The 44,014-nt window shown below is 65.8% G+C and carries 38 protein-coding genes and 1 tRNA gene (1 of these 39 cut by a window edge); 24 read left to right on the top strand and 15 right to left on the bottom strand.

Features of this window, described 5'->3' with window-relative positions; genetic code table 11:
• Nucleotides 1-24: 24 nt before the first annotated feature.
• Nucleotides 25-273: a transposase family protein gene (locus BOO71_RS29180; RefSeq protein ID WP_075831868.1), complete on the bottom strand. Its 249-nt coding sequence runs from the start codon at nucleotides 271-273 to the stop codon at nucleotides 25-27.
• A 262-nt stretch (nucleotides 274-535) separates the two neighbouring features.
• Between BOO71_RS29180 and BOO71_RS10045 the strand changes: the two genes are divergently transcribed.
• Nucleotides 536-3,709, top strand: a complete 3,174-nt coding sequence (locus BOO71_RS10045) for a tetratricopeptide repeat protein (RefSeq protein ID WP_075831866.1) — start codon at nucleotides 536-538, stop codon at nucleotides 3,707-3,709.
• A 319-nt stretch (nucleotides 3,710-4,028) separates the two neighbouring features.
• The gene (locus tag BOO71_RS10040) at nucleotides 4,029-5,291 is read left to right on the top strand and encodes a styrene monooxygenase/indole monooxygenase family protein (protein WP_075831864.1); all 1,263 of its coding nucleotides are present in this window, start codon (nucleotides 4,029-4,031) and stop codon (nucleotides 5,289-5,291) included.
• 230 nt (nucleotides 5,292-5,521) lie between these two features.
• Here BOO71_RS10040 and BOO71_RS10035 read toward each other — a convergent pair whose 3' ends face one another.
• A complete protein-coding gene (locus BOO71_RS10035; RefSeq protein ID WP_075831863.1) occupies nucleotides 5,522-6,472 on the bottom strand; it encodes an electron transfer flavoprotein subunit alpha/FixB family protein in 951 nt (316 codons plus the stop codon).
• Nucleotides 6,469-7,227, bottom strand: coding sequence for an electron transfer flavoprotein subunit beta/FixA family protein (locus BOO71_RS10030; protein WP_075831861.1), 759 nt, complete (start codon nucleotides 7,225-7,227; stop codon nucleotides 6,469-6,471). The genes BOO71_RS10035 and BOO71_RS10030 overlap by 4 nt, the downstream gene beginning before the upstream one ends.
• 300 nt (nucleotides 7,228-7,527) lie before the next feature.
• Here BOO71_RS10030 and BOO71_RS10025 point away from each other — a divergent pair, with 300 nt between their 5' ends.
• On the top strand, nucleotides 7,528-8,226 hold the full coding sequence (locus BOO71_RS10025; protein ID WP_075831859.1) for a hypothetical protein: 699 nt from the start codon (nucleotides 7,528-7,530) through the stop codon (nucleotides 8,224-8,226).
• 38 nt (nucleotides 8,227-8,264) lie between these two features.
• Here the strand turns inward: BOO71_RS10025 and BOO71_RS10020 are convergent, their stop codons facing one another.
• Nucleotides 8,265-8,681, bottom strand: a complete 417-nt coding sequence (locus BOO71_RS10020; protein WP_075831857.1) for a carboxymuconolactone decarboxylase family protein — start codon at nucleotides 8,679-8,681, stop codon at nucleotides 8,265-8,267.
• Between the two features lie 274 nt (nucleotides 8,682-8,955).
• On the opposite strand from BOO71_RS10020, the gene BOO71_RS10015 reads away from it, so the two are divergent.
• The 5 genes from BOO71_RS10015 to BOO71_RS09995 all read left to right on the top strand — a co-directional run bounded on the left by BOO71_RS10015 (nucleotide 8,956) and on the right by BOO71_RS09995 (nucleotide 13,959).
• On the top strand, nucleotides 8,956-11,193 hold the full coding sequence (locus BOO71_RS10015) for an ATP-dependent Clp protease ATP-binding subunit (RefSeq protein WP_075831855.1): 2,238 nt from the start codon (nucleotides 8,956-8,958) through the stop codon (nucleotides 11,191-11,193).
• Nucleotides 11,194-11,373: 180 nt separating this feature from the next.
• On the top strand, nucleotides 11,374-11,577 hold the full coding sequence (locus tag BOO71_RS10010; protein WP_075831853.1) for a hypothetical protein: 204 nt from the start codon (nucleotides 11,374-11,376) through the stop codon (nucleotides 11,575-11,577).
• A 66-nt stretch (nucleotides 11,578-11,643) separates the two neighbouring features.
• Nucleotides 11,644-11,976, top strand: coding sequence for a DUF2087 domain-containing protein (locus BOO71_RS10005; RefSeq protein WP_075831851.1), 333 nt, complete (start codon nucleotides 11,644-11,646; stop codon nucleotides 11,974-11,976).
• Nucleotides 11,977-11,984: 8 nt separating this feature from the next.
• Nucleotides 11,985-13,337 carry a DNA repair protein RadA gene (radA, locus tag BOO71_RS10000; protein WP_075831849.1) on the top strand — a complete coding sequence of 451 codons (1,353 nt, stop codon included), beginning with the start codon at nucleotides 11,985-11,987 and terminating at the stop codon, nucleotides 13,335-13,337.
• A 208-nt stretch (nucleotides 13,338-13,545) separates the two neighbouring features.
• Nucleotides 13,546-13,959 carry a VOC family protein gene (locus tag BOO71_RS09995; protein ID WP_075831847.1) on the top strand — a complete coding sequence of 138 codons (414 nt, stop codon included), beginning with the start codon at nucleotides 13,546-13,548 and terminating at the stop codon, nucleotides 13,957-13,959.
• A 231-nt stretch (nucleotides 13,960-14,190) separates the two neighbouring features.
• Here the strand turns inward: BOO71_RS09995 and BOO71_RS09990 are convergent, their stop codons facing one another.
• From BOO71_RS09990 to BOO71_RS09975, 4 genes are all read right to left on the bottom strand, one after another.
• Nucleotides 14,191-14,688 carry a CAP domain-containing protein gene (locus BOO71_RS09990; protein ID WP_075831845.1) on the bottom strand — a complete coding sequence of 166 codons (498 nt, stop codon included), beginning with the start codon at nucleotides 14,686-14,688 and terminating at the stop codon, nucleotides 14,191-14,193.
• Nucleotides 14,689-14,758: 70 nt separating this feature from the next.
• On the bottom strand, nucleotides 14,759-16,807 hold the full coding sequence (locus BOO71_RS09985; protein WP_075831843.1) for a M3 family metallopeptidase: 2,049 nt from the start codon (nucleotides 16,805-16,807) through the stop codon (nucleotides 14,759-14,761).
• A 207-nt stretch (nucleotides 16,808-17,014) separates the two neighbouring features.
• Nucleotides 17,015-18,196, bottom strand: coding sequence for a cation:proton antiporter (locus BOO71_RS09980; RefSeq protein ID WP_075831841.1), 1,182 nt, complete (start codon nucleotides 18,194-18,196; stop codon nucleotides 17,015-17,017).
• A gap of 76 nt (nucleotides 18,197-18,272) precedes the next feature.
• The gene (locus tag BOO71_RS09975) at nucleotides 18,273-18,761 is read right to left on the bottom strand and encodes a cation:proton antiporter regulatory subunit (RefSeq protein WP_075831839.1); all 489 of its coding nucleotides are present in this window, start codon (nucleotides 18,759-18,761) and stop codon (nucleotides 18,273-18,275) included.
• 111 nt (nucleotides 18,762-18,872) lie between these two features.
• Here BOO71_RS09975 and BOO71_RS09970 point away from each other — a divergent pair, with 111 nt between their 5' ends.
• From BOO71_RS09970 to BOO71_RS09960, 3 genes are all read left to right on the top strand, one after another.
• Nucleotides 18,873-20,069, top strand: a complete 1,197-nt coding sequence (locus tag BOO71_RS09970) for a YbfB/YjiJ family MFS transporter (RefSeq protein WP_083653320.1) — start codon at nucleotides 18,873-18,875, stop codon at nucleotides 20,067-20,069.
• A gap of 33 nt (nucleotides 20,070-20,102) precedes the next feature.
• A complete protein-coding gene (locus BOO71_RS09965) occupies nucleotides 20,103-20,873 on the top strand; it encodes an HNH endonuclease (RefSeq protein WP_075831837.1) in 771 nt (256 codons plus the stop codon).
• Nucleotides 20,874-20,990: 117 nt separating this feature from the next.
• The gene (locus BOO71_RS09960) at nucleotides 20,991-22,217 is read left to right on the top strand and encodes a homoaconitate hydratase family protein (protein WP_217694879.1); all 1,227 of its coding nucleotides are present in this window, start codon (nucleotides 20,991-20,993) and stop codon (nucleotides 22,215-22,217) included.
• A gap of 29 nt (nucleotides 22,218-22,246) precedes the next feature.
• Here the strand turns inward: BOO71_RS09960 and BOO71_RS09955 are convergent, their stop codons facing one another.
• Entirely contained in the window at nucleotides 22,247-22,651 is a 405-nt protein-coding gene (locus BOO71_RS09955) for a YchJ family protein (RefSeq protein ID WP_075831835.1), read from the bottom strand.
• 134 nt (nucleotides 22,652-22,785) lie between these two features.
• Between BOO71_RS09955 and BOO71_RS09950 the strand changes: the two genes are divergently transcribed.
• The 7 genes from BOO71_RS09950 (at nucleotide 22,786) to BOO71_RS09920 (ending at nucleotide 29,101) form a co-directional block, all read left to right on the top strand.
• Complete coding sequence (locus BOO71_RS09950) at nucleotides 22,786-23,646, top strand: TrmH family RNA methyltransferase (protein WP_075831833.1); 861 nt, start codon at nucleotides 22,786-22,788, stop codon at nucleotides 23,644-23,646.
• Entirely contained in the window at nucleotides 23,643-24,854 is a 1,212-nt protein-coding gene (locus tag BOO71_RS09945; protein ID WP_075831831.1) for a hypothetical protein, read from the top strand. Before BOO71_RS09950 ends, BOO71_RS09945 begins: the two co-directional genes overlap by 4 nt.
• Nucleotides 24,855-24,920: 66 nt before the next feature.
• Nucleotides 24,921-25,217 carry a GNAT family N-acetyltransferase gene (locus BOO71_RS09940; protein ID WP_075831829.1) on the top strand — a complete coding sequence of 99 codons (297 nt, stop codon included), beginning with the start codon at nucleotides 24,921-24,923 and terminating at the stop codon, nucleotides 25,215-25,217.
• A 38-nt stretch (nucleotides 25,218-25,255) separates the two neighbouring features.
• Nucleotides 25,256-26,116 carry an MBL fold metallo-hydrolase gene (locus BOO71_RS09935; RefSeq protein ID WP_075831827.1) on the top strand — a complete coding sequence of 287 codons (861 nt, stop codon included), beginning with the start codon at nucleotides 25,256-25,258 and terminating at the stop codon, nucleotides 26,114-26,116.
• A gap of 88 nt (nucleotides 26,117-26,204) precedes the next feature.
• Nucleotides 26,205-27,593, top strand: a complete 1,389-nt coding sequence (locus BOO71_RS09930; protein ID WP_075831825.1) for an MATE family efflux transporter — start codon at nucleotides 26,205-26,207, stop codon at nucleotides 27,591-27,593.
• Nucleotides 27,594-27,886: 293 nt separating this feature from the next.
• Nucleotides 27,887-28,456: a DUF2726 domain-containing protein gene (locus BOO71_RS09925; RefSeq protein ID WP_139322865.1), complete on the top strand. Its 570-nt coding sequence runs from the start codon at nucleotides 27,887-27,889 to the stop codon at nucleotides 28,454-28,456.
• Nucleotides 28,457-28,531: 75 nt separating this feature from the next.
• The gene (locus BOO71_RS09920) at nucleotides 28,532-29,101 is read left to right on the top strand and encodes an HD-GYP domain-containing protein (RefSeq protein ID WP_075831823.1); all 570 of its coding nucleotides are present in this window, start codon (nucleotides 28,532-28,534) and stop codon (nucleotides 29,099-29,101) included.
• Between the two features lie 533 nt (nucleotides 29,102-29,634).
• On the opposite strand, the gene BOO71_RS09915 is transcribed toward BOO71_RS09920, so the two are convergent.
• Both BOO71_RS09915 and BOO71_RS09910 read right to left on the bottom strand, forming a co-directional pair.
• Nucleotides 29,635-32,517 (bottom strand): bifunctional diguanylate cyclase/phosphodiesterase, encoded by a 2,883-nt coding sequence (locus tag BOO71_RS09915; protein ID WP_175607422.1) that lies wholly within the window; start codon nucleotides 32,515-32,517, stop codon nucleotides 29,635-29,637.
• 111 nt (nucleotides 32,518-32,628) lie between these two features.
• On the bottom strand, nucleotides 32,629-33,573 hold the full coding sequence (locus tag BOO71_RS09910) for a tyrosine-type recombinase/integrase (protein ID WP_083653318.1): 945 nt from the start codon (nucleotides 33,571-33,573) through the stop codon (nucleotides 32,629-32,631).
• Nucleotides 33,574-33,901: 328 nt separating this feature from the next.
• Here BOO71_RS09910 and BOO71_RS09905 point away from each other — a divergent pair, with 328 nt between their 5' ends.
• The 3 genes from BOO71_RS09905 to BOO71_RS09895 all read left to right on the top strand — a co-directional run bounded on the left by BOO71_RS09905 (nucleotide 33,902) and on the right by BOO71_RS09895 (nucleotide 37,553).
• The gene (locus BOO71_RS09905; RefSeq protein ID WP_075831819.1) at nucleotides 33,902-34,435 is read left to right on the top strand and encodes a CueP family metal-binding protein; all 534 of its coding nucleotides are present in this window, start codon (nucleotides 33,902-33,904) and stop codon (nucleotides 34,433-34,435) included.
• 132 nt (nucleotides 34,436-34,567) lie between these two features.
• Nucleotides 34,568-36,919: a heavy metal translocating P-type ATPase gene (locus BOO71_RS09900; protein WP_075831817.1), complete on the top strand. Its 2,352-nt coding sequence runs from the start codon at nucleotides 34,568-34,570 to the stop codon at nucleotides 36,917-36,919.
• Nucleotides 36,920-37,181: 262 nt separating this feature from the next.
• Nucleotides 37,182-37,553, top strand: coding sequence for a hypothetical protein (locus BOO71_RS09895; RefSeq protein WP_075831815.1), 372 nt, complete (start codon nucleotides 37,182-37,184; stop codon nucleotides 37,551-37,553).
• Between the two features lie 240 nt (nucleotides 37,554-37,793).
• Here BOO71_RS09895 and BOO71_RS09890 read toward each other — a convergent pair.
• Together BOO71_RS09890 and BOO71_RS09885 are read right to left on the bottom strand one after the other, a co-directional pair.
• Nucleotides 37,794-37,868: transfer RNA gene (locus BOO71_RS09890), tRNA-Val, on the bottom strand.
• A 97-nt stretch (nucleotides 37,869-37,965) separates the two neighbouring features.
• Nucleotides 37,966-38,838 (bottom strand): alpha/beta hydrolase, encoded by an 873-nt coding sequence (locus BOO71_RS09885; protein ID WP_075831813.1) that lies wholly within the window; start codon nucleotides 38,836-38,838, stop codon nucleotides 37,966-37,968.
• A 144-nt stretch (nucleotides 38,839-38,982) separates the two neighbouring features.
• On the opposite strand from BOO71_RS09885, the gene BOO71_RS09880 reads away from it, so the two are divergent.
• Nucleotides 38,983-40,473, top strand: a complete 1,491-nt coding sequence (locus tag BOO71_RS09880) for a lycopene cyclase family protein (protein WP_075831811.1) — start codon at nucleotides 38,983-38,985, stop codon at nucleotides 40,471-40,473.
• Nucleotides 40,474-40,653: 180 nt separating this feature from the next.
• Nucleotides 40,654-41,319: an L-serine ammonia-lyase, iron-sulfur-dependent subunit beta gene (gene sdaAB, locus BOO71_RS09875; protein ID WP_075831809.1), complete on the top strand. Its 666-nt coding sequence runs from the start codon at nucleotides 40,654-40,656 to the stop codon at nucleotides 41,317-41,319.
• Between the two features lie 60 nt (nucleotides 41,320-41,379).
• On the opposite strand, the gene BOO71_RS09870 is transcribed toward sdaAB, so the two are convergent.
• Together BOO71_RS09870 and BOO71_RS09865 are read right to left on the bottom strand one after the other, a co-directional pair.
• Nucleotides 41,380-42,378, bottom strand: a complete 999-nt coding sequence (locus tag BOO71_RS09870; RefSeq protein ID WP_139322864.1) for a hypothetical protein — start codon at nucleotides 42,376-42,378, stop codon at nucleotides 41,380-41,382.
• A 98-nt stretch (nucleotides 42,379-42,476) separates the two neighbouring features.
• Entirely contained in the window at nucleotides 42,477-43,220 is a 744-nt protein-coding gene (locus tag BOO71_RS09865; protein WP_075831805.1) for an IclR family transcriptional regulator, read from the bottom strand.
• Between the two features lie 226 nt (nucleotides 43,221-43,446).
• Between BOO71_RS09865 and hutU the strand changes: the two genes are divergently transcribed.
• A protein-coding gene (gene hutU, locus BOO71_RS09860) for a urocanate hydratase (RefSeq protein WP_075831803.1) crosses the window boundary here: on the top strand, nucleotides 43,447-44,014 show its start. 1,115 nt of this gene lie beyond the right edge of the window; only the first 568 of its 1,683 coding nucleotides appear in the window; it begins with the start codon at nucleotides 43,447-43,449; its stop codon lies off the right edge, out of view.

Genomic DNA, 44,014 nt, shown 5'->3' with positions numbered 1-44,014 from the left:
TGTTGGAGCGGTTCGAGAGCGAAATCAAGATTCCGGGGAGTTGCGATACAGCGTGGCTTGGCGGGGGATACCGGGCAAGCTGAGCCGCTGACACAGCGGCTCACGGTACATAGAGAGCCAGGAAGCGAGCGCCAGGATGTTCTCAGGGCCACTGAGTAGACCCGTGAGAATGAGCGCCCAGAGCGCATCCCAGGAATAAGTAATGCGGTTGGGATCGCGCCAGTCTGGAATTTGAGTTAGAAAGGGCAGTGGGCTGATCGGTTTTGGTTTCACACCTCAATGCTGATCGGCCCCGATCTTTTTTTGTACTCGCTTGAGATAAAAGCCTGGTCCGAAGACCGGACGGGAGCGCGGGGCGGCCCAGACGGTTCCCAGACACTCTATCCCTGGACACCAGATATCGGAGCAGGCTGGCCCCGCACCGCAATGCAGAAAAAAGTAAATATCTGTATGCCGGGTCATGTCACACTGAGAGAACCGATACAGTGTTCCGAACCCCCCAGACTGCTCATCATTTCCAACGGGAGACGTTGTTATGGCCCCTGACCTCGTGCAAGCGCTGATTCACCGGGTGGAACATGTTCACGCGCGCCGGGGCAGTCTGGCGCTGGCTATGGTGGGTGAACCGGGCATCGGCAAGAGCCACCTGGGACAGAGCGTGCTGGCCGGGGTGGGCGGGCTGAAACTCAGTCTGCATACCCGCGCTTTCGAGACCGACTTTGGCGCCCTCCTGCACACCCCTAACCCGAACACCCCCGGCCTGAATACTCCGGGAGCGCCCGCCTGGGCCAGACAGACGCTGGAACGCACGCTGGCGGGTCAGTCACCGGACGCCACCGTGCTGGCCACCGCCGTGGGAACCCTGCTGGGTCACGCCGCGCCCGTGCTGGTCTGGGCGGAAGACTTCCATGAGGTGGCGGGCAGTGAACGGGCCACCGAATTCTGGACCGCGCTGGCCCGTCATCTGCCGCACGCGCGGGGGGTGGCCCTGCTGGTCAGCAGCCGGACGCCCCTGCCCGGCGTGTTTGCCGAACAGCGCCTGACCCCACTGGACGCGCTGACAGGTTCCAGTCTGCTGGAAGCGCAGGCAGGCGGCCCGCTGCCCCAGGCTGCACTGGAGTGGATCGGGGACCGGGGACGCGGCAACCCACTTTTCCTGCTGGAATTTTTCCGGCATCTGGGCCGCACTGGTGCGCTGTATCTGGACGCTGCCGACGGACGCTGGCGCTGGCGCGAACCTGCGGCCTCTACCCTGCCGCTGAGCGTGGAAGCCCTGATTGCCGATCATCTCGCGCGCCTGACCCACAGCACTGGGGCGGAAGCGCTGCTGGGCCTGTGGGCGCTGTGGGACATGGCCCTGCCGGATGAACCGCTGGAAGCTGAACTGGCAGCCAGCCTGAGTGGGCTGGACCTTGCGGCAATCCGGGCACTCAGAATTCTGGCCCAGACCAGCGGGATTCGCGCGGCCCGGACGTTCGCCCACCCGCTGTTCCGGGAAGTGGCCCTGCGCGAACTGCCTGCTTCCCTGCGGCGTGATCTGGCCCGGCGGTGTGTGGAGACGCTGGAAGACGCCCCGGAACAGGCGGCGCAATTTCTGACCTGGGCCGAGTGGCCTGCGGCCAAGGCCGCCGCACTGCTCCGGCGGGCGCTGACGGCGGCCCAGTCGCGGGGAGACCCGGTCCGCGCCGCCGACCATCAGGACGCCCTGGTAGACGTCGTTCCCAGCGGGGAGCGGGCAGAGGCTGCGCTGGCAGCGGCGCAGGCACTTCAGCCCCTCCACACCGGGCGTGCCCTGACGCGCGCCACACAGGCGTGGCAGCTTGATCCCCACAACGGCGAGGCGCTGGGCCTGTGTGCCCGGCTGCTGGCTTCCTCCGGGCGCGGGCAGGAGGCCGAGCGGCTGCTGGAGGAAGCCCCCGGCGTGATTAAGGGACAGCCCGATTACTGGGCCACCGTGCTGGAAACGCGGGTCAGCGCCGCCGATCACAGCGGGGCCATGCAGGTCTGGCAGGACCATGCGGGCGAGTTGGAGGGCCGTCCACAGCTCCAGACGGCGGTGGCCCTGGCACGGGTTCATCTGGGTGAATTCCAGGCGGCGGCAGATGGGATCCGGGCTGCACTGGAACAGCCACTGGCGGCGGCGGAGCGGGTGGCGCTCTTGCACGCGCTGGTGCGGGCGCAGGTCTCGCAGGCCGATCCGCAGATGTTTGCCACCCTGACCGGGGCGCTGGAAATCACCGCCGGGGCGGGACTGACGGCGGCGCGCATCGAACTGCTGCTGGAACAGACCCAGGTGCTGAGCTGGGCCTTGCAACTGCGCGGCGCAGACACTGGTGCCGCCGAGGCCGTCCACCTGGCCGAGACCAGGGGTGATCCCCGGTTGATGGCCCGCACCCAGGCGAACCGGGCCGAATGCCTGATCCTCCTGGGACAGTTTGAGGAGGCCGAGGATCTGCTGCTGGCTGCGCTGGAGCTGCTGGGCGGCGAACTGGCATCACGCTACACGGTCCTGACCCACCTGTCCCTGATCCACCTGTATCTGGAGTGGGCCAGGCCACCCGACGCCCTGATGGCCGTGCGCCACGCGCGTCAGGCCGTCCGGCTGGGCCATGAGGTTCACGACACGGTCATGCTGACCTGGGTGCTGAGCGTCGCGGCGCGGGCCGAGGCACTTCACGGTGACCTCCAGCGGGCCGAGCGGCTGATCGAGGAAGGTCAGGCGCTGGTGGAACGCAGCGGCCAGCACGCCACTCGCCCGTTTTACCTGTTCGCGCGCGGCCACATGCAGGAACGTCAGGGCCACCCGCAGGCCGCCGCGCAGCTTTTTGGCGACGCCTGTGAACAGGCCAGAGTCCTGGGAAACAGGCCCTTCGCCGAGCGCTTCGGCCTGGAGGCAGATCGCCTGCGGGGAGACCGGACCAGCGCAGAGGCGCGGCTGGCTTTCTTCCGGCAGCACGAACTGCACAGCTCTGCCCGCACTGCCCTGAGCTACTTTCCGCCGATTGAGCCGGAAGAGGCCGCGCCCGAAATCGCCCCGGCGTCCCTGCGCCTGGAGGTACTGGGCGAGGTGAACGTGACCCGTGACGGGCAGCCGCTCCCCCTGCGTTCACCCGGCGGCCTGCGCGTGCTGGTGCGGCTGCTGGAAGCGCGGCTGGCCGGGCGCTCAGGGGTGGCACAGGACGAACTGCTCGAAGCGCTCTATCCCGACGACAATCCTGAACGTTCCGGCGCGCGGCTGCGCCAGCAGGTTCGCCGTCTGCGCGCGGCGCTGGGAGCAGACAGTGTGCTGCGCCGCGAAACCGGGCTGGGCGCGGGCGGCGGCTACGCCCTGGGCAACATGGGCAGCGACGCCGAAGACTTTCTGAATACCCCTGACCCGAAGCTGTGGCGCGGCGCGTATCTGGCCGATTTCGAGGGCGAACTGTCCAGCGCCCGCGACGTGCTGGTCTACGGCCTGCGGAGCGCGGCTTACGCGGCAGAACCCCATGATCCGCGCGAGGCTGCCCGGCTGGGCCGCATCCTGCTGGACACCGATCCCTTCGACTGGGCGGCGCTGGCCCTGAGTCTGCGCACGCTGCGCGAGAGCGGCGAGATCATGGCCCTCCTCTCGCTGTACGCCGAGGTACGCCAGCGCTGCACCTTGCTGGGCGAGAAATTGCCCGACACCTGGGAAGATTTCCTGCGCGATCAGGAAATGAGAGCTTTTTAAGAAAATCAGTCGGGTGCTTGTGCTAAGGCTTGAAAAACCTGTCTCAGTCACACTTTATGGGGCGGCTGCCCACCCGTCACGGCCATGTCACGGCCCCCTTCTAAGCTCTGGGCAGTTCCAGAGGGATTTGCCCACAGATGCCTCGCTCGCCACCGGGTTGGTCAGGTGGTCAGGCATTCCAGACGGCGACGGACTTCAACGCTGCTCCCCCCACTGCCCCTGGAACGCTGGCCCTTTCCGGCTGAGGCGGCCCTGCCTGTACGGCTTACTGGTGTGGCCCGGCCTCGCTCCCATCCCCATTCATCTGGAGGACACGGCAATGCGTGATGTAGCAATTATCGGTGCAGGACAGGCAGGCTTGCAGCTTGCGCTGGGGTTACAGGCGAGCGGCTACGGGGTCACGCTGGTTTCAGACCGCACGCCCGAACAGCTCCTGGCCGGGCGGATCATGAGTACGCAGGCCCTCTTTCATGACGCCTGCACCACCGAGCGGCAGCAGGGACTGAACTTCTGGGAGGCTGCCTGCCCACCCATCGAGGGCATCGCCCTGAGCGTGCCGCATCCCGAACTGCCGGGGCAAAAGGCGCTGGCCTTTTCCGCGCGGCTGGACAGGCCCGCCTACAGCGTTGATCAACGGCTAAAATTCGCAGGCTGGCTGCGGGAATTTCAGTCCAGAGGCGGCCATGTCATGCTGGAAAACGCCGATATCCAGACCGCCGAGCGCCTGAGCAGTGCCCACGATCTGACACTGATCGCCGCTGGCAAGGGTGAGCTGGGCCAACTGTTTGAGCGCGACGTCGAACGCAGCCCGTACAGCGCCCCCCAGCGGCATCTGGCCCTGGCTTACCTGAAGAATGTCGCGCCCCGGCCAGACCACAGCGCCGTCAGCTTCAACCTGATTCCGGGCGTGGGCGAGGTGTTTTTGCTGCCGGGCCTGACCGTCGCTGAAAACGGCGGCACCCAGCCGTACGAGAACGTGCTGATCGAGGCGGTTCCCGGCGGCCCGCTGGACGTGTTCGCGGGGGTCAGTGGTCCTCAGCAGCATCTGGCCCTGATGAAAGACCTGTTGCGCCAGTTCCTTCCGTGGGAATACGGGCGTGTCCAGCACGCCGAATTGACCGACGCACAGGCCACCCTGACGGGCCGGGTCACGCCAGGAGTCCGTCGCCCCGTCGCCACGCTGCCGTCGGGACGCGAGGTGCTGGGCCTGGGCGATACGCTGGTCCTCAACGATCCACTGACCGGCCAGGGCGCAGGCAGCGCGGCCAAGGCGGCGGCAATTTACCTGGAACGCATCCTGTGGCACGGGGACCGGCCCTTTGACCGCGCGTGGATGACCGGCACCTTCGACGAGTACTGGAGCTATGCCCGCTTCGTCACCGACTGGACCAACGCCCTGCTGGGGCCGCCGCCGCCGCATGTGCTGGACGTGCTGGGCGCGGCGCAGACCCGGCCCGGCGTGGCGCACGCCTTCGTCAACGCGTTTAACCACCCACCGCAGTTCTTCCCGTGGCTGGGCGATCCGCAGGAAGCTGCGCAGTTCGTGGCCCAGCACAGCGTCGCCCAGTCTGCATCTGCCTGAACTGGCCGTGGAACGCCTCATCTATAAAATCCTGAAGAACACGGACGCCAAGACTGGAGTGTCGTGACGCTGGGCTGAACATTGCTCGTCCGCCTCTCTGGTCTGGACGCCGAAGATCAGGGAGGCGGAAAGTGCTGGGAAATATCGGGGACAAACCGCCCCTGATCTCCCACGCAGACAACGAAAAAAGCGGAGAAGCCACGCCTCTCCGCCTCCTGTGGTGGGTTTACCTACTTCTTGCTGGCAGCAATCAACGCCGGGACGATCAGGTTCACGTCGCCCACGATGCCGTAGTCGGCCACCTTGAAGATCGGCGCTTCGGCGTCCTTGTTGATGGCTATGATGTTCTTGCTCTTGCCCATGCCCGACAGGTGCTGCACCGCGCCGCTCACGCCCAGCGCGATGTATGCCTTGGGCTGCACGGTCTTGCCGGTCTGGCCCACCTGCTCGGCATAGGGCCGCCAGCCCGCGTCCACCACGGCCCGCGTCGCGCCCACGCCCGCGCCGATGTTGTCGGCCAGACCTTCCACGTACTGCGCGAAGTTCTCGGGGCTGCCTACACCGCGCCCGCCAGTCACGATGACCTCGGCTTCCGAGAGGGCCACGCGGCTGGTTTTTTCCACGTTCTTGCCGGTGATTTCCGTGCGGGGGGTGGGCAGCTCCAGCTCGATGTCGTATTGCTCACCCGCCGCGCTTGCCGCTGCTGCCGGAGCAAAGCCGCCGGGCTTGACGGAAGCCACGATGACTGGCCCGCTGGCCTCCACCGTCTCGGTCACGCGGGCGAGGAAGGTGTACCGCTGGGCCTGAAGCGCCTCGCCGCTGGCCGTCAGCTTGATCACGTCCTCCAGATATGGCGCGTCCAGCTTAACCGCCACCCTTGGCGCGTACTCGCGGCCCGAACGGCTGCCCCCGATCAACACGGTGCTGGCCTCGCCCTCTTTGGCAATCTGCGCCACGGCGGCGGCCCAGACTTCGGGGTTGTACTGCGCCAGTGCAGGCAGATCGCCCACCAGCACCTGATCGGCCACGGCGGCGGCCTCGGTGGCAACCCCGGCCACGCCTTCGCCCAGCACCAGCAGCGTGATCGGTCCTTCACGGCCACTGTCACGGGCGGCGGTGACCATTTCCAGGGTGGCCTTGGCGAGTTTCCCGCCCGTGTGTTCAGCAACGACTAAAATCATGCCAGCACCTTCGCTTCGTTTCGCAGGAGGTCGAGGAGTTGTTCGGCGGCGGCCTGCGGGTCCTTGCCGTCGATCATCTTGTTCAGGCGGGCGCGGGTCTGGATTTCTGCGCTCAGGTATTTCACGGACGGCTGCGCGTCATAGCTGCCCAGGTCATCCTTGCGGAGTTCCTTCTTCTTGGCCTTCATGATGTTGGGCAGCGTGGGATAGCGCGGCTCGTTCAGGCCCTGCTGCGCGGTCACCACGGCGGGCAGGCTGACTTTAAAGCCCTCGTTGCCGTCGTCCACATCGTGGCGTCCGGTCAGGGTGTCGCCTTCCACCTTCAGCTCGTTGGTCCAGGTCAGTTGAGGCCAGCCCAGGCGTTCGGCACTGGCGGCTCCCAGAGCCTGAGAATCCCAGTCGGCTTCCTGGCCGCCCAGCAGAATCAGGTCCGTGCCTTCACTTTGCGCCACCTGCGCCACGATTTTGCTCAGGGCCACGGCGTCGTATCTCTCGTCGGTCTCGATGTGAATGGCGCGGTCCACGCCCATCGCCAGCGCCGTCCGCAGGGCGTCTTCCACCTTCTTAGGACCAATCGCCAGCGCCACGATTTCTTCCACGTTTGCACTTTCGCGCAGACGCAGGGCTTCCTCCACGCCGTACTCGTCCATACCGTCGATCACCAGCGTGGTGCCGTCCAGATCGACGCGGTCACCGCTGACTTTCACGCGCGCCTCGGCGTCGGGCACCTGTCTTACAAGGGTCAAAATTTTCATGCAACCTCCAGGGTGTGGGTGTGGGGGCGATTCGTGATGCGCGCCCAGCAATAAAATTAAACTCGGTCCAAGTTTAGCAGCATCTCTGTCATTAGGAGGATACGGCTTGAGGGCCTTCATTCTGAAGCAGAGCGGCGCTGGCTGGGTGGGGAAAAGGTACAGAGAAGCTACACAGAATCTTGAATCGGCAGCACGCCGGGGCGTTCCTGCGCCGGGAACACCCCCGCTTTCTCCACTTCTTAAATCTGTCGTCAACCGTTTCATGAGGCGTTCTCATGTTGGGGGCCGAGGCTGACAGTCATGAAGAAGCTGATTTCCCTGACCATTCTTGCTGCCGCCGCGACGGCTGGCGCACAGACCCTCAACAGCGTGACCACTGCCGTCACCAACACCATCACCCGGAACAACATCGAACTCGGCCTGACCGGCGGGTACGCGGGCGGCCTGAGCGGCGAAGTGTTCGTGCATGCTCCCAACGTGATCGGCCCCGTGGGCGTCAAGGTGGGCGTGGCCTACACCCGTCCCCGCGACTCGATCAACGACTCGTCTACCAATGTGCTGGGCAGCTTCGCCGACGCCAAGAAGCCCATTTCCGAGGGCGGCCTGGGCGCTTCGGAATACGGCAGCCAGACCGTGATTTCCGTGGACGGCACCTACGGCCTGGGCGAGGTGGCCCCCGGCATCGACACGATGGTCTACGGCGGCGCGCGCTACGGCATGTTCAAGGGCACCGAGGACTACGGCACGTCGGGTGGCAGCACCACCTATTCCAGCAACTCGTTCGGTCTGGGTGCAGGCGCGATGGCCAGCTACGCCCTGACCGGCAACCTGAGCCTGGTGGGCGATCTGGGCGCGGATTACTTCTTCAAGTCCACGATCAACACCAGCAAGGGTGACTCCATTCCCACCGCCGACGGCAGCTACAGCACCTTCGACAACCGCTTCGTGCGCCCCGGCACCAACTTCAAGGCCCGCCTGGGCGTCAAGTACATGTTCTAAAGCAGGTCAATCTGAGGGGTGGACAGGCTGCGGCCCGTTCACCCCTTTTCCTTGTCTTTCTTCTGGTTTCTCTCCTGAGCGTCCAGAGAGGTCTTCAATACCTCAAAACCCGCCACCGTGCGCGGGAATCCCAGATACGGCACGCACATCATCAGCGCGCCACGCACCTCGGCCTCTGTCGCCCCGGCGTTCAGTGCGCCGCGCAGGTGGGTCCGCAGTTCCGGCGGGCTACCCAGCGAGACCAGCAGGGCGCAGGCGATCAGCTCCTGGGTTTTCAGGTCCAGCGCCGAGCTGTCGTAGACGGTGTCGTAGGCAAAATTCTGGATGTGGGCGGCCAGATCGGCGTCCAGCCCCTGCAACCGTTCCATGATGCGGTCATGCTGGGAGCCGAAAACGGTCCTCCTGGCGCGGCCTTCGGGCTGTTCTGCGGGGGCACCGTGTTCAGTGTCGGTCATGCCGCCCAGGGTAACGGGCGACTGACGATCTGGGGGCCAAAGCTGGCTATTGGGGCACGAAAGAAGGCCGTCAGGTGGGAAGGCTTACAGTACAGGGGGGCAAGAACGTAAGTTTAGGCGCGTCTGGCGCACCACGGATACTCTAAACTCGGGACGGTCCATCCACTCCAACCGTCCACCCCATCAGTCCACCCGACTCCAGTACCCTCCACCGCTTTCTGCGTTCTGAACGAGCCACGCGCGCATGTGCGATTTCGCCCCCTGGGGGTCTTCCATGAACAGATACGATGACCGCGCCCGACTCGTGTTCCACTATGCTCGCGAGGAAGGCAACCGCCTGGGCCACGCGATGGTCGGCCCCGAACACCTGCTGCTGGGCCTGATGCGCGAGGGCGGCACCGCCGCCACCATCCTGACCGAATTCGGGGCCAGCCTAGACGGCCTGCGCCGCCGCGTCGAGGAAATCATCGGGCGCGGCGAGGGCAACCGCCTGAACGACGCCCCCAGCATCACGCCGCGCGCCCGCCGGGTGATGGAACTCGCCAGTTCTGAGGCCCGCAGTCTGGGCGCACAGGTGACCAGCACCGAACACATTCTGCTGGGCATCATCCGCGAGGGCGACGGCGTGGCCTTCCGCATCTTGCAGGAGCTGACCAAGGATGTGGATACCATCCGCTGGCGCATCCTGGCGCAGGGCGAGAACGGCGGCGGCAAGCCTGCCAAGCCCGTGGCGACCCCCTTTCTGGACGAGTATGGCCGTGACCTGACCAAGTGGGCGCGCGAGGGCAAGCTGGACCCGGTGATCGGGCGCAGCGAGGAAATCCGCCGCGTGACCCAGATCCTGACCCGCCGCACCAAGAACAACCCGGTCCTGATCGGTGATCCCGGCGTGGGCAAGACCGCCATCGTGGAGGGGCTGGCCCTCGCCATCGTCGAGAAGCGCACGCCACCCAACCTGCACGGCATCCGCCTGATCAGCCTGGACCTGTCCGGCGTGGTGGCGGGCACCAAATACCGGGGCGAGTTCGAGGAACGCCTGCGCCAGATCATCGAGGAGTTACGGAACGCCAAGGTGATGGCCTTTATCGACGAACTGCATACCCTGGTGGGCGCGGGCGGTGCGGAAGGCACGCTGGACGCAGCCAATATCCTCAAGCCAGCGCTCAGCCGGGGCGAGATTCAGGTGATCGGCGCGACGACGACGGGCGAGTATCACCGCTACATCGAAAAAGATGCCGCTCTGGAACGCCGTTTCCAGCCTGTGATCGTGCTGGAACCCAGCCCCGCCGAAACATTGCAGATTCTGCGTGGCCTGCGTCCCAAGTACGAGGAACACCACGGCGTGCAGATTCCTGATGCCGCTCTGGAACTGGCCGTCCGCATCGGCGAGCGCAGCCTACCGGGGCGCAACTTTCCCGACAAGGCCATCGACCTGATCGACGAGGCCGCCAGCCGCGTGCGCCTGAACATGAGCATCGATCTGCCGGTGGCCGAGAACGAGGACGGCGAACCCTACGTGACCCGCGAGGACATCGAGAGCGTCATCAACTCGATGGGCGGGATTTACAGCGAGGAGACTGCCGAACAACTCGGCGATCTGGAGGCCAGCCTGGAAGATCAGGTCTACGGCCAGCCGGACGCCATCAAGGCCCTCAGCTCCGCGCTGCGCCGCGCCCGCGTGGGCCTGGGCGGACGCACCCGCGTGGCGGCCAGCTTTCTGTTCGTCGGCCCCAGCGGCGTGGGCAAGACGCACCTGGCCCGCGCCCTGTCCCGCAGCCTGTTCCACTCCGAGCGCTCGCTGATCCGGGTGGACATGTCCGAGTTCCAGGAAAGCCACAGCATCAGCAAGCTGATCGGCTCTCCTCCCGGCTACGTGGGTTACGAGCAGGGCGGACGCCTGACCGAGGCGGTGCGCCGTCAGCCGTTCAGCGTGATCCTGCTGGATGAGATCGAGAAGGCGCACCCGGACGTGTACAACACCTTCTTGCAGGTGCTGGACGATGGCCGCCTGACCGATGGCCTGGGCCGCGCGGTGGATTTCCGGCGCACCATCATCATCATGACCAGCAACACCGGGTTCAACGTCGGCCCCACCGTCGGCTTCAGCCCGGTGACGCCGGACAACAACGCGCCGCTGCGTCAGATCTTTACACCAGAGTTCCTGGACCGCCTGGACGACGTGATCCGCTTCAAGCCGCTGGGCGAGCCGGAACTGGTGCGCGTGGCCCAGCAACTGATGGGCGAGATGACCGAGGAACTGGCCAGCCGCGAGCTGAACGTCACCTTCGATCCGGCGATTGCCTCGTGGCTGGTGGGCAAGCTCAAGGCCCGCAGCCCCAAGCACGCGGTGGGCAGTTCCCGCCAGTTGCGAACGCTGGTGCGCGAGGAAATCGAGGACCCGCTGTCCCTGGAACTGATCAGCCGCGACGGCGATCAGGTGCGCGTGGTCCTGACCGATGCGGGCCTGCAATTCGAGCGCGGAACGACGGCCCCACCACAGATCCTGGCCTGACCAGAAATTTCTCCCTTGTCCCTCTCCCCAGTGGAGAGGGCTTTTTTGTTCCCGCCCTTCTCACCCCGCCCATCATCTTGATCCAACCCGCCGAAAGAGTCCTGCCAGACGGTGTGCGGCAGAGTGGGAACGAAGGCGAGTTGCCCGGCCCTCAAAGGACTGTTCCCCTTGGATTTCGTCATGTGCCTGAAAACATCTGCGCTGGCCGGGGGCCGTGAACACCTGCTCGTCGGCGCGGCCTGGACCGTCTGTATCGCCTCGCTGGGCTTCGGCCTTCAGCGCAGGCTCGCCCAGCGAATCACCATCAGTGTCCTGATCGTTTTTGGCCTGCTGCTGCTGCTGGGCAGCGTATACGTGGATTGCCTGAAGCCCTCGCTGTTGTAGAGCGCCCCTGCCGATTTGTGGCTCCCTGCCCGCTGCCGCCTGCCCCCAGCGGTTAGCATGTCTCCCATGACGAAAAGCATCTCCGACTTTCAGGACGACCACGGACGCATCATCGCCTGGCCCAGCAAACGTCGCCGCGTCCATCAGATGGCCATTCTGGATTACCTGACTGGCCTGTTCGAGCCGGGCGTGTCGTACAACCAGGGACAGGTGGAACGCGTCCTGGCCGACCACAGCACCCTGGAAGACCCCTCGGTCCTGCTGACCGAACTGCTGGACAGCGAATATCTGGCCACCGCCGATGGCGCGTACTGGCGCGCGGACGGGCGGCCCGGCGTGAGCGCGGAGACCTCCGAATCGTCCGGCACGCCAGAGATCAGCGTCAGCAAGAGTGGCTGAACTCCAGTATGGCTAGGGTCACCACCAAATACGTCTGCAACAGTTGCGGCTACACCTCGGCCAAACCGCTGGGCCGCTGCCCGAACTGTCAGGCATGGAACTCCTTCGAGGAGGAAGTACCCAGCGTCACGGGCGGCAAGGCGCGCGGCGGCGGAGCGGGCGGCTACGGCGGTATTTCCGGCGGAAAGCTCACGCCGCTGTCCACCGTGGGGCGGCGCGAGGAACCACGCACCTCGTCGGGCATTCTGGAACTGGACCGGGTGCTGGGCGGCGGGCTGGTGGCCGGGGGCGTCACCCTGATCGGCGGCGAGCCGGGCATCGGCAAGAGTACGCTGCTGCTTCAGGTGGCCGACAGCGTGGCGCGGGCGGGCGGCACCGTGCTGTACGTGGCGGGCGAGGAATCGCTGGAGCAGATCCGCTTGCGGGCAGACCGTCTGGGCGTGACCGCCGACATCCAGCTCACGCGTGACACCCGCGCCGAACACATCGCCGCCCTGATGAACGAACACCGCCCCGTGCTGTGCATCGTGGACAGCATCCAGACCGTGACCGTGGAGGGCGAGGGCGCGCCCGGCGGCGTGGCGCAGGTCCGCGACGGCACCTCAATGCTCACGCGCGCGGCCAAGGAAACGGGCACGGCCACCGTGCTGGTGGGGCACGTCACCAAGGACGGCACCGTGGCCGGGCCGAAGGTGATGGAACATATCGTGGACACCACGGTGTTTCTGGAGACTGTGGGGGCTTTCCGCTTGCTGCGGAGTGTCAAGAACCGCTTCGGGCAGGCGGGGGAACTGGGCGTCTTCGAGATGCGCGGCGAGGGGTTGATCGCCGTGGAAAATCCCAGCGCCGCCTTCCTGGCCGAGCGTCCAGTGGGCGTGCCCGGCAGCGTGGTGGCCGCCACCGTAGACGGCCAGCGCCCCATGCTGCTGGAAGTGCAGGCGCTGGCCAGCAAGACGCCGTATCCCAACGCCCGCCGCGTGGTGGTGGGTCTGGACCCGCGCCGGGTGGATGTGGTGCTGGCTGTGCTGGAGCGCCGCCTGGACCTGACCCTGGGCGGTCTGGACATCTACGTGAATCTGGCAGGCGGCCTGAAGGTTCCCGATCCGGGCCTGGATCTGGCCGTGGCCCTGGCGGTCTACAGCGCCGTGGTGGGCCGCGCCCTGCCCGCGAATGTAGCGGTGTTCGGTGAAGTGGGGCTGGCCGGAGAGGTCCGCAGCACGGTGGCCTCCCAGCGCCGCGCCGAGGAAGCAGCCCGCGCCGGGTACAAACGCCTGATCGTTCCACCGGGGCTGGCTGGACACACAGGCGTCAAGAGTGTGGAGGAAGCGGTGGGCGTGGTGTGGCAGACGGCGAAAGCCTGAGCAGCACAGCCTGAACCGATGGTCCAGCATAAGGGTGGCAGTCCTGCCACCCAGCCACTGGCCTGGAAGTTCCACCAGACGTGACCGCGTGTCTACGCGCTGGCAGGAAGCCTGGGGTGCGCCTCCGATCAGAGAAGAAGGCGCTGGGGCCACTACTCACGGTTCTGGCGGAGTCTGGACTAACGTTTGCGCCACCACAGGAGATCAAATGAACTGGACCCTGGAAGTCATCGTCGTTCCCGTGACTGATGTTGATCGCGCCCGCGCCTTCTACGAGGACGGGCTGGGCTTCAAGGTGGACCACGACACCCGTATGGGCGAAACGCGGCGCATCGTGCAACTGACGCCGCCGGGTTCGGGCTGCTCCATCGTGATCGGAACGGGGCTGGCAAGAATGGAACCCGGTTCGCTCCAGGGCTTGCAACTGGTGGTCAGTGATCTGCGCGCCGCCCACGCACAACTTTTAGAGCGTGGCGTGGAGGTCGGCCCGGTTCAGGTGATGGGCGCAGCAGGTGCGCGCCCCGCCACAGACGAAGATGCCCTGAACTTCGCTGGTTTCATTTTCTTCAAAGACCCGGATGGAAACGGCTGGGCCATCCAGCAGATCGACGCGCGGGCCTGACGAACTCTGTTAAGGACTCCGATTGAAAGGGGTTGGAAGCATTTGGCAATCCGAACAGGACTCGCAGAGCTGCGGCGTAGAGGAAGAGCGTCCTCTCTCCGAGCTGTGCCAGTCATCGGCGTCTGGTGATAACAAGCGTGAGCAGGAGAAAAACGGCTTCCGGGCGTGGAGTGTAGGAAGCGGGGCTGTCCAGATTTCCGCCTCGTTACAGACGGAATCCGTATGAATCGGCTATCTGGGCTGGCTGCTCAGCACGATCACGTAGGCCGTGCCGCGTGGTCCCCGCACCACACTGGCCCCGGCGTGGGTGTAACGCCCCTCGGTCATCCAGTAGCAGTGGGTGGCGCTGCCCAGCCACCAGCGCATGGCCTGTTCGGTGTCGAGGCCAGTCCCCATGTATACGATTTCGGTGACGCTGGTGGCATTGACCCCTGTGCTGGCGGCGCGGATGCGGGGCGTGCTGCCATTCTGCCCGGTGTGCGTGATGCGCCCGGAAGTAGTCATGTATCCGGCCTGAAGGCGGGCGGCCTGGGCATGGGGTGCGCTGATGCTCAAAGCGCGGGCCACAGGTCTGCGCCCACTGCCGGGGCAGCTCACGCCCTGCGTCCTGATTTCGTTCAGCCGCGCCAGAAGTTGCGCTTCTGGGGTAGCCTGGGCCTGGGCCTGAACGGCAGGAATGGCGCAGGAGGACAGCAGGGCGCAGGCGAGCAGCAGGGCACGTTTGACCATCGGCGCAGAATAACGCAAAGGCAACCCGGCTCACCCTTGAAACCGGGAGCCGGGTTGCCAGATGCGGAATTTACGCGGGCAGCAGACCGCTGCGGCGCAACAGGGCGTCCGCATCCGGGTCACGGCCCATGAATTCGCGGTAGAGCTGGGCGGGATCCTCGCTGCCGCCCCGGCTCAGCACACTGTCCACGAAGGCGCGGCCCGTATCGCGGTTGAAGATGCCCTCGCTGGCAAAGCGCGAGAAGGCGTCGGCGTCCAACACCTCGGCCCATTTGTAGCTGTAATAGCCCGCGCCGTAACCCACCGGGCTGCTGAACAGGTGGTTGAAGGCCGCTACCATCGAGTAGTCCTGGGGCAATGGGTACGGCACGAAGCGGGCCATGCTGTCGCGGGCCACCGCCACCGGGTCCGCGTCACTGGCCGGGTCGTACTCGACATGCAGCATCAGATCGGTTGCGCCGAAGGAATACTGGCGCATGGAGGTATTGGCGGCGCGGTAGTTGCGGGCGGCCACCATCTTGTCGAAGAGGTCCTGCGGCAGCGCCTCGCCCGTCTGGTAATGGCGGGCGAACAGGTCCAGCGCGTCGCGTTCCATCACCCAATTTTCCATGATCTGGCTGGGCAGTTCCACGAAGTCCCACGCGACGCTGGTCCCGCTCAGCGACTTGATCGGCACGGTGGACAGCGCGTGGTGCAGCAGGTGGCCGAACTCGTGGAACACCGTTTCCACCTCACGGATCGACAGCAGCGCGGGCGTGTCCTTGCCGGGAGGGGTCATGTTGCCGCACATCAGGCCCAAGTGGGGATCAACGCCGTCCTGGCGGGGACCGCCGGTGATGAAGCCGTTCATCCACGCTCCGGCGCGCTTGGTGTCACGGGGGAACCAGTCAGTGTAAAAGGACGCGACGTGCGTGCCGTTCTCGTCCTGGATGTCGTAATAACGCACTTCGGGGTGCCAGCCGGGAGCCTGCGCTTCCTTGACGGATGCGCCGAACACGCGGCGGGTGATCTCGAACAGGCCGGACAGCACGTTGTCGAGGGGGAAGTAGGGGCGCAGGGCTTCCTCGTCGAAATCGTACTGGGCCTGACGCTGCTTCTCGGCCCAGTAGGTGACGTCCCAGGCAGCCAGGGCGGGCGCGTCGGCTCCGGCGTGCTGGCGGTGATACGCCTCTAACTCGTCGTTCTCGCGCTCGTAGGCGGGGCGGGTGCGGGTCTCCAGATCACGCTCGAAGTTCAGGGCCGTCTCGCCGCCGCCGGCCATCCGGTCCTGCAACACGTAGTCGGCGAAGTTGGCGAAGCCCAGCAGCCCGGCCTTCTCACGGCGCAACTCCAGAATCTCGCGCACCAGCGGGCGGTTGTCGCGTCCGTCCTGCTTGCCCACCTGCTGCTGCGCTTCCCAGATCTCCTGGCGCAGTTCGCGGTCATCGGCGTAGGTCATCAGGGGCGTGGTGATCGGCTGGTGCAGGGTCAGGCGGTGGCCCTCCTTACCGCGTTCCTGGGCGTCCTCGCGGGTGGCGTCCTGCACGCGCTGGGGCACCCCCTTCAAACGCCCGGCGTCCACGTACAGCTCGTAGGCGGCGGTGGCGTCCAGCACGTTCTTGCCGAAGTCGCTGGTCACGCGGGCCAGCCGGGTGTTCAGCTCCAGCAGGCGGGCCTTGTCGCCGCCCTCCAGGTCCGCGCCCTCGCGCTTGAAGTCGTCGATGGTCAGTTTGAGGTGCCGGGCGCGCACCGGGTCCAGCCCTGCGGCGTCGTCGGTTGCGGCAAACGCCTTGAGGGCCGCCCACAGGCCAGGGTGCAGGCTGAGGTTGGTGTAGAACTCGCTGGTCTTGGGCAGGATCGCCTGCTTGGCCGCCGTCCATTCGGGGCTGCTGACCACGGCGTCCAGATGGTGAACGATGGTGGTCACGGTGCCGAGCTGCTCGGTCAGGGTGTCCAGATCGGCCATGAAGCCCTGAAACCCGCGCTCGCCGGACTTCGCGAGGCGCTCCAGGCGCTCACCCGCCTCCGAGAGCAACTGGTCCACGGCGGCCTCGGCGTGTTCGGGTTTAATCTGATCGAAGGGAACGCGGAAACCCACGTTCAGCAGTGGGTTCTCCGTCATGACACTTGCAGGGTTCATACACCGAGTATAAACAGTGGTTCAGCCCGGTCTCAGAGGAAATGCGTAGAGCGTCCGGTCATGCGGACCTCATACGGGTTCCGTCTGTAACGCGGCAGAAATCGGGACAGCGCCGATTCCCGCACTCCACGCCCGGAACCCGTTTTGCTCCTGCTCACTCCGTTCGGATTTCCAGGTGTTTCCAACACTTTTCAATCGGAGTCCGTATCATGTCGGCCCAGGGGCGGGGGCCTGTTTCTCCGGCTTTTTGCGGTCCAGCAGCGGCGCGAGCTGGGCATCGAAGCGCGACAGCACCGGCCCCAGGATGGCGGTTAAAAGCACATAGACGGCGGCCAGCGGTCCCAGGCTGGGGGCCAGACCCAGGCCCAGGCCCGCGATCAGGATGCTGAATTCGCCGCGTGGAATCAGGGTGGTCCCGGCCCGGAAGCGCCCGCGAATCTGCACGCCCGCACGCCCCGCCCCGATCCAGCCCACCGCGAATTTGGTGGCCCCGGTAATCAGGGTCAGCAGGACGGCGGGCAGCAGCACGGGCGGAACCTCGGCCAGATTCAGTTGCAGGCCGAAAAAGACGAAGAAGACGGCGGCGAACAGGTCACGCAGCGGCTCGATCTGCCGCCGCGCCCGGTCTGCCACCTCACCCGAGAGCGCGATGCCCACCAGAAACGCGCCGATGGCCGCGCTCACCTTGAGCTGGTCCGCCACACCTGCCACCACCAGCACCAGCCCCAGCACGCCCAGCAGCAATGCCTCGTCGCTGGGCACGTTCATCACGCGGCTCAGGACATGGCCGTATCTGAGGGCCAGAAAGAAGGCCAACCCGAAGGCGGCCAGCGCCACCAGCAGGTTGACCCCCACCGCCACCAGCGTGCCGCCGATGAGCAGGGCGGCCACCACCGGCAGGTAGGCGGCCATCACCACGTCCTCGATCACGCACACCGCCAGGATCACGGGCGTTTCGCGGTTGCCCAGCCTCCCCAGGTCACGCAGGATCTTGCTGGCAATGCCGCTGGAGGTCAGGTAGGTGACGCCGCCCAGCAGCACGGCGGCCATCGGGGTAAAGCCCAGCAGAAAGCCCGCGATCAGCCCCGGCGTGAAATTGAGGGCCAGATCAATGATGCCGATCTGCCGGTTGGCCTTCATGTTGTTGCTGAGTTCCTCGCTGGTGTATTCCAGCCCCAGCGTGAACAGCAGCAGCACCGCGCCGATCTCCGCGCCGGTGTGGATGAATTCCTCGGGGGCGTTGCCCAGCGACATGAACGCGCCCAGGCCGATGCCCGCCAACAGGTACAGCGGAATGGGCGTGATGCCCAGGCGTCCGGCGGCGCGGCCCACCAGGGCCAGCAGAAAGATCACGCCGCCCAGTTCCAGAAACAGTTGGCCCAGCTCCACGCTTCACCTCCCCGGTGTTGTGGGAGGATGAATCACGGGGTTTCGACCAGCGATTTGACCGGTTTGGCCGGTTTTTTCATGGGTCGCCGTTCAGCAGCCGCGCGGCGCGGGTCACGCCGTCCGCCGTGCCCACCACCACCACCGTGTCCCCGGCGCGCAGGATAAATTCCGGCCCCGGCGCGGGAATCGCTCCGCCGCCCCTGATCACGGCCACGATGCTGGCCCCGGTGCGGGTTCTCATCATGGCGCTGCCCAGCGGTTGACCACTGTACGGCGTGCTGTCGGCCAGCGGCAGCCAGTCCATCGCCAGGCCCTCGATGTCCTGCATGCTCTGGGCCATCCGGCGGGTCACGGTGCTGCCGCCCAGCAGATCGGCCACCACCTCCGACTCCTTCTCGTCCAGCACGATGCTCTGGGCACAGGAGTCGGGGTCCTCGCGCAGGGATACGAACAGTTCGCGCCGCCCGTCGCGGTGCGTGATCACGCCCACGCGTTTGCCAAATTTGCCATCGAAATCGTAGCGCATGCCCACGCCGGGCAGGGAGGTTTCATCGAGCTTGACCATTCGTTCAGGATACTGGGTTATATGCGCCGGGAAGCGGCAGTGGGTTGCTATGGGGCGGGTGGGGCAAGGGCCAAGGCCACGCCATCCATCGCCGCCGCCCTATCCTGGGCCGTGGCCGTTCCTTCCGTTTCCACTCCTGCGTCCCTGCCAGAACTGTCACTGTCCGCCCTGTGGCCCACGCTGGGGCTGGCCCTGGGTCCGGCGGTGGCGCTGGGACTGGCCAGATTCGCCTACGCGCTGATGCTGCCCGCCATGCAGGGCAGTCTGGGCTGGAACTACACGCAGGCGGGCGGGCTGAACACCGCGTCCGCCGTGGGCTACCTGCTGGGCGCGGCCACTGGCGCTGGCGTGGGGCGGCGGCTGGGCCTGCGGCACGCTTTTTTGCTGGGCATGCTGATCACCGCGCTGGCCCTGCTGGCCTCCGGCCTGACCGGCAATTATTCGTGGATGCTGCTGTGGCGGGCGCTGGCCGGGGTGGGGGGGGCCGTGACCTTCGTGACCGGCGGGGCGCTGGCCGCCGAGCTGGCCTCCCGTTTCAACGCCCGCAGCGGGGGCCTGATCGTGGGTGGGTATTTTGGCGGGGTGGGGCTGGGCATCATGGCTTCGGGCGCGGTGGTTCCGGCGCTGCTGGCTGCCGGGGTGCGCTGGGAAGGCGCGTGGTGGGCGGTGGGCGCGCTGGCCCTGGCCGCGTGTGCCTACTCGTGGCGCAGCACCGTGGGCATGGGCGGGCGGGTGGCGGGCGCGGGGGGCGGTGGCGTGAGACTGAATCTGATCCCTCTGACGCCTACCCTGATCTCCTATTTTCTGTTCGGCGCGGGCTACGTGTCGTACATGACCTTCGTGATCGCCTTCCTGCGCGGCGAGGGGCTGGGTTCGGGGGCGGTGGCCGCCTTCTGGATCGTGCTGGGCGCGGCGGTGGTGGCGTCCTCGTGGGTGTGGCGAGACCCGATTGCGCGCTGGCCCACCCGGCAATCGCTGGCGCTGATCCTGCTGGTGCTGGCGATTGGCACAGCGTTGCCGCTGGCCTCGGCGGCGCTGCTGCCGGTGTTCGTGTCGGGCATCCTGTTCGGCGGCTGCTTTCTGGCGGTCATCGCCGCAATCACGGCTCTGGTGCGCCGCACGCTGCCGGGCGCAGTCTGGGCCTCGGCCCTGGGCGCGGCCACCGCCACCTTTTCTGCCGGGCAGGTGCTGGGGCCGATCTGGTCTGGCTGGCTCTCGGATATCACCGGGACGCTGAACTGGGGCCTGCTGGGTTCGGCGCTGCTGCTGCTGATCGGGGCAGCGGTGGCGACGGGGCAGCGTGAGTAGGGATAAGGGACGTCCGTTCACACTGGAGGGCAGATGATGGACCACTCGAAATGGACTGCTGAGGACTACAAAAACGCCATCCAGACCTTGAATCTCAAGGGCAAGTTGACGCCGACGCGGGCGAAGATGCTGCGCGTGCAATATGACGCATCTGAACACACGCTGATCGAGCCGGAATTGACTGCCCAGATGGGTTGGTCAGGCCACAAGGGCAACTCTGATTACGGCAAGCTGGGCAAGCTGCTGGGCGCTGAACTGCTGGATGCTGGCCCTGAATCTGTGGGGCAGGGGTGGCCGTTCCTATCCTCTGGCAAATGGCGCGAGAATGACGATGACCGCTGGCCTGGGGAACGCTTCTTCTGGGCTATGCGTCCGGCTCTGGCTCAGGCATTAGAGGAGCTTGGATTGGTACAGAAAATACCAGTTGAGCAGACGGCAGCCGCCCCAGAAATCGAACCCGAATTGGGCGATTTGCCGCCCCAAACGTACCTGGAAGGCGCAACCCACCAAGTCATCGTCAACGCCTATGAGCGTAACCGCACTGCGCGGCAAGCCTGCGTCGATTATCACGGCACCATCTGCTCGGTCTGCGACTCCGATCTGGGCGAGTTCTACGGCCCCATCGCCTACGACTTCATCCACGTCCACCACCTCAAACCCCTTTCTGAAATCGGCGCAGGCTACAGCGTGAACCCACAAACTGACCTTTTGCCCGTCTGTCCCAACTGCCACGCCATGCTGCACCGAACTACACCGCCCCTGACGGTAGAACAGCTCAGAGAAATGATTCAGGAGGCCCACTGAAGAATGTCTGAACTGGCGTTCGCCAACTTCCTGCCCTCTATTCCAGTCAAGCTCACGCCGTTCCTGGTGTATAGAGGGCACAATAGCCCCATGATGTCCGCCAGCAAGCCCCAGACGATGGCCGAGAAGATCCTCTCCCAGCGCGGCGACAAAACCGTGTATGCCGGAGACCTCGCCGTGGTGGAAGTCGATCAGGTGATGGTGGTGGATTCGATTGCCCAGAGTTTTATCGAGCGCATGCAAAAAGACCTAGAAGCACTGCCCAAATACCCGGAGCGCGTGTCCATCGTGGTGGACCATGTGGCCCCCGCCAGCACCGTCAGCGTGGCGCAGGCGCAGAAAGAGGCCCGCGAATACGCTGCCCAGACGGGTGTGGCCCTGTTCGACGTGGGGCGCGGCATCTGTCATCAGGTGCTGATGGAGGAGGGGCTGGCCCAACCCGGCTGGATCGTGCTGGGCAGCGACAGCCACAGCACCACCTACGGCGCGGTGGCCGCCTTCGGCACAGGCATGGGCGCAACCGATATCGCCCTGGCCGCTGCCAGCGGCAAAACGTGGCTAAAGGTGCCCGAAAGCGTCAAGGTCACCTTTGCGGGCGAACTGAGGAACGGCGTGAGCGCCAAGGATGTGGCCCTGGAAATGATCCGCACGCTGGGAGCGGACGGCGCGACGTACCAGAGCATAGAGATTCATGCCGGGGACCGTTTCACGCGCGGGGAACGCATGACGCTGGCCAATCTGTGTGTGGAGGCGGGCGCGAAGGTGGGCCTCGTCGTGCCCGGCGGTGAAATCCTGACGATGTACGACGTGCCGGACTGGGTCTATCCCGATGACGGCGCAACCTATGTCCAGCACATCCAACTCGATCTGAGTGTCCTGAACCCCCGCATGAGCGCCCCCAGCGAGGTGGACAACGTGCATGACGTGTCCGAGCTGCGCGGCCTCAAGGTAGATCAGGTCTTTATCGGCACCTGCACCAACGGGCGGCTGGAAGACCTGCACGCCGCCGCCGAGGTGTTGCGCGGCCACAAGGTCAGCCCCGGCACGCGACTGCTAGTCATTCCGGCCAGTTCGCAGGTCATGGAAGCGGCGATGGAAGACGGCACGCTGCTGACCCTGCAACGCGCCGGGGCGGTGCTGGGCACGCCGGGCTGCGGGCCGTGCATGGGCCGGCATCAGGGCGTGCTTGCGCCGGGTGAGGTCTGCGTGTCCACCAGCAACCGCAATTTCATAGGCCGCATGGGCGACAAGGACGCGCAGATTTACCTGGCCTCGCCCGCTGTGGCGGCGGCGACGGCGGTGATGGGGAGAATTGCTTTGCCGGGGGATGTGGGGGCGGCGTAACCGCAAGTGCGATGGGGACAGGTCCGCGTTTACCCTTCCGGTGCGTCCAGCGTCGGCGGCGTGATGTCGTCCACATAGACCCAGCGCCCGTCCACCTGTTCAAACAGGCTGCGTTCGCGTAGCACGTACCGCTCGCCCCGGTTCACTTGCAGGGCGGCACTGAATTCCACCTCGTTGCCACTGGCCTCGTAGACTTTCAGGGACAGGTAACGGGTGGCCGGATTCAGGTGCAGGTCCGCCGGGCGCGTGTCCGGGTGCCAGGTGGCCAGCACGTAGGCGGCGTTGCCCAGCGCGTAGGCCGAGTAGCGCGAGCGCATCAGGGCTTCAGGGGTGGGCGCGGGCCGCGAACCGTCATGCGCCGGGCCGCAGCAGTGGGCATAGCTGTGCCCAGAGCCACACGGACAGGTTTTGAACGGGGGGTAGGCCAGCGGCATGGGGTCAAGCTAACGCAGCCAGGGGTATGGGGTGGGGTCAGATGAACCGGGTACAGCGTCTGAGCGGGCGCTGCTGACCACAGCCGTCCTGTTGTCACGGCGCAGACAGAGGAGGTTTGCCATAATGGCCGGGCATGACCCGCGCCGATCCCAGCACCCCTCCCATTACCTCGTTGCAAAATCCGCAGCTCAAGCGGCTGGTCCGCCTGCACGCCCGGCGGGGCCGGGAGCAGGAGGGCGTCATTCTGATCGAGGGGGCGCGGGAGCTTTCGCGGGCACTGGGCGCGGGCGTGATGCCCACGGAGATCTTCAGTTGCCCCGAACTGCACAGCCCGGAGGCTGCCGGGATCGCTGCACTTCTGCCCCTGACCGCCACCGAACTGTCGCGGGCCGCCTTCGAGAAGGTCAGCGGGCGCGAGAATCCCGACGGGCTGCTGGCGGTGGCGAGCCGTCCTGTGGTGGCCCTGCCCGATCTGGCCGCCGACGCCGTGGTGGTGGTGCTGGACGGCCTGGAGAAACCCGGCAACGTGGGCGCGATCCTGCGGACGGCGGACGCCTCGGGTGCGGCGGCGGTGCTGGTGCTGGGGCGCGGCGCGGACCCCTACGGTCCCAACGTGATCCGTGCCAGCCAGGGCAGCGTGTTTGCCCTGCCGGTGGTGGCGCTGGACGAAGCTGGGGCCTACGCTTATCTAACGGCGCAGGGCTGCGTGACGGTGGCCTGCACCCCCGACGCGCCGCACGTCTACTGGGACGCGCCGCTGACCGGGCGGCTGGCGCTGCTGCTGGGCACCGAACACGGAGGGCTGCCCGCACACTGGCGTCAGGCCGGGAATGGGGGCGGCCTGAGCGTCCGCATTCCCATGCAGCCCGGCAGCGCCGCCGATAGCCTGAACGTAGCCACCGCCGCCGCGCTGGTGCTGTTCGAGTGTGCCCGCCAGCGGCGCAGGACTGGGACCCAGAGTGCTGAGACTGGGAGTGCCGGGGCCAGTCCATGAGCCACGATCCGTACCGCGAGTGGCTGCGGACCCGACTGGGGCAGGAACTGGGCCTGCACGGGGCCGAGACGGCGATTGAGGGCGCGGTGCAGCGCCGGGGCTGGCCTGCGCTGCGGGCGCTGGGGCCGCGAGATGTGGTAGCCGTATTGCAGGACGTGTACAGCGGGCTACGCCAGACCGTTGGGGATACCCGCGCCGACAGTTGGCTGCAAAGCACCACGGTGGACCTGGCGGAGTACGCCCAGACAGTCCCGGTCCCGGCCCAGCCCACCCCCGGCCCGCTGGCCCCCGAAGCCACGCCCGCGCCGCTGCGCTGGGGACGGCGGGCGCATGACCTGCCGCTGCTGCTGGCCCGTGCCAACGCCGAGATCGCGGGCCGCAGTCTGGGGGCCATCCGCGCCGATCCCACGCTGCGGGGGCTGGCCGGGACCGCCGAGTGGGACGTGCAGGCCACCCTGGCCGAGGTGCGCCGCTGGGAAACCGAGAAGATGCTGAGCAGCCTGCGGGCCGATCACTCGCGCACCGAGGTGGCCGACGCCGTGGCCGCCGCCGCCGCCCAGGCCGAGTGGCTGCGCCTGAATGTCCGCGAACTCCAGGCCGAACTCAAGGGCGGCCAGAACGTGGTGGCCCAACTGGCCCACGCCCGCCTGACCCTGACCCAGCTCGATGCCTTCCTGCAAGCCTTCACGCCGCTGATCGAGGCGGGTGACGCCGATCAGCCCCTGCCGCCCGGCGAGGCCAGACTGGACCGCGATTTCTTCTCGCTGGAAGTGCCGCTGAACCCGGCGGTGCTGCGTGCCCGCCACGCCCTGAAGCTGGCGCAGTGGCGGGCCGAGGCCGGGCAGGACGCGGGGGCCGCCACCGCCCAGGCCCAGCAGGCCCTGGAGGCCGCCGAGACGGAGGCGCGGGCGCAACTGGAAACCACCCTGCACACGGCCCGTACCGCTCAGGCCCGGTTCGCGCCGCTGCGCCAGCAGGTGGGGGCGCTGGAGGAACGCCTGAAGGTGCTGGGGCAGCGCGGCGGCGATCCCCTGAGTCTGGCGCGCGTGCGGCTGGAATGGCGGCAGGCGCGTGCGGCGGCCCGCGTGCAGGCCCACCTGCTGGAACAGGCCATGCGTCTGCTGGAATCCCTGGTGGACGCAGGAGTGACGTCGGATCAGGCCCTCAATCAGGGAGCAGCTCAGAACCCGGAACAGACCGAGAACTGACCGACAGCAAGAAACTTTCAAGTCTGTCCGTGACACGTCAAAAGTCTTACGCTTTACCCTGCATTCATGACCAGCGATTCAGGCAACATCACTTTCAAAGACAATGAGGGCGCGCAGCAGTACGAGGTTTACGTGGATGGCCAACTGGCCGGGCACGCCGCCTACCGCCCACTAGACGACGCCCGCGAACTGCCTCACACCGAATTGAAGGACCAGTACGAAGGGCAGGGCCTCGGCTCCAGACTGGTTCAGTTTGCGCTGGACGATCTGCGGAAGCGCGGCCTGAACGTTGTTCCCACCTGCCCCTTCGTCGCGGGTTACATCAGCAAGCACCCCGAATATCAGGATCTGATGCAGGGCTAACCACCCATCTGCTACCTAACGTTTGTTAGTCTGACCCGATGGCCTGGAATCACACGCGGCAGATCGGAGAAGTAAAAGTCACCAGCCTCACGGACGCCAGCTTTGGCCTGGACGGCGGCGCGATGTTCGGCAGCGTGCCCAAGGCGCTGTGGGAGCGGGTGGCCCCGGCAGACGAGCAGAACCGTATCGCGCTCAGGATCAATCCACTGCTGATCCAGTTGGGCGAGGAAAACATCCTGATCGAGACCGGCTTCTGGGACCGGGGCGGCGAGAAATTCGAGTCGATCTATGGCCTGGACCGGGACGAGACGGTGTTCCGGGGTCTGCAAAACGTGGGCCTGACCCCGGATGACATCCATCTGGTGATCAACACCCACCTCCACTTCGATCATGCTGGGCGCAATACCACGGCGCTGAACGAGCCGACGTTTCCCAACGCCCGCTACGCCGTGCAAAAGCGCGAGCTTGACGACGCCCGCCACACCCACGAGCGCAGCCGCGCCAGCTACGTGCCGGACACCTTTGAGCCTATCGCGGACGCCGGGCTGTTCGACCTGATCGACGGCGAACACGAGCTACGCCCCGGCCTGAGCGTGTTGCCGTTGCCCGGCCACAACCTGGGCCAGCAGGGCGTCGTGCTGCGAAGTGGCGGTCAGACACTGGTATACGTCGCGGATCTGATTCCCACGCTGGCCCACACGCCGTTGCCGTACATCATGGGCTATGACCTGTACCCGGTGACCACGCTGGAAACCCGCAAGACGTACCTGCCGCAGTGGTTCGAGCAGAACGCGGTCATCTGCACCCCACACGATCCGCGCACGCCGTTTGCCCGCTTGCAGGAGAATCCGAAGGGCGGTTTCGTGGCGGTGCCCGACGAGGGAGAGCCTCAGAAATAGGCGCGGGGGAGGGGGGCCGGACGGCCTGATCCTCCCTCCGCCATCTGGCTGATTTCTCCCGGCCCCGGAAGGTGTAGTCTGGCGCGTTATGTCTGCCATCCCCATCTTCTCTCCACCGTCTGAAACGATTAAGTCGCCCATGCGCGAGATCGCCTCCATTGCCGTTCCGGTCAGTCTGGAGATGGTCATCCAACTGCTGCTGACCTTTATCAACCAGATCATCGTTGGGGCGCTGGGGGCGGTGGCGGTGGCGGCGGTGGGCCTGACCGGCAGCCTCAGCTTCCTGTTTTTCGTGACGCTGGGCGCGCTGGGTTCAGGGACCAGCATTCTGATCGCGCGTCGGGCCGGGGCCAACGACAGCGCGGGCGTCAACCAGACCCTGAGCGTGACGCTGGTGGTCAGTCTGGTGCTGGCGGGCGCGTTGACCGTGCCGATCATCCTGAACGCCGATACGTTGCTGCGGCTGGCAGGCGGCGCGGAGGACGTGACCCGCACCGCCGTGCCGTACATGCAGGTGGGCATGCTGGCGCTGGTGCCAGGGGTGCTGGGCTGGATCTTCAGCGGGGCGCTGCGCTCGCTGGGGCACGCCCGCACGCCGCTGGTGGTCACCAGTTTCACGGTGGTGGTGGAAAGTCTGGCGGCTTATGGTCTGGTGTTCGGCGTCGGCCCGCTGCCAGAGCTGGGCGTGGTGGGCGCGGCGTGGGCGCTGGTCCTGGCCAACACCCTGAAAGCCGTGCTGCTGGCCTATCAGGTGTTCGGGCCGCGCCATCTGGCCGCACTGCAATTCCCTGGCCGCGACGCCCTGCGCGCCATCGCCGGGCCATTGATCGCCCTGAGTGCGCCGCTGGCCTTTACCGAATTCGCGTGGAGCCTGGGCAATTTCCTGTACACCGCCGTTTTCGCCCGCGTCGGCACGGTGGCGCTGGCAGCCAGCCAGATCGTGGCGACGCTGGAGGGCATCTTTATCGTCGGCTCGTTTGGCCTGATGAGCGCGGCCACGGTGTTTATCGGGCGTTCGCTGGGGCAGGGGGACGCGGCGGGGGCGCGGCTGTGGCTGGCCCGCATCTCGCGCGCCGGGCTGGTCACGGGTCTGGGCTTCGGCGCACTGTTCGCCCTGAGCGCCCTGATCGTCCCTGGCCTGTTCCCGAAGGTGGGCGCGGCAGTGCAGCACATTGCCCTGATCGGCATTCTGATCAACGCCAGCACGCAGATTTTCAAGGTCCGCAACATGATCGTCGGCGGCGGCATCCTGCCCAGCGCGGGCGACGGCAAGGGCATCATCATCGGGGACGTGGTGGGCGCGTTCGTGATCGGGCTACCCCTGGCGATCTGGCTGGGGCTGAACACGCCGCTGGGCGTCTGGGGCGTATTTATCGCGCGCGGCCTGGAGGAAATTGTCAAGGTGGGCATCTTCGAGTGGCGGCGGCGGCGCGTGAACTGGGAAAAGCTGGCACTGGAGCAGGCTAAAGCGGCCTGAACCACGAAGGCGGCAGGCGCGTCGGCGCTGGTCAGGCTGACGGCGAGTACAAATTGGATTGCGGCGGCTTCAAGGACAGACTGAAATAAAGCTCGCCCTGAACCCGCTTCTGGCGCGACATATGGAAGGCAAAAGGCACGCCTTCCAAGGGCGTGTGCCGTGGACCCGCCCCTCTCCTTCTCGCGTCCGCTCAGATCAAATCGTTTGCGCAAACGGCTTGATCTGATTCCGTTTCATCCTTAGAAAACCCGTCTGGCAGAGCATTGTGATGGTCTCCTGCCTATCATCGGAAAATGGTTGTCTTCCTGCTGGGTCTGCTGCTGGGTGTCGTTGTCACGATGCTGGCACGGGCTGGGCATGGCCGGGCCAGCCGGATCTCCAGCCGTCCGAAAGTCCAGACCCCAGCCATCCCCAATCCGCCGATGGATGCGCTGCCCGGCCACTTGGCTGTCGAGACCCGGACCCCGTTTTTCAGTCTCAGCGAGGGTGCTTTCTTCAGAACCCTGGAACGCGCACTGCCCCCCGGTTACCGCGCCTTTCCCAACGTGCGGCTCTACGATCTGTTCCTGATCGTCGCCGCACTGCCCCCCCAGCAGGCCGCCCTCGCCAGTCTGCGCGACGAACACATCGACTTTCTGATCGTGGTATTGGATGGACACCATCCCGTGGCGGCCATCGAACTGACTGGCAAAACAGTCCACCACGCCGAACAGCGCCGCAGGGACGAGGCCAAGGATCTGGCCTTTCGCAGCGCTGGAATGCTGTTGCTGCGCCTGCGGGCGGAGGAAGACCACACCCAGGCCAGCCTGGAAGCGCTGCTGTGGCAACATCTGCGCCCCGCCCAGCGCGAGCTGGTGATCTGAATGCCAGATCGGGGTTTTCCCTCTCTTTCTCACCTGGGTAACGCCACGGCAAAGCCCACAGCCGTAGCCTTGGGTATGTTGGCCTCCTCCCTGACTGGACGCCCCGCTGCACCTGAAACCAGCGGGGCCTGTGAAGTGGCGCTGCGGGCGCTGGGGCAGGCGCTGGAAGCCCATGACAGCGAGATGAAAGGCCACACGGACCGGGTGACCGAACTGGCCAGGTGGATGGCCGAGGCCCTGGCCTGGTCTCCGTCGCAGCGTCAGGCGCTGCGCTGGGGGGCGTACCTGCACGACGTCGGCAAGATCGAAATCCCGGACACGGTGCTGTACAAGCCGGGTCCACTGGACGCCTCGGAATGGGCGGTTATGCGCTCGCATGTCGAGGGTGGCGTCCAGTTCGCTGCCGCGCTGGGTTTTGTGCCTGAGACGACGCTGCGGGTGATTGCCGATCACCACGAACGCTGGGACGGTCAGGGGTATCCGGCAGGCAAGGCGGGATGTCAGATCAGTCTGGCGGGCCGGGTTCTCGCACTCTGCGATGTTTATGACGCGCTGATCAGCGATAGGCCCTACAAGAAGGCGTGGACGCCGCAGGAAGCGCTAGCTGAGATCGGCGCGCAGGCTGGGCGGCAGTTCCTGTATTGACGGTAGTGTTCGTGGCCTTGCTGCGGCAGCGGAGGGCAGACGCCGAATGGGCTGGACTGTCCTGAACGGATGTCTGCATTAATGCAGGTACGCGGGCTGTCCCTCCTGGTATGTCTGGATGAATTCCACGCCCAGTCCATCATCGGCCCCATTTCAGTCTGCCGGGATTAGGCTCTGCGTACCACGCGTTAGCTTTAGCCTCCTGTTGGCAGCCTAGGATGGCGCACTCAGCAAGCGCTGTAGTCTGCCAGTGCGCCCGCTGTCACTCCTGCGGCCTTGAGCCGATACGCGTTTGGTGGAACGATTGGGCCAGACTGAAAGCGAGTAAGAGAGGGGCGGGTTCCGGGCGTGGCGTGGAGGATCGGCGCTGTTCCGATTCCTGCACGAAACAAACGGAATCCGTGTGACAGGCATTCTGCCGCGTGGAACCAAACACATCAACTGCTCCTTGCTTCTGGCCGCGTGCTGGAACCGGATCACCGCCTCAAGCTGCCCTGATTTCCCAGAAGTGACGGCCAGACGGCTTCTCGTTTTTACTCCTCGTCTGGGGACGGCCAGACTGCTACCGGGCGTCCCAGCAGGTAACCCTGGGCACGGTGGCAACCCAGGGTGCGCACCGCCTCCAGTTGCGCCGGGGTTTCGATGCCCTCCGCAACCAGTTCAAGGTCCAGACTCGACGCGAAGACTTGCAAAGCGCTCATGAACCGCTGGGCTTCTGGTTGTTCGTCGAGGGTGACGATCAGGTTCCGGTCGAGCTTGAGCACATCGAATGGCAGGTGCAGCAGGCGTCCGAGATGGGCTTCACCTGCTCCAAAGTCGTCCAGAGCGATCTGGACGCCCAGCCGCCGCAAGGCCCTGAACTGTTCGAGGACCCCGGGGAGGTCTGCCAGCACCCCCCGCTCGGTCAACTCGAGTTCCAGGGCACCCGCCTCCAGCCCGGCCCGGTCCAGCGCAACCTGCACCACTTCCACGAAATCTGGACGCGCGAACTGCACCGGTGAGACGTTGACCGCGATCCTCAGGCCGGGAAAACCGTCCTTGCGCCAGACGGCGAGCTGGGCGCAGGCGGTGTCCAACACCCACTGACCGATAGAAATGATGAGGCCAGACGCCTCCGCCGCCGGGATGAACTGGGCCGGCGACACCACCTCGCCGCCCGCCGGGAACCAGCGCAGCAGGGCCTCCAGACACCTCACCTCGCCGCTCTCCAGATCGACCTGCGGCTGGTAGTGGACCTGAAACTCGTCGCGTCCCAGCGCGCCCCTCAGTCCGCTCGCCAGTTGCAGGCGGGTCCGCGCTTCCTCATTCATGCCCGGCCGGTAGTGCCGCCAGCCGTTCTTGCTCTCACGCTTGACCTGATACATCGCCAGGTCGGCATTTTTCAGCAGGTCTTCCGGGGTCTGCCCGTCTCCTGGAAACACCGCGATCCCGGTCGAGGCAGTCACGAACACCGTCTGCCCGGCCACCTGGAAAGGCTGATCCAGAGCGCTGCACATCCCCAGGGCGAGGGCGGCCGACCGGTCCTCGTCCAGCACCCCGCCCACCATGACCGTGAACTCGTCGCCGCCGATCCGGGCCAGCACCTGTTCGTGTCCGTCCGTCAACATCACCTCACGGCGTAGCACGGACGTGATCTGGATCAGCAGCGCGTCTCCGGCATGGTGCCCCAGGGTGTCGTTGACGGCCTTAAAACCGTCCAGGTCCAGATAGAACAGGGCAAACGGCGTGCAGGCCGAGATGGCCTCCGTCAACCTTGCAATCAGTCCGGCGCGGTTAGGCAGTCCCGTCAGGGCGTCATGGTGGGCCAGATGGGTCATGGTCTCGGCCTGGGAGCGTTGCCGCTCCGCTTCCAGCACGGCCTGTTCGGCGCGGCTGCGGGCTTCGAGCACCGCGAGGGACTGCGCCTCCTTCTGGCGGGCGTACTCCGTCCGTTCCAGAGTCAACCCCAGACTGCGGACGGTGGTTTCCATCACGGCCTTGTCGGTGCGGGACCACTTTCTGGGTGTGAACAGCACAAAGACCATGATCCCGACCGGCTGGGCATTCATCAGCACCGGCAGGCTGGCGACGCTCTGGAAATGCGCCACCAGATGAGTATCATTGTCCTGTTCACCCCTACGCACATACTCGTTCTGATACAGCGGCTGGCGCGTCGTCCAGGGAATGAACAGGCTCTGGGCCCGCTCGAACTCGAAGCCGCGTTTCACCAGCGCCTGAAGTGCCGCACTGCGCATATCGCCCGTCTGCACCCGCCCGACCCAGCGCCCCCCGGTCAGTTCGTAGTAGTGGGCGTACCCCTCAGGCAGCATCGAGAGCACCAGTTCCTCGGCCTGCCGGATCAGCGGGTAAGGGTCACTGCCAGGAGTGAGCGTCCGCGTAATGCTGGAGAAGCCCTCCAGCGCGCGGGTGCGGGCGGCGAGTTCGCTGCTCCGCTCGCGCAGTCGCCGGCTGGTCTCGGCACGTTCCATCGCCAGACCCAGGCTGCGGCCCACGGCACTGATCATCGCCCGGTCCGCGTCCGTCCAGCGCCGGGTCTGCTGCGTGCCGACCACCAGGACCGAGGAAGGCTGTCCAGCCTGGAAATACGGATAAAAGGCCACAGCGCCGTGAACTGCTGCGTGCGAGAACCCTGCTTCCACCGCATCGAACCCGTCAATGAAAGTGCAATTCCTGGCCTGCACCGCCTGCAACAGGGTGGGTGTACCGAAGGCATATCCAGAGCGCGCAGCCGTCGCAGCTTCCAGGGTGACGTTGTCCGACACGACTCTGGCCTCCCACCGCCCCTGTTCAAGTTCGCCGTAGACCACTCTCAGTTCGGGCAGGTAGCTCTGCAAGACTTCCACCGCTTGCCGGGCGAGGACCCGCAGATCCGTCTCGCTGCCCACCGCCTCGGTCAGGGCCGCGAAGGCGCTCAGGGCCACTGTCCGCTCCAGAACGAGTTGTTCCTGTTCCTGGAGCTGGCGGATGCGGCCCAGCGCGACGGCGCACTGGCCACACAGCACCCGCAGAAAGCGCCGTTCCACCTCCAGAAAGTCGTGGGCTTGCAGGAAATCCAGCACCACCACGCCCAGCGCCCGCCCTTCCAGAACCATCGGCAGCACGGCGTTCGCCACGGTGGCCCGCCCCCCAGTCCGTTTTTCCAGTGCCGGATAGTCGGCCAGCAATTCGTCCGAGTGCCCGAAAAACAGGGGTGACTGACGGTTGATCACGTCGGCGGTGGGCGTGTTCATGCTGAGGGGGCCGTCCTGCCAGAGGGAAACCACGTCTTCCTGACCGGCGGTGGCGACGGCCCGGAGCTGGCCTGTCTCCAGCAGTAAGACCGTGCCTGCTTCGGCCCCCAGGGCCTCCAGGGCCGGATGGAGAATGACGCGGAAGACGTCTTCCTCCGACGATGTGGCCGCGAGAGTTTCAGTCACCTGTTGAAGATGTCCGATCAAGGCGGCCGCGCTCTGGGCGGCCTCCTCTGCGGAGGCAGGCTTTCTCGGATAGTGATAATCAGACATCTGTTCCTTGAGGACTGGTCAGCGTCACGCGATCTCCTCGACTTCAGCCTGAAGGGCGCTTGCACTGGCCCGGGTATACAGGGCGGTGGTCTTCAGCGAGTCGTGTCCCATGATCTGAGCCAGCCGGCGCAGCGGCACCTGCCGGGCCATGACAGAGCCGAAGCGGTGCCGCAGATCATGTGCGCTGATCTCCAGGCCCGCCAACCGGGCATATTTGCGGATCAGGTCACCCAGGGCACGCGGAGACAGCGCCGCGCCCTGCCGGGTGGAAGGAAAGAGGCGGGCCGATGGCCCGGGCAGCGCCGGGTGATACCTCCTGATGGCTGCGCGGGCGGCGGCGTCAAGGGCCACATCCCGCACTCTCTGGCCCCGGCCCGTCACCCGCAGCGTACCCTTCTCAGCTTCGAGGATCAGGTCTCGCCCCTCAAGCTGACAGGTCTCCCCAGCCCGGAGGCCAGTGTGCAGCATCACCACCACGATGGCCTGGTCTCTCAGGGAGCCGTGCCGGGTCACGCTGCGGACCAGCGCCCCCTCCTCCAGATCGTTCAGGCCCTGTGGAGTTGTGGGCACCAGCCGCATGAAGCGCACGTTCCGGGCCGGGTCACCTGAAGCCAGCCCGGTCTGCTGCGCCCAGCCGCAGAAGCGTTTGAGTGCCACCACGGCACGGTTGATGCTGGCTGGTTGAAGCCTGAGCAACTCAAGGTGGGTCAGGTAGCGGGTCAGCGCTGGCGTGCTGATGTGGTTGGGTTCGAACATCCGGCCTTCCAGGTCCGTTTCAAACCAGCAGGCAAAGTGTCGGACGTCGCTCAGATAGGCGCGCATTGTGCTCTCGCTGAGCGTTTTCAGAGCGTGCAGGTGGTTTCCGAACGCGCCGGTGACTCTCAGCGCTGTTGACGACAGTGGACTGGACAGGCGTTTCGATTCACGCAGAGGAGCAGGCTGGCAAGCGCCGGGGGCAAGTTCAGCCATAGGTCTGGCTCCTTAAGGGAGGAGAATGCCAGATAAGCATGGCCGCTCTGTAGAGTGTCTTGCGCCGATAATAGACGTTCTCGGGCCAGAACCCCAACTGATGGCCTTACGGATGGCAGCACGACACTGCATGCCCGCCTGCCCTTCTGCGTCGAAAAGTTCGCGTTCAAGTTGGACAGAGCCTGGGCCTTCGCCAGATGAGGCCCCCAGATGCTGAACGACAAACTGGGTATGGCACTTGCTGCACAGTGTGGCGCTCCCAGAGTGGCGCTCCCAGAGTGGCCCACGCTTTACCAAAGTTGAACAGAGAGCCGCTAGGGTCATCAGCATGAACACACCGGTGGTCACGCTTCTTTCCATCCTGGGCAGCGCAGCGCTGCTGGCCACCGCGCTGCCAGCCACCCCCAGCGCCGCCCAACTGGGGGGCCTGACGCCGCAGCAGGCCCTGGCGCAGGCGAACCAGTGGCGCGGCGCCGGCGGGCTGCAGAGTTACGTGACCAGCGCGGCGGTGGTGTTCAAGTTCCCCGACGGCAAGCAGCGCAGCGTGGTCCTGCCCACCAAGCAGATGGTGGTGGCCATCGCCCCCTACGTGAATCAGACCCATCCCTGCAAGACGCACTTCATGTCTGGCTGCCAGGGTGAGCTCGTGAAGAAGTCCATCAACGTCGTGGTCAAAAATCAGGCCGGGAAAACGGTCATGAACAAAACCATGAAGACCCTCCCCAACGGCTTTCTGGAGTTGTGGCTGGACCGCAACCAGACCTACCGGGTGTCCCTGAAAATGGGCGAAAAGACCACGACAGGCGTATTGACCACGCACGCAGACAGTGACACCTGCATCACCACGCTGCGGTTGCAGTAGCTGGGGAGCAGGTCAGCATAGAACCTCCCGACAGTCGCCGTTGGAGCAGCGCTCACCACGGGGCACTGAACACAAGCTGAACACTTGGTCTCTAGCCTGCCAGGTGAGGCTCACGCCTGCGGAGGTTCACCCATGACCCAGCACCAGCACCCAGCGGCGTCACCCAGCCGAGTCCTCGAAGTGCAGTTCAAAAACTGCTTCGATGCAGGCGAGTACGCGGGCCTGGAATACGATCTGGCCCAGACCCCCGGTGTCCACCACGCCCACCTGGACCGCACGCGCGGCGTCGCCCACCTGGAATACGATCCTGCCGTCGTCACTGAGGCTGCTCTGAAAGAGCGGCTGCATGCGGCGGGCTACGACTGTGCTTGCCAGGACTGCGCGCCGTCAAAGGTTCAGCCTGGCCATCCAGCGGAAACTGCTCCGCATGACCCCACCCAGCACGAGGACGCCCACGCCGGACACGACGAGCATGCAGGTCACGGCGAGGCGATGGTGGCCGACATGCTGCGCCGCTTCGTGGTCTCGCTGATCCTGACCGTTCCCATCGTGCTGTTCTCCCCGATTGGCGCGGTGGTGGGCTTCCGCGCCGCGCCGCCGTTCGGGCTGGACATGGCCTGGTTCGGCCTGATCCTGGCGACGCCCGTGGTGTGGTGGGGCGGCTGGCCGTTCATCTCCGCCGCCTGGCGGGCCTTGCGGCGGGGCGAGGCCAACATGATGACCCTGATCGCCCTGGGCATCCTGGTCTCGTACGTCTATTCGGTGTGGGCCACGGTGTTTCTGGGCTCGCAAGACGTCTTTTTCGAGGCCGCCGCGATGCTGACCACGTTCTCGCTGATCGGCCACTGGCTGGAGATGCGCTCGCGCTTTGCCACTGGGCGCGCGGTAGAAGCCCTGCTGAAACTGGCCCCCGATACCGCCCGGGTGGTCCGGGACGGACAGGAAGTAGAAGTGCCGGTCGCGCAGGTTGTCGTGGGTGACCTTCTGGCCGTGCGCCCCGGGGACCGCGTGCCTGTGGACGGCGAAGTGATGGCGGGACAGAGTTACGTGGACGAGAGCATGGTCAGCGGCGAGCCGCTGCCTGTGGGGAAAGCGGCGGGGGACCGCGTCACCGGCGGCACCGTCAACCAGACCGGGGCTTTTCAGGTGCGGGCCACGGCTGTGGGTGCCGACACGGCCCTGAGCCGCATCGTGTCCCTGGTGCAGAATGCCCAGGCTAGCAAAGCGCCCGCCCAGCGGCTGGCCGACACGGCAGGCAAGTACCTGGTGTTCGTGGCCATCGGCAGCGGCCTGCTGGCTTTTATCGTCTGGACCCTGCTGGGTCAGAGCGTGGTCTTTGCGCTCACCGCCGCAGTCTCGGCCATCGTGATTGCCTGCCCGGACGCGCTGGCGCTGGCAACCCCCACCGCTATTACCGTGGGCGTGGGTAAGGGGGCCAAAGAGGGGGTGCTGTTCAAGAATGCGGGCGCGCTGGAGGCCACCGCCAGCATCGACACAGTGGTCTTTGATAAGACGGGCACGCTGACCGAGGGCAAACCCGCCCTGACCGATCTGCGGCCCGCAAATGGCGTGGACAAAACCGAGTTGCTGCGCCTGGCCGCCTCTGCCGATCAGCCCTCGCAGCACCCGCTGGCGGCGGCCATCGTCGCCGGAGCGAAAGAAAGGGGCATAGCACTGAGTGAGGCACAGGATTTCGACTCGGTGCCGGGGCAGGGCGTGATCGCTGGAGTAGACGGCAAGCGCGTCCTGATCGGCAACCGCAAGCTGATGGATGGGGAGAACGTGGCGCTCGGGATTCTGGTACAAGAGGCCGAGACTCTGGCAGCGGACGGCAAGACCGCCATGTTCGTCGCCGCTGACGGTCAGCCCCTAGGCGTCGTGGCGGTATCGGACCGGGTGCGGCCCTCGGCAAGAATCGCCGTTCAGGCCCTGCATGAACTGGGCATTCAGACCGTGATGCTCACCGGGGACAATGCCCGCACAGCGGGGGCGGTGGCCCGTGAGCTGGGCCTGGATACGGTGATCGCCGACGTGCTGCCGGAAGAGAAATCCGCTCAGGTCAAAAAGCTTCAGGAGGGCGGCCGCAAGGTGGCCATGATCGGCGACGGCGTGAACGACGCGCCCGCGCTCGCACAGGCGGATGTGGGCATCGCCATCGGCGCAGGGACGGATGTGGCCGTGGAGACGGCGGACGTGGTGCTGGTCCGCAGCGATCCGGCCAGTGTCGCCGGGGCCATCACGCTGGCCCGGCAGGTGCGCGGCAAGATCAAGCAAAACCTGTTCTGGGCTGCCGGGTACAACTTGCTGGCCATCCCCTTCGCCGCCGGGGTGCTGTACCCGTCGCTGGGCACCCTGCTGCGCCCGGAGTGGGCGGCCCTGCTGATGAGCGCCAGCACCGTCATCGTGACTCTGAACGCGCTGTCGCTGAACCGGGTGAAGTTTGCACGGGCTGCACCCACACCTGCTCAGTCTGCGCCGTCTTAAGCCAGCGTTGAGGGAAGGCGCCGCTTTACAGGGGCTTAACAAGCCGCCCTGCACGATGGAAAGCGAACACTCAAAGCACATCCACTTCTTGTTCCATTCCCCCGGAGGTTTTTCCATGACTCATACGGATTCCGTTTGTTTCGTGTAGGAATCGGGACAGCGCCGATTCCTACACTCCACGTCCGGCAACGTTTTTTCTCCTTCTCGCCATCGTCGCGAATAGACGCCCATGAGGACGCTGCTCCTCCCGCTCGGATTATGGGTGTTTTCAACACTCTTTAATCGGAGCCCGTATCAAACCCCAGTTCCCCGCCTCATCCCCTCACATCCCGACTTTCAACCCATCGTTCAGGCGGCGGCGCGGCTGATCTGCACCGCGCCGGAATTTGATGCGCTGGCCCAGGCAGCGGGCCTGCGCGGCGTGGTGGACGGCGTGACCGATAGCGTGGGCCGGGCCACCCTACGCGCTGAACTCGACGGGCGCGTGGCCCACCTGTACGGCCTGAGCGAATCCGAATTCACCCACATCCTGGGCACTTTCCCCCTGATGGTGCAGGAAGTCAAGGATGCGGCACTGGCGGCTTACCGGCGACCTGGTGGCGTTGGTGGCGCTGCGCCTACTCAGGCCCCGTAAGGTGCCTTGCAAGGCTGAAACCGGCGGCATATGGATCAGACGAAATTTCGGATAACCCTGCCGATCTCGTGGGGGACCGACTCGTCGTTGACTGAAACACCGGGGAAGGCAGTATGCAGCCAGATATTCAAAATCCACACCAAAAACAGCCATTTTTGCCAGTTTGGCTGTCAATGGCTGTCAGACTTTTGTACCTCTAGGGACAACAAACGAAAAGACCCGCCTAGCGCGGGTCTTTTGTGGTGGGCGGTATAGGATTTGAACCTACGACCACTCGCTTGTAAGGCGAACGCTCTACCGCTGAGCTAACCGCCCGCACGGGGGTCTATCCTAATGGCCCAGGCGGACAGGATCAAGGGGCAAGTCCGACGGGGCAGCACTGGTACTCCAGTTCAGTCGGCCTGCCCGATGCTCACGGCAGTTTGTGCGTCTCGATGAAGTCGATCACCTGCTGCCGGGTGTCGCCCAGAAAGTTCAGGGGCCGCGCCATCGCCGCGATGATGGTGATGTGATTCAGGCCCGGCAGCACCTTCAATTCTGATGGCACGCCCGCTTTCTTCAGGGCCGCTTCCATCGTGACGCCGTTGTAGGGGTCCACCGTCGTGTCGTTGGCGGCCACCAGCAGCAGGTTGGGCGGCGCGTCCGGGCGCACATGGCGGTCCGGCATGATGTCGTCCGGGTTGCCGTTCGGTGGAAAGGCCACGGCGGTGGGTTCGCCCCGGAAATCGTAGGCGTACGGCCCGGCCACGCCGATCACGCCGCGCACCGCGCTGATGGGCACCCCCGCTTCCCTCAGCCAGCGGGCGTTGTCCACCATTTCCACGGCGTTGAAGCCGCCTGCCGAATGGCCCATCACGAACAGGTTGTCGGGATTGCCGCCGTAGCTCTGGGCATTGTCGCGCAACACCTTGAGGGCCTGGGCAGCGTCCTGCACGTAATCCGGGTAGCGGTGTTCGGGGGCCAGACGGTAATTCATCACGCCGGTCACGTAGCCCGCGCGGGCCAGCGACACGCCCACGAACTTGTGGCCTTCCTTGTCGCCGTTCTGCCAGGAGCCGCCGTGGATGAACAGCACCACTGGCGCATTCTGCACGTTCTTCGGCGCGTACACGTCCATTACGTTGCGCGGTGCTGGGCCGTAGCGCACGTTCTGGATCACGTTCAGGCCGTTCGTGGAGGTCACGGCGTTCAGGGTGTTCTGGGGCGAGCAGGCGGCCAGCGTCAGGCCAAGTGCGGCGGCGGCCAGACCCAGGCCAGCGGCGCGGGTGAATTTGCGTGAAGACATGAAAGAGAGGCTAATCCCGCGTTCCTGGCCCCGGTGCCGCCAAACGCACAGTTCGGCCCTGACCGGGCTTTAAATTGCTTTGGGAGTTGTGGGGCGTCCGAAGCCCCACAGACCCGCCGCCGTGGGGGCGCTAGCCTGCTGCGAATGCCTGTTGACGCCTTCTCAGATCAAGTCACCGACGTGCTGGTGGTGGGCGGCGGCCCGTCCGGTCTGGCGCTGGCCGCTGAACTGGCCGCGCTCAGTCTGAGTGTGCGCGTGGTGGCCCCGCATCCACCACAGCCCTTTGCGCCCACCTACGGCGCGTGGCTGGATGAATTACCCGCTTGGGCGCAGGTCTGCACGGCGCAGGTCTGGACCGATGTGCGCGTCTACACCAGTCCTCAGCCGACGCCCCTGCTGCGGCCCTACGCGCTGCTGGACAATGCCCGTCTGCTGGCAGCATTGCTGGAGCGGGCTGGGGAGGGGCTGTGCTGGACGCAGGGCAGAGTGACGGGCGCGGAGCAGCGCGGCAACCTCTGGCATGTCCGGGGCGAGGCGGGCGAGGAATGGGCAGCCCGGCTGGTGGTGGACGCCTCCGGGCACGGCGGCCTGCTGCTGCCCACACCATTTGAGGGCGGCGCGGCGCTCCAGACGGCTTACGGCATCGTGGCGCACTTCGCGCGTCCTCCCAGTCCCCCCGGTGCGATGGTCTGGATGGATTACCGCACCCCACACTTGGACCCAGCAGATGTGCGCGCCGAGCCGACATTTCTGTATTCCATGCACCTGGGTGAGGACCGATACTTCGTGCAGGAAACCAGTCTGATCGCCCGTCCCGCCCCCACCCGCGAATTTATGCAGACCCGTCTGTATGCCCGCCTGGAGGCACTCGGCACGCCCCCGCACGACACCGAATCTGACGAATGGGTGGCCTTCCCGATGAACGCGCCCGCACCTGTTCCTGGCCCGATTCTGGCTTACGGCGCGGCGGCGGGGCTGGTCCACCCGATCAGCGGCTTTCAGGTGGCCGGGGCGCTGAAGGATGCGCCGCGTGTGGCGCAGGCAGTGGCAACAGCACTTGAGAATGGGGAGGACGCTGCTGCCGCAGGCTGGAACGCCCTCTGGCCCCCGGAACGCCGCGCCGCGCGGGGGGTCCATCTGCTGGACCTGGGAGCATTATTGGAACTGCCTGGGGACTGTCTCGGGGACTTCTTCGCCGCCTTCTTCCGCCTGCCCGCCGCCGAGTGGCACGCTTTCCTCGCGCCGCATACCGGGGTCCGTGAACTGGCCCGCAGCATGCTCAAGGTGTTTGCCCACGCCCCGAACGCTGTGCGACTGCCCCTGGTCCGTGCCGCACTGGCGCACCCCGGCGTCAGCCTGCGCGCCCTGCGGGAAGCGGCCCGCATGAAGGAATCTGCCCGCTTTTCCCATCCTCCAGACGCCGCAGCAGGCCACCCTGGGGGCATGACAAACTCCGATACAACCCAGCGTGAAGCCAACAGCGGTGACGTGGACCAGCAGGAAGTGATCGAGGAGGGGATGCAGGGCGCAGTCGGCAACGTGAATGCCGACGGTCTGGCCCCCGGCGTGGACCGCGAGGAAAAACTGGAGGAATTGCGCGAGAACATGGCGGAAGTCAGCGGCCAGCAGCAGTAATTTTCAGCCAGTCCTCCGGGATTTCTCTTCCTCTCTCGTCATCTGGGCGAGAGGGGATTTTCTTTCTGACACGTCCACCCGCCTTGCCTGCTCCGTTGTCGGTCCCAGACCCTCGTTGAGAGATGCCAGTGGTGGAGGGGGTGTACGGAACTGCGGTTTCCAGACGCCTATACTGCCCCCATGTCCCTCCTTGACATGATTGGCCCGGTGATGATCGGCCCCAGCAGCAGCCACACGGCGGGAGCTTGCCGCCTGGGTCTGGTGGCCCACCACCTGCTGGGCGAGGCCCCAAAGCGGGCCAGGATCGGCCTGCACGCCTCGTTTGCCAAGACGGGGCGCGGCCACGGCACGCATCTGGCGCTGGTGGCCGGTCTGCTGGGCTTCATGCCGGATGATTCCCGCCTGCCCCGCGCCTTTGAGGAAGCGGCGGCGGCGGGTTTTGAATATGAATTCAAGAATGTGGATCTGGGCGACGTTCACCCCAACACCGCCCACATTGAGCTGTACGGCGATGAGGAGAAGGTCACGGTGCAGGGCAGCAGCACGGGCGGCGGCGTGATTCTGGTGACGGCGGTGCAGGGTCTGGGCGTCAACTTCGGCGCGTTCAGTCCCACCGTCCTGCTGCGCTACACCGACGCGGTGGGCATGATCGCCCGGATTGCCAGCACCATCGCCGCCGATGGCGTGAATATCGCCGCCCTGACCTGTACCCGCCAGACGCGCGGCGGTCAGGCGCTGCTGGCGATTGAGCTGGACGCGCCCCTCAGCCCACAGGCGCTGGCCTTTCTGGACCACTGGCCGGACACCAACTGGGTGCGCCTGCTGCCCAAATTGATGGACGGATAGGGTGCGTCGTGTGTCTGAAAGCCAGGGACCGATCCCGTCTCCTGGCCGTCAGACCGTTTCCTATTTCTTCGGCTTCAGTAGGAGCACCCGTGAGGTCCTGTCGTCGTTCAGCGGGTGGCCCGAGGCCAGCAACCAGCCCTGATCGTTGATGACACTGACATAGGAAAGGCTCCAGCCGTCCACCCGGATGGGCGCATAACTGCGGGCCGCGTGGTCATACAGGAAGATGTTGGTGTCTAGGGTGTTCACCACGGCCTGACCCCTGTTGTTCAGCGAATTCACGAACACTGTATCTGAGCCTCTGGGCGGCGACAGCAGCAGCCCCCTGCCCGCGCCCGCCTCCCAGACGTGCAGGGCCGCGCCGTCGTCGTCGCTGCCGAGGATCAGGCCCGCGTCGTTGATGAATTCGGGGGTCCAGCCCTTTTCTGCGGCCCGCGTCACCTTCGCGCCCTGTGAGACGCCGTTCTTGGACACCACATCTCCCGCCGCATTGACCGCCGTGGCGTAGACCTGACCCAGCGGGATGATCTTGCCGCCCGGCTTCCACAGGTAACTCGCGCCCCCGGTCTGGGCCGAGGCGACGACGTTCAGGTTGGAGGAACACCCCCGAACGCCCACGAACAGCCCGTGCGTTCCCGTGCCCGGAAAGGCGATGGGGCTGAAGGTCTTGCCGTCGTAATACAGCGGCGGCGTGTCGTTGAAGGTGTTGATGACCATGCGCCCGTCGTCTGCCAGACAGTGCCGCCCCGCCGAGCTGGACACTTCCCCGCCCCTGGCGGCGGCAGGCAGCGTGACGGGCTTGAGGGCCGCGCCAGACCACACGAACAGGGCGTCGGGAGTCTTGCCCTGCACGGCGGCGAGCAGCACCGCACCCTTATTGTTCAGGGCCAGCGGAAAGGTCTGGGTATACCCCGGCGGGACGGGGGCAACCTGAACGCTGTACGTCGCCCCTTTCGGCGTCAGTGTGGTGGTGGGCAGCGGCGCGGCCCCGGCACTGGAGGCCAGCAGGCCGAGCAACACGGGAGCAACGGCGGACGGAAGGCCAGGTCTGTTTCGCATGTTCACCCTCTGTCCGCCCGGCCAAGTGAAGGTGTCGCCCCACGAGCGTCACCGGAAAGGACATGGCAAAAGTGTAGGCGTCGGTGCGCGTGGGCGCATCACCCCTCCCCCCGGAACCCCAGCGTCCACCCCACCTCTGCCGCCGCGCCGTGCAGGGCGCGCAGCAGGCTTTCAGAGGCCGTCATCCGCGCCGTGGGCAGGCTGAGGCCCAGCGCTGCCAGCACCGCGCCGCCCTCGCCACGCAACGGCACGGCCAGCCCGCTCGTTCCCAGCGCCCACTCGTCCCGGCTGAGCGCGTGGTTCTGTTTGCGGATGCTGCGGGTTTCGGTGTCCCAGGCTGCGGAAGTGCCCAGTGTGAAGTCCGTAAATGTCTGCGAAGGCTGGGGGAGAGGATATCCCGCCAGCGCCAGCAACAGTTTTCCGCTGGCGGTGGCATGGGCAGGCAATTCGAAATCCAGTTCTCCGGCCACGGGAGGCCCGTCACGCCCCTGCACGCTGCGGGCCACGCATAACACCTGATCACCGTGTAGCACGCAGAGGAAGGCCAGCAGATGTGTGCCGCGTGCCAGCCGCTCCATCGCGTCGTGGGCGGGGGCGTACCACGGCAGTGAACCGTAAAGCGCGCTGCTCAGCTTCAGCAGCCGCCAGCCCAGCCGGTAGCGCCCCCGCCCCACCCGCACCAGCAGTCCCGATGCCGAGAGCGTTTGCAGTTGCTCATGCACCGTGGACGTGGGCTGATTTAAGTGTTGCGCCAATTCTGAAAGCGTCCATTCGGTGCGGTCTGCGTCAAACAGTTCCAGTACCCGGACGGCGGCTTCAACGGTGGCATGGGTGCGGGGCATTTATGGCGTGTGGGATGCGACAAGGACAGACTTGGCCTCATCTCTGACCCCTCTCCCGCAAGGGTAGAGGGGCGTTGCGAAGCAACGGGGTGAGGGGGCCACCGGGCAATTCCAGACTTCAACAAGTTCTCTTGAATGTCTCTCCATAGCACCTACCCTAGCGCCACTTTCCGCCATACCCGGAAAATCACTCCACTTCCGCGCCCTAAAGGCGAACCATAGTTCCATGACCTCAACCCAGCCTGATGCTCCCGTCATTCGCGCTCCCCGTGGACCGCAGCGCACCGCCAAGGGCTGGATTCAGGAAGCGGCCAAGCGAATGTTGATGAACAACCTGGACCCGGAGGTGGCCGAACACCCCGAGGAACTGGTGGTTTACGGTGGGCGCGGCAAGGCGGCGCGCAACTGGGAGGCGTTTCACAAGATCGTGGAAACGCTGGACCGCCTGGAAAACGACGAAACGTTGCTGATCCAGTCCGGCAAACCGGTGGCCGTGCTGCGAACCCACGAATTTGCCCCACGCGTGATCCTCGCCAATTCCAATCTGGTGCCGAACTGGGCCACCTGGGAGGAATTTGACCGTCTGGATCAGGCCGGACTGATGATGTACGGCCAGATGACCGCCGGAAGCTGGATCTACATCGGCACGCAGGGCATCTTGCAGGGAACGTATGAGACGTTTGCGGGCGCGGCGGACAAGCACTTTGGCGGCAGTCTGAAGGGAACGATCACCGTCACTGCGGGCCTGGGCGGCATGGGCGGCGCGCAGCCGCTGGCGGTCAAGCTGGCGGGCG

Origin of the sequence: Deinococcus marmoris (assembly GCF_001949125.1) — a bacterium.
Lineage (GTDB): Bacteria > Deinococcota > Deinococci > Deinococcales > Deinococcaceae > Deinococcus > Deinococcus marmoris_A.
This window is presented reverse-complemented; position numbering and strand designations above follow the sequence as displayed.

Coding starts and splice junctions, on each gene's coding strand:
- BOO71_RS10045 (WP_075831866.1), top strand. CDS start 536: ATGGCCCCTGACCTCGTGCAAGCGCTGATTCACCGGGTGGAACATGTT.
- BOO71_RS10040 (WP_075831864.1), top strand. CDS start 4,029: ATGCGTGATGTAGCAATTATCGGTGCAGGACAGGCAGGCTTGCAGCTT.
- BOO71_RS10035 (WP_075831863.1), bottom strand. CDS start 6,472: ATGATTTTAGTCGTTGCTGAACACACGGGCGGGAAACTCGCCAAGGCC.
- BOO71_RS10030 (WP_075831861.1), bottom strand. CDS start 7,227: ATGAAAATTTTGACCCTTGTAAGACAGGTGCCCGACGCCGAGGCGCGC.
- BOO71_RS10025 (WP_075831859.1), top strand. CDS start 7,528: ATGAAGAAGCTGATTTCCCTGACCATTCTTGCTGCCGCCGCGACGGCT.
- BOO71_RS10020 (WP_075831857.1), bottom strand. CDS start 8,681: ATGACCGACACTGAACACGGTGCCCCCGCAGAACAGCCCGAAGGCCGC.
- BOO71_RS10015 (WP_075831855.1), top strand. CDS start 8,956: ATGAACAGATACGATGACCGCGCCCGACTCGTGTTCCACTATGCTCGC.
- BOO71_RS10010 (WP_075831853.1), top strand. CDS start 11,374: ATGTGCCTGAAAACATCTGCGCTGGCCGGGGGCCGTGAACACCTGCTC.
- BOO71_RS10005 (WP_075831851.1), top strand. CDS start 11,644: ATGACGAAAAGCATCTCCGACTTTCAGGACGACCACGGACGCATCATC.
- radA (WP_075831849.1), top strand. CDS start 11,985: ATGGCTAGGGTCACCACCAAATACGTCTGCAACAGTTGCGGCTACACC.
- BOO71_RS09995 (WP_075831847.1), top strand. CDS start 13,546: ATGAACTGGACCCTGGAAGTCATCGTCGTTCCCGTGACTGATGTTGAT.
- BOO71_RS09990 (WP_075831845.1), bottom strand. CDS start 14,688: ATGGTCAAACGTGCCCTGCTGCTCGCCTGCGCCCTGCTGTCCTCCTGC.
- BOO71_RS09985 (WP_075831843.1), bottom strand. CDS start 16,807: ATGAACCCTGCAAGTGTCATGACGGAGAACCCACTGCTGAACGTGGGT.
- BOO71_RS09975 (WP_075831839.1), bottom strand. CDS start 18,761: ATGGTCAAGCTCGATGAAACCTCCCTGCCCGGCGTGGGCATGCGCTAC.
- BOO71_RS09965 (WP_075831837.1), top strand. CDS start 20,103: ATGATGGACCACTCGAAATGGACTGCTGAGGACTACAAAAACGCCATC.
- BOO71_RS09960 (WP_217694879.1), top strand. CDS start 20,991: ATGGCCGAGAAGATCCTCTCCCAGCGCGGCGACAAAACCGTGTATGCC.
- BOO71_RS09955 (WP_075831835.1), bottom strand. CDS start 22,651: ATGCCGCTGGCCTACCCCCCGTTCAAAACCTGTCCGTGTGGCTCTGGG.
- BOO71_RS09950 (WP_075831833.1), top strand. CDS start 22,786: ATGACCCGCGCCGATCCCAGCACCCCTCCCATTACCTCGTTGCAAAAT.
- BOO71_RS09945 (WP_075831831.1), top strand. CDS start 23,643: ATGAGCCACGATCCGTACCGCGAGTGGCTGCGGACCCGACTGGGGCAG.
- BOO71_RS09940 (WP_075831829.1), top strand. CDS start 24,921: ATGACCAGCGATTCAGGCAACATCACTTTCAAAGACAATGAGGGCGCG.
- BOO71_RS09935 (WP_075831827.1), top strand. CDS start 25,256: ATGGCCTGGAATCACACGCGGCAGATCGGAGAAGTAAAAGTCACCAGC.
- BOO71_RS09930 (WP_075831825.1), top strand. CDS start 26,205: ATGTCTGCCATCCCCATCTTCTCTCCACCGTCTGAAACGATTAAGTCG.
- BOO71_RS09925 (WP_139322865.1), top strand. CDS start 27,887: ATGGTTGTCTTCCTGCTGGGTCTGCTGCTGGGTGTCGTTGTCACGATG.
- BOO71_RS09920 (WP_075831823.1), top strand. CDS start 28,532: ATGTTGGCCTCCTCCCTGACTGGACGCCCCGCTGCACCTGAAACCAGC.
- BOO71_RS09910 (WP_083653318.1), bottom strand. CDS start 33,573: ATGGCTGAACTTGCCCCCGGCGCTTGCCAGCCTGCTCCTCTGCGTGAA.
- BOO71_RS09905 (WP_075831819.1), top strand. CDS start 33,902: ATGAACACACCGGTGGTCACGCTTCTTTCCATCCTGGGCAGCGCAGCG.
- BOO71_RS09900 (WP_075831817.1), top strand. CDS start 34,568: ATGACCCAGCACCAGCACCCAGCGGCGTCACCCAGCCGAGTCCTCGAA.
- BOO71_RS09885 (WP_075831813.1), bottom strand. CDS start 38,838: ATGTCTTCACGCAAATTCACCCGCGCCGCTGGCCTGGGTCTGGCCGCC.
- BOO71_RS09880 (WP_075831811.1), top strand. CDS start 38,983: ATGCCTGTTGACGCCTTCTCAGATCAAGTCACCGACGTGCTGGTGGTG.
- sdaAB (WP_075831809.1), top strand. CDS start 40,654: ATGTCCCTCCTTGACATGATTGGCCCGGTGATGATCGGCCCCAGCAGC.
- BOO71_RS09870 (WP_139322864.1), bottom strand. CDS start 42,378: ATGCGAAACAGACCTGGCCTTCCGTCCGCCGTTGCTCCCGTGTTGCTC.
- BOO71_RS09865 (WP_075831805.1), bottom strand. CDS start 43,220: ATGCCCCGCACCCATGCCACCGTTGAAGCCGCCGTCCGGGTACTGGAA.